The organism is Rhodococcus sp. 14-2470-1a (assembly GCF_002259425.1).
Classification (GTDB): Bacteria; Actinomycetota; Actinomycetes; order Mycobacteriales; family Mycobacteriaceae; genus Rhodococcoides; species Rhodococcoides fascians_E.
The window spans coordinates 173,014-230,684 of record NZ_NPFZ01000033.1 but is presented as its reverse complement, the minus strand read 5'-3'; the positions used below and the strand labels follow the sequence as shown (position 1 = coordinate 230,684).

Below are 57,671 nucleotides of genomic sequence, written 5' to 3'. Positions count from 1 at the left end.
TTGGCGGACCGACGGTGAATCGTTGTGGAGCGACTCCGATCTGATCGCCGATCCGTGGCTTCCTGCCGACGAGCGGCCCGCCGACGTGGACAACTCCGCGTCCCGGGCTCTGGTGGAAAAACTGGTGGAAGGCCTGGGATTACCGGCAGAGCAGGCACGACCGGCGTTCGAGGATCCGTTGGTGCGGCTACTCGACTACGTCCGGCAGCCGTACGGCGATCCGCCCGTCGACGCCGACATCGAACCCGGCACCGACACCCCGGACGCCCGTGCGGCGTTGCTGGCGAAGCTCGAGTCCAGTACCGACGAACCAGCGGCGTTCGTTCTGCCCATCGGCAGAACTCCCGACGGCACGGGGTGGCGCAGCGCGGATTGGACTCTCCGCCGTGGTCGCATCGTGCTTCTCGAGGGCGACTCGCCCGCAGGCTTGCGGCTTCCGCTCAGTGCCATCTCGTGGACCGGTGGTCCGCCGGAGAATCCGTCGGACCCGACCGACCGCAAGGATCCGTTGCCTGCGCGTCAGATGACGCAGCGTCCACCTCGGCCCGTCGACCCGGCCGAGGCGCGATACGCGCGACTCGCACTGGCGAACGAGTCGAATCGGGGCGTCGTCGGCGGCAACGGCGTGACGGCGCTCGTCGCCGAAGTGCGGGAGGGCGTCCTGCATGTGTTCATGCCTCCCGTGGACCGGTTGGAGGACTTCGTCGATCTGGTCGCTCGGGTGGAGGACGCCGCGTCGGCGATCGAGACGCCCGTCGTCATCGAGGGCTACGGACCTCCGTCGGATCCACGCGTGCAGACATTGACAGTCACCCCCGATCCCGGCGTCATCGAGGTGAACGTTCAACCGTCGTCGTCCTGGGCGGAACAGAACGAGCTGATGGAGACGCTGTACCGCGAAGCACGCCGATCACGGCTGAGCACGGAAGGATTCGACAACGACGGCACGACGCGGGGGACCGGCGGCGGCAACCACATCACTCTGGGTGGCGTCACGCCGTCGGATTCGCCGATTCTGCGCCGACCGGACCTGCTGGTGTCGCTCCTGACTCACTGGCAGCGACATCCGTCGTTGTCGTATCTGTTCTCGGGTCGCTTCATCGGAACGACGTCGCAGGCGCCGCGGGCCGACGAGGGCCGCGAAGAGGCGCTGTACGAACTGGAGGTCGCGTTCAGTGAAATCCAGAGGTTGACGGGGTCGGACCGGACTGCGTCGCCGTGGGTGGTGGATCGCGCGCTTCGTCATCTGCTGACCGACATCACCGGCAACACACACCGTGCGGAGTTCTGCATCGACAAGCTCTACAGCCCGGACAGCACACGCGGCCGATTGGGTCTGCTGGAACTGCGCGGATTCGAGATGCCGCCGCACCACCAGATGGCGATGGTGCAGTCGCTGCTCGTGCGGTCGATGGTGTCGAGGTTCTGGGACACACCGCTCGACGCGCCGCTTATTCGGCACGGGTCGAACCTGCACGGCCGATACATGTTGCCGCACTTCGTGATCAGCGACATCGGCCGAGTCGCGGAGGACCTGAGAGAGCACGATATCGAATTCGACACCAGCTGGCTGGACCCCTTCACCGAATTCCGGTTTCCGCGGTTGGGGACCACCGTGATCGGTGATGCGGAATTGGAACTGCGCGGCGCGATCGAACCGTGGAACACACTGGGTGAGGAGTCGACGTCGTCCGGCACCGCCCGGTACGTCGACTCGTCCGTCGAGCGGCTTCAGGTGAAGATCGCCGGTGCGGACGATGGCAGATACATGGTCACGTGCAACGGGGTTCCGGTGCCGATGCTGCGGACCGAACGGCAGGACGTTCAGGTCGCCGGCGTCCGCTACCGGGCGTGGCAGCCGCCGAGTGCACTGCACCCGACCATCGAGGTACAGAGTCCGCTTCGGTTCGACCTCGTGGAAAAGCAAACGGGACGAGCAGTCGGAGGCTGCACCTACCACGTGGTTCATCCAGGTGGGCGGTCCTACGACGGGCCGCCGGTGAACTCGGTCGAGGCCGAGGCGCGCCGCAACGGTCGATTCGAGGAGGGCGGGTTCACCTCCGGCAAGGTGGACGTAGCAAGATTGCTCGAGTTGCAGGCGCGCCAATCGATCGACGTGACGGCGCCTGGCATGTTGGATCTCCGGCGTACGGGTGTCTACGCCGGCTAGTGGCCCGCGCGGCCACCCGCGACGCCCGACGGAAGGAATGACGACTCGATGGTGCCCGTGGATGCGACACCGAGCAGCGCGGCCCCTGTCGGCGCGTCGCCCGAGTCGGTGACGTCGTCGGGTGCGCCCGGTTCGACGGTCGGATTCGCGTCGACGGAAGCGGTCGAGGCGTATCGCAGCCGTCGGCGCGGGTTGCCGGGTTCGGACGACCGGTACGACGAACTGCTGAGTGACGGCGCCGGCGAGAGAGACGGGAAAGTCTCGGGCCTCCGTCGGCAGTGGTCGGAACTGATCGTCGGGCTCGATCGGGCCGGTCGCGGAGGCGAACGCGCCCTGCAGAATCGAGTTCGCAGCCTCGTCGACGAGCACGGGATCACGTACAACCCCGTGTCGGTGGGGGCGTCCGAGGCGCTCACGACTCCGGTGAGGTGGGGCCTCGACGGCATCCCGCTGGTGCTGGCCGCCGAGGACTGGGATGTTCTCGAGGCCGGACTGATCCAGCGCGCGCGTCTGCTCGATGCAGTTCTCACCGATCTCTACGGCGACATGCGCACGGTCACCGACGGTGTGATTCCTCCGCAACTGGTGTTCGGCGACCCCGGGTACGTCCGTGAGGCGCACGGGATCACCGTGCCAGGTCCACGGCAACTGTTCTTCCACGCCGCCGACGTGGGCCGGGCATCCGACGGTCGGTTCCGAGTGGTCGCCGATCGAACACAGGCGCCGTCGGGAATCGGGTACGCGCTCGCGGACCGCCGTGTGATGTCGCGGGCGACGCCCGAGTTGTTCCAGGACACGAATCCGCGCCCGTTGTCGACGTTCGCTCGCGCTGTCCGGTCTGCGCTCATCGACGCCGCCCCCGCGGCTGCCGAGGACCCCGTCGTCGTGGTCCTCAGTCCCGGATCGCACTCGGAGACGGCTTTCGACCAGGCGTACCTCGCCACTGTGCTCGGGTTCCCGCTGGTGGAGAACGCCGATCTGGTGGTGCGCGACGGATGCCTGTGGATGCGTTCGCTCGGCAAACTTCGCCGGGTGGACGTGGTCCTGCGGCGCGTCGACGCCGAGTTCACCGACCCGTTGGATCTGCGTCCCGATTCGCGGTTGGGTGTCGTGGGGCTGGTCGAGGTTCTACGTCGCGGTGCAGTCACCGTGGTCAACACCCTCGGCAGTGGTGTGCTCGAGAATCCGGCACTTCCTTCTCTTCTACCCGCGCTGAGTCGTGCGTTGCTCGACGAGGACCTGCTGCTCGAGTCGACGCCGTCGATCTGGGGCGGGGAGCAGCACGGGGTCTCGCGTCTGACGGCAGGCGTTCGCTCGTTGATCTTCCGATCCGTGACGACTTGTGACACCGTCGTCGGCCACGACCTGACCGATGCCGCGGCAGGCGAATTCGTCGATCGTCTGCGTGCCGAGCCGTGGACGTGGGTCGGTCAGGAAGTCCCCGAGTTCTCCAGTGCACCCGCCGGGTCGGGTTTCGGCGGCACGATCGGTGCCGCCGAAGTCGGGATGAGGCTGTTCAGCGTCGCCCAGCGAACGGGATACACGCCGATGACGGGCGGCCTGGGGCAGGTCCTGGTCACCTCGCCCGTGGCGGACCCGCTGATCACGGTGGCGTCGAAGGACGTGTGGGTGCGTTCCGCCGAGCGGGTGACCACGGCCGATTCGGCTGCCCACACGCCGCCCGCCTCGGTCGAGGAATTGCCGCAGTACGCGGCGACCGAGAACGTCGACGTCGTCAGCTCGCCCCGCGTGCTCGGCGATCTGTTCTGGTTCGGGCGCTACAGCGAACGCGCCGAGGACATGACACGTCTGTTGATCGCGGCGCGCGAACGACACCAGGATTACCGCTCGATGCCGTGGCTGGACGGCAGCGACAGCCTGCCCATCCTGCTGCAGGCCGTGACGAAGGTGTCTCGTACCGGCCCCGGCTTCTTCGACGAGGACGTCTGCGCCGACGCGGTCGCCGAGCTTCGGTCGCTGATGCTCGACGTGGACCGACTCGGCTCGGTCGCACAGTCGGTGGATCGTCTGCAGCAAGCCGCGCGAGGTGTCAGGGATCAGCTGTCGAACGACACCTGGGCTGTTCTGAGCCGGATCGAGGCAGCGCTGGGCGAGCTAGCCGACACCGACACCGCCGACGGCGCACAACTGGCGGCGTCGCAGTCTTCGGTGCTGCGCGGTCTGCTGTCACTGTCCGGTCTGGCGTCCGAGTCGATGGTGCGTGACGCGGGCTGGTACCTGATGGACTGCGGCCGCCGGATCGAGCGCGGGCTTCAGCTGACGGCACTGCTGTCCGCCACGCTGAGCCATGCGTTGACACCGTCGACCGAGCAGGCGGTCATCGATTCCGTGCTCGGCGCGGCGGAATCGTCGGTGATCTATCGTCGCCGCAACCGGGGCCGTGCACGCCCCGCCGCCGTCGCGCAGCTGCTGTTGTTCGACGAATACAACCCACGATCGTTGGTCTATCAGTTGGATCGAGTCAAGGACGATCTCGGAGCGCTTCCCGACGCGTCGGGCACGTCGCGGGCGGAACAACTCGTCGAACAGATCGCGGTGCGGCTGCGACGCGTGGATCCGGGCGACCTCGAAAGCGTCGACGCCTCGGGCAGGCGGGTGGACCTCGTCGAGTTGGTGGACGGCATTCACGATCAGCTCGAGGAACTCTCTCGTGTGGTGCTTGCGACGCACATGGTGCTTCCCGGCGGGACTCAGCCGCTGTGGGGGACGGTCGGCGGTAACCTCTCGCAACGTCAGACGACGGGAAGTGGTGATTTCCGATGAGCAGGCGGTACAGAATCCGGCACATCACCACCTACACGTATTCGGATCGCGTGACCTCGTCGTACGGACGCGGGTTTCTCGCTCCGCGGGAGTTCGAGGGTCAGCGTTGCCTCGAGAAGTCGGTCGAGGTGCAGCCGGCGCCGACGGATCAGTCCTACGGCGTCGATGTCTTCGGAAACGAGGACGTGTACTTCCACGTGACGAGCGACCACGACAGACTGGTCGTGACCGCCGATTCGCTCGTGGAGGTCGACGAGCCGTCCACTCGGGACCTGGAGTCGGGTGCGACGGAACCGTGGGAGACGGCCAGGCCGCAGGCACCGGGGGAGTACACCGCGTCCGGTGCACGTGCCACGGCCGTGGAGTTCGTTCTCGACCTCGTCACGCCGGAGATCACCGACGGCGTCGTGGCGTACGCGGAGGCGAGCTTTCCGGCAGGTCGGCCACTCCGAGAGGCGATCGTCGATCTGACGCACCGCATCTTCACCGATTTCACCTACCAGTCCGGCTCCACGACGGTGTCGACGAAAGTCGCGGACGTGCTCGAGGCGCGATCGGGCGTGTGCCAGGATTTCGCCAGGCTCGCGATCGCGTGCCTGCGGGCGAAAGGTCTTGCTGCTCGATACGTGTCCGGCTACCTGGCCACCGAACCCCCACCGGGCAAGGAACGGATGATCGGGGTGGACGCCACCCACGCCTGGGCTGCCGTGTGGACCGGCGCGGCTGGATGGCTCGCCTTCGACCCGACCAACGACCAACTCGTCGACGAGCGGTACACGACGGTGGCGTGGGGCCGTGACTACGCCGACGTTCCGCCACTACGAGGCGTCATCTACACCGAGGCGGAGGAAAGCAGCATCTCGGTGTCCGTGGACGTCGCTCCGGTCGGTTTTCCTGCGTCGTGACGAAATCGGTACGTAGGTTCCTCCAGTAGGTGCCGTCAGGCGCCACAGTCTGTCGGAACTACCGGGTATCTTGGTAGCCGATGACCGCAACATTGGCAGACCCTGTATCCGAGGTGGTGGCCGCCGCTCAGCACCTGCTGACGAGGCGCACCGGCGCACCTGTCAGGCTGGTGGACCCAGTCGATCTCGGAGGCAGTGGTCAAGCAACCGTCCTCCGAGTTCGGGTGGCGGAAAACCCCTTTCAGCTGCCACGCACTCTCGTGATCAAGCAGGTCAGGGAAGCGTCTGCCGATCTCGGTCCCGAGGTCGACTCGGCGGCCGACACCGAGTCCGGTGGCCCCTCCGCGTTTCTTCGGGAAGCCGCGTCGTATCAATTCGCCACGGCACTCGCCACCGACAGCAGGCCAGGTCCGGATCTGCTCGCCTACGATCTGGGTGCACGTCTGCTGATTCTCAGCGATCTCGGCGACGCGAGCCCCATCACGGCGCTACTGAAGCACTCCGATGCAGCGTCGGTCACCAACTCGCTGATGGCCATGGCGCAGGCGCTCGGGCGTATGCACGCTGCGACGGTGGGCCGAGAAGACGATTTCGCGGCACTGCTCCGTCGGGCCGGTGTACCGACCAGTGCCGACGGTATCTCGGCGCAGATCCCCGACGCGCTCGTCGCCGTCCCCCGGATGCTCGAGGAGGACCTCGGCATCACCGACACTCCGGATGCTGTGCGTGAACGCGTCGAGCGCAGCGGCCGTCTGTTCGCCCACGGTGCGTTTCGTGCTTTCAGTCCGTCCGACCTCTGCCCGGACAACATCCTCGTCAACGAGGAAGGTGTCCGCTTCCTGGACTACGAGTGGGGTGGCTTCCGCGACGCCACACTGGACATCACGTACGCGCTGGCGTCGTTCCCCGGCTGCCTGTGCCACTTCGAGCTGTCCGCCGACCGAGCGCAGGCCATGATCGACGCGTGGCGCGCCGAGGTCGTCGGCATCTGGCCGCATCTGGCCGACGACGGTGTTCTGGCGTCGAAGATCCTGGATGCGCAGCTCATCTGGGTCTGGTTGACGACGTACTGGTTCCTCCCGAACGACCACACCCGTATCGCTGCTGCGCGCGCGCATCATCTGTCGGTGCCGCGTTCGGATGCGCTCATCTCTCGATGGAACGTCCTCGTCGACCAAGCAACTCGGACGGGTGACACCGATGTCGCCGCGTTCGCCCTCCGCGTCGTCACGGCGCTGGAGAGCAAGTGGGATCGCTGATCGGGGAATGAACGCGAGTTTCGGCTCCGGTCTCGACGACAACGACGAACACGGTCTGTTCGACGCGCCGACCGACGAGCCATCCACCCCGGGTGAGCTGGATTCGGTCCTCGAACAGTCGTTTCAGGCGCGTCCGTACACGCCACCCGAGGCGCCGTTGGCGGTGCGGATGCGCCCCGTCACGCTGGACGAGGTCGTCGGCCAGAGCCATCTGCTCAAGCCGGGAGCACCGCTGCGCCGGCTCGTCGACGGTTCCGGCGCGTCGTCGGTCATGCTCTACGGACCTCCGGGGACGGGCAAGACCACGCTCGCCTCGCTCATCTCGGGCGCAACCGGACGAAAGTTCGAGGCCCTGTCCGCGTTGTCGGCCGGCGTGAAGGAAGTCCGCGGGGTCATCGATCTCGCGCGACGTCGATTGACTGCGGGTGAACAGACCGTCCTCTTCATCGACGAGGTACACCGGTTCTCCAAAACACAGCAGGACGCGTTGCTCGCCGCGGTGGAGAACCGCATCGTGCTTCTGGTCGCCGCGACGACGGAGAATCCCTCGTTCTCGGTGGTGTCACCGTTGCTGTCGAGGTCGCTCGTGCTGCAGTTGCAGCCTCTCGCGTCGTCGGACATCGAGATGTTGCTGACCCGCGCTGCGAACGATCCACGCGGACTCGACGGTGCGGTGTCCATCGACGAGGACGCGATGGAACATCTCGTCCGACTCGCTGCAGGTGATGCCCGACGCGCACTGACCGCGCTGGAGGCAGCGGCGGGTGCGGCTACCGGGCCGGTGCTGGATCTGGCGACCGTCGAAGCGAGCGTGGACAAGGCGGCGGTGAGGTACGACCGCGACGGAGACCAGCACTACGACGTCATCAGCGCGTTCATCAAATCGATTCGTGGGTCGGATGTCGATGCGGCACTGCATTATCTGGCACGGATGATCACGGCAGGGGAGGACCCTCGGTTCATCGCCAGGCGACTCGTCGTTCATGCGAGCGAGGACGTCGGTATGGCAGACCCCACTGCGCTTCAGACCGCGACGGCCGCCGCGACGGCGGTGCAGATGATCGGTATGCCGGAGGCGCGGCTGGCGCTGGCTCAGGCCACCATCCATCTGGCGACGGCACCCAAATCGGGTGCTGTGATCGCTGCACTCGGTGCGGCCATGGCCGACGTCGCGGCAGGGAAGTCCGGCACCGTCCCTCCTCATCTTCGTGACGGCCACTACAAGGGCGCCGAGGCGCTCGGCAACGCGGTCGGATACAAGTACCCGCACAACGATCCCGGTGGGGTTCTTCGTCAGCAGTACCCGCCCGACGAGCTGGTCGGGGTGAACTACTACGAACCCACCGATCACGGAGTCGAACGGGAGATCGGCACACGCGTCGGCAAGCTCCGCAGGATCGTGCGCGGTGGATGACGCGCAGGTCGCGGCGCATGCGCGGGCGCCGTGGTTCTCCGGTTAACCTGTACCAGTGCAAACCCATGACATTCGCAGGCGTTTCCTCGACCACTTCGTGAAGGCGGGGCACACCGAAGTGCCCAGTGCCTCGCTCGTGCTCGACGACCCCAACCTGCTGTTCGTCAATGCGGGCATGGTGCAGTTCGTTCCGTACTTCCTGGGTCAGCAGACTCCGCCGTACGCAACGGCCACCAGCGTCCAGAAGTGCGTCCGCACACTGGATATCGAGAACGTCGGGATCACGACGCGCCACAACACCTTCTTCCAGATGGCCGGCAATTTCTCGTTCGGCGATTACTTCAAGCGTGACGCCATCAAGTTCGCGTGGTCGCTGCTGACGGGAAGCGTCGAGGACGGTGGCTACGGGTTCGATCCCGAGCGCATCTGGGTGACGGCGTACCTCGACGACGACGAGGCAATCGCGCTGTGGAAGGAACTCGCCGGGATTCCGGACGAGCGGATCCAGCGTCGCGGCATGGCGGACAACTACTGGTCGATGGGCATCCCCGGGCCGTGCGGTCCGTGCTCCGAGATCTACTACGACCGTGGCCCCGAGTACGGAGTCGACGGTGGTCCCGAGGCCGACGAGGATCGCTACATCGAGATCTGGAACCTCGTCTTCATGCAGAACGAGCGCGGCCAGGGGATCAGCAAGGACGACTTCGAGATACTCGGTCCGCTGCCGAAGCAGAACATCGACACCGGCATGGGCGTCGAGCGTGTCGCGTTCCTGCTGCAGGGCGTCGACAACGTGTACGAGACCGACTTGGTACGTCCGGTCATCGCCAAGGCCGAGGAACTCAGCGGACGCACGTACGGCGTCGATCACACCGACGATGTTCGTTTTCGTGTCATCGCGGACCACGCCCGCACGGCGGCACTGCTGATCTCCGACGGAGTCAACCCCGGCAACGACGGACGCGGTTACGTACTGCGGCGTCTGCTGCGCAGAATCGTGCGGTCCGCACGTCTGCTCGGTGCACCGGATCAGACGATGGCTCAGCTGATCACCGTCGTCCGAGACACGATGGCCGAGTCGTACCCCGAGTTGGTCTCCGGGTTCGACCGCATCCTCAACGTCTCGGTCGGCGAGGAGACGGCGTTCCTGAAGACCCTGACTTCGGGGTCCAAGCTGTTCGACACGGCCGCGGAGACGGTCAAGTCCTCGGGCAGGAAGACGATCGGCGGTGCCGAAGCGTTCGCGCTGCACGACACCTACGGATTCCCGATCGACCTGACGCTCGAGATGGCGTCGGAGGCGGGGCTGACCGTCGACGAGGACGGGTTCCGGTCGCTCATGGCCGAGCAACGTCAACGCGCCAAGGACGACGCCCGGGCCCGCAAGCATGCGCACACCGACCTGTCGGTGTACAAGGATTTCGTCGATCGTGGGCCGACCGAGTTCACCGGGTTCGACGAGTTGTCCTCGGAGGCGAACGTTCTCGCCCTGATCTCCGGCGGCGTCCGTGTCCCGACGGCCACTGCCGGGGAATCTGTCGAGGTGATCCTCGACCGGAGTCCGCTGTATGCGGAGTCCGGTGGTCAGATCGCGGACATCGGCACCATCACGGCGCCTGGACTGTCGGTCGAGGTCGACGATGTGCAGAAGATCGCCAAGAAGGTGTGGACGCACAAGGTGACGGTGCAGACAGGGCAGATCACCGAAGGCGACGTGGTACGTGTGTCCGTCGATCCGGCGTGGCGCAAGGGCGCGACGCAGGGCCACTCGGGTACGCACATGGTGCACGCCGCACTCCGACAGATTCTGGGCCCCAACGCAACTCAGGCCGGTTCGCTGAACAAGCCCGGCTATCTGCGGTTCGACTTCTCATGGCAGGGTGCGCTGACGGAATCGCAGCGAAGCGACATCGAAGCCGTCGCGAACGATGCGATCGGCGCCGACTTCGCGGTCAACACGTCCGTGACTGATCTCGCGAGTGCCAAGGCGATGGGCGCGATGGCGCTGTTCGGTGAGAACTACGGCGACGAGGTGCGTGTCGTGGAGATCGGCGGGCCGTTCTCGATGGAGCTGTGCGGCGGCACGCACGTCGAGCATTCCTCGCAGATCGGGCCCGTCACATTGCTGGGAGAGTCGTCGGTCGGGTCGGGTGTGCGCCGCGTGGAGGCATTCGTCGGACTCGATTCGTACCGGTACCTGGCGAAGGAACGTGCGCTTCTCGCGGGAGTCGCGTCGTCCCTGAAGGTTCCGAGCGAGGAAGTGCCGGCCCGAATCGAGACGCTGGTGGAGAAGCTCCGCGTGGCGGAGAAGGAGCTCGAGGCCGTCAAGGCTGCTGCGGTTCTGTCCTCGGCCGGGGATCTGGCCGCCGGCGCGGAGCGGATCGGCAGCGTTCGGGCGGTCATCTCTCGGGCACCGGACGGTGTGGGCGGAAACGACCTGCGGACCCTCGCGACCGACGTACGAGGCAGGCTCGGCAGTGACCCGGCGGTCGTCGTGCTGTTCGGCTCGGTGGACGGCAAGGTGCCGTTCGTCGTCGTCACCAACAAGGCCGCTCAGGACGCAGGCGTGAAGGCAGGCGAACTCGTCGGCAGTTTCGGTCCGGCGATCGGCGGACGTGGCGGCGGTAAAGCCGATTCCGCGCAGGGTTCCGGATCCGATCCGGACGGCATCGCCCAGGCCCTCGTGGCCGTCCGTGCTCGTATCTCCGAAGCAGTCGACGCCTGATCGTGAGTGAATCCACAGCCCGATCCGGCGCCGGTCGGACGCCGGATCGGCCAGGGTTCGACGACCCGGGACCAGGGAGACGGCTCGGGATCGACGTCGGCAGTGTCCGTATCGGTGTCGCATCGAGCGACCCGGGATGCGTACTGGCCACTCCGGTCGAGACCGTGGCCAGAGCCAAGGCGAAAGGCGCGGACGCATCCGATGTCGCTCGTGTCGTCGAGCTCGCCCGCGAATACGAGGTCGTCGAGATCGTCGTCGGGTTGCCGCGGACGTTGCGCGGCGAGAGCGGCTCCGCCGTCAAAGCAGCCCAGGGTTTCGCTCGCGTACTCGCACGGCACATACCGGACGTTCCGATCCGTATGGCCGACGAACGACTCACCACGGTGACGGCGTCGCGTGCGCTGCGCGACAGCGGCGTTCGCGCGAAAGCCCAACGCGGCGTGATCGATCAGGCCGCGGCCGTCGCAATCCTTCAGGGATGGCTGGACGAACGTTCGGCGCATCTCGCTCGGCAAGAACACCCAGTTTCCACCCCGTCGGAAGAGCAGAGTCGCATCCCGGAGGTCGGCGAGTGAACTACAGGCAGCACGAGGACGAGGCCCACACCGATCCGATCGGCTACCCGACCGGGGAGGGCAGCGAGTTCCATCGTGCCGTACACGAGGGCGCTGCCCCCAGAGGCCTGCCGCAGGAGGTCGGCCGGAGCAGGGCGCAGACAAGGCACGCACGCAAAGCCGGTAGCCGGCGCAAGCGCGGCCGCATCATCGGGGCCACACTCGGCCTCGTCCTGATTCTCGTGCTCGCGGGCGGAGGCTACTTCGTGTACGACCGGTTCTCCGGTGGCGCTGTCGTCGCGGAGGATTACCCGGCCGGTGCCCGCGGAGACTCCGTCGTCGTCCGGGTCCATCCCGGTGACACGGCGCAGCAGATCGGCGGCGAGGCCGTCGCCAAGGGAGTCGTCGCCAGCGAGGGGGCGTTCATGGGCGCCGCAGTCCAGAACTCCGCGATGGCGTCGGTGCAGCCGGGTTACTACCTGCTGCCCAGCAATGTGCCGGCATCCGAAGCCGTCGCCACTCTGGTGGACCCGGCGTCGCGCGTCGGAAGTGTGGTGATCTCCGAGGGACGCCAGCTGCACGACTCGCGTGACGTCAACACCGACGCGGTCAAGAAGGGCATCTACACGCTGTTGTCCGAGGCCAGTTGCGTCGACGCGACGGGAAGCGGAACCCCCACCTGCATCTCGTACGAGGACTTCAACGCCGCGGGTGGCGTCGACGACCCGACTGCGTTGGGGGTCCCGGCATGGGCAACCGATCAGGTACGTGGGGTCCCCGATCGTGATCGTCAACTCGAAGGACTGATCGCGGCAGGCAGCTGGGACATCGATCCCACCGCCACGCCGGGCGAGATCCTGAGTCAGCTCGTGTCCGAGAGTGCCACTACGTACGAGAGCACCGGAATCCTGACCGCCGGAACCAATTCCGGCCTCGATCCGTATCAGACTCTGGTCGCCGCATCCCTCGTCGAACGTGAGTCGTTGCCTGCGGACTTCAGCAAGGTCGCGCGGGTGATCATCAACCGCCTGGCCGAGCCTCAGAAGCTGGAGTTCGACTCGACGGTCAACTACGCGCTCGACACCACCGAGGTCGCGACGACCGACCTCGACCGGGCGACCGTTACTCCGTGGAACACCTATGCGATGGAAGGACTCCCGGCCACTCCGATCGCCGCGCCGAGCGTCGCGGCGGTGGAAGCGGTCGAAGCGCCGGCCGACGGTGACTGGCTGTACTTCGTCACCATCAACGCGGCGGGCGACACGCTGTTCACCCGCAGCTACGACGAGCACCTTGCGAACATCGGACTGGTCGAGGACGGCTTCCTCGAGAGCGGCCGCTGATCGGTGCATGCTGCTGTTCTGGGGAGCCCCATCGGGCACTCGAAGTCTCCGCTTCTCCACCGTGCTGCGTACGCCGCCCTCGGGTTGACCGACTGGACGTACGAGAGAATCGAATGCACGGGGGAGCAGCTTCCCGGGCTCGTCGACGGGCTCGCCTCCGACTGGATCGGTCTGTCGGTGACGATGCCGGGCAAGGTCGCGGCCCTCACCTACGCCGACGAACGCACCGAACGTGCTGTGCTCGCTGGATCGGCCAACACGCTCGTTCGCGTCGACGGGCACTGGCGAGCTGACTGCACCGACGTCGACGGTGTGCTCGGGGCGTTGAGGGAAGCCGGGACCGACGATCTGACGGGAACGGCCGTCACCGTCGTCGGAGCCGGTGGCACGTCACGGCCGGCGATCGTCGCCCTGGCCGAATTGGGCGCGACATCGGTCACCGTCGTCGCACGCTCGCGTGAGAGAGCACAGGACACCCTCGACTGCGCGGCGGCGTCGGGAGTGCGCGCAGCTTTTCTGGCCGTCGACGATCCCGAACTGGCCGACACTGCGGCTGCGTCGTCGGTGTTGGTCAGTACCGTTCCGGCGAACGGCGCCGCACCGTACGCACACGCGATGGCGCAGGCTCCCGTCGTCCTCGACGCGATCTACGACCCGTGGCCGACTCCGTTGGCCGACGCAGTCCGCGGCGCAGGCGGCACCGTCGTCTCCGGTCTGGCCATGCTGCTGAACCAGGCGTACGGGCAGGTCGAGCAGTTCACGGGTCGGCCCGCACCCAAGGACGAGATGCGCGCCGCCCTCGCCGCGCCGTAGCGCCGTCCGGTGAACGGCCTGCGCGTTGTCCACAGGTCGGCGGTTGTGCACAGGGCAATGTCCGAGCTGGGACGTCGCGTCGGCTCCCTCGGGTGCTCGGTCCAGAGTGATTCCCGTGACGTGGTGCGCTCTGTTCGTCCTGTGGTGCGTGGTGTCCAGCGCGGTCGACCTCGCGACTCGCAGGCTCCCGAACCTCCTCACCGGCGTCGGGGCGGCCGGACTGATCGGATGGGCTGTCACCGGTGACGAGTACGGTGCGACGTTCGCGGGCGCCGGTGCATTGTTCGGGTGTTATCTGGTGGTGCACCTGGCGGTGCCACGCGCGTTCGGTGCCGGTGACGTCAAGTTGGCGTTCACCGTCGGAGGCGTCGCGGGACAGTTCGGTGTGGACGCGTGGGCCATGGCGGCCGTGACTGCGCCGCTGCTCACCGGGGCGGCCGGGATGGCCTGTGTCCTCGCCGGGCGACGCCACGTCGCAGTGCCCCACGGCCCGGCGATGTGCGCGGCGACCCTGCTGGCGATCACCGTGGCCCCGACGTGAAAAGATGGTCGCTGTGCTGCGCTGGATAACTGCCGGAGAATCCCACGGTCCCGCTCTCGTATCCATTCTCGAAGGAATGGTGGCGGGCGTCGAGGTGAACTCCGAGGACATTGCCACTCAACTCGCTCGTCGCCGTCTTGGGTACGGCCGAGGTGCGCGGATGAAGTTCGAGGCGGACAAGGTCACCATCACCGGCGGTGTGCGGCACGGTCGTACCCTCGGTGGCCCCATCGCCATCGAGGTGGGTAACACCGAGTGGCCGAAGTGGGAGCAGGTCATGTCGGCCGATCCCATCGATCAGAGCGTCCTGTCGGATCTCGCACGCAACACACCGCTGACACGCCCACGGCCGGGCCACGCCGACTACTCGGGCATGCTCAAGTACGGATTCGACGACGCCCGCCCGGTTCTCGAGCGCGCGAGTGCGCGTGAGACCGCGGCTCGTGTCGCGATCGGCACCGTCGCCCGTCGATTCCTGAAGCAGGCATTCGGTGTCGACGTCGTCTCGCACGTCATCTCCATCGGTGCCTCCGATCCTTACGTCGGCCCGCCGCCGCACGGTGACGACCTCGACGCCATCGACGCAAGTCCGGTGCGGGCGTTCGACAAGGCGGCCGAGGAATCGATGATCGCCGAGATCGAAGCAGCCAAGCGAGACGGCGACACCCTCGGCGGAATCGTCGAGGTCGTCGTGCACGGGTTGCCCGTGGGTCTCGGGTCCTTCGTCAGCGGCGAGAGCCGGCTCGACGCACGGCTCGCTGCCGCACTCATGGGGATCCAGGCCATCAAGGGTGTCGAGGTCGGCGACGGCTTCGAGACTGCCCGTCGACGCGGCAGCGCCGCGCACGACGAGATGACACCCGGGCCCGACGGCATTCTCCGTTCCACCAACCGCGCCGGTGGGCTCGAGGGCGGAATGACCAACGGTGAAGCCATCCGCGTCCGCGCGGCCATGAAGCCCATCTCCACGGTGCCTCGTGCTCTCGCGACGGTCGACATGAGTACCGGCGACGAAGCCGTCGCCATTCACCAGCGTTCCGACGTGTGCGCCGTGCCCGCCGCGGGGGTCGTCGCCGAGACCATGGTGGCTCTCGTCGTCGCGCAGGCAGCGTTGGAGAAGTTCGGTGGAGATTCGTTGGCGGAGACGGTCAGCAACGTCGATCACTACGTGAAGGGCACAGCTGCCCGACCTCCGCGATGACTCCGTACGCGGTGCTGGTCGGCCCGCCCGGCGCCGGCAAGTCCACGATCGGTCGACGGGTCGCCGCGGCGCTGGAGCTCGAGCTTCTGGACACCGACGTGGCCATCGAACGGACCACGGGGCGCACGATCGCGGACATTTTCTCGCAAGATGGGGAACCGGCCTTCCGAAGCATCGAGGAGACCGTCGTCGCAGAGGCGTTGGCGACGCACTCCGGCGTCGTCTCCCTCGGAGGTGGTTCGGTGTTGTCCGAACGGACCCGAGCACTTCTGGCGCCGTTGCCCGTCGTGTACCTCGAGATCAGTGTCGCCGAGGGCCTGCGGCGCACCGGCGCGAACACCGCCCGGCCACTGTTGGCCGGGCCCGATCCACGCGCGAAGTACCAACATCTGATGCGAACACGTCGACCTCTCTACCGCGGAGTCGCGTCCATTCGAGTACGTACCGACGGTCGAAGTCCGGCGCGGGTCGTCGGGCAGGTCGTCTCGAAACTGACCCAGTACCACGAGCAGAAAAGTGTGAGGTGACCGATATGACCGAGCCTGTGCGCGTCATGGTCGAAACGGCTGCTCCCTACCCGGTGATCATCGGACGGGGATTGTTGAACGATCTGGTCGACGAACTCGCCGGTGTGGCGACCGTTGCCATCTTTCATCAACCTCCGCTGGCCGAGACCGCCGAAGTGGTACGAGAGTCGTTGGCGGCGAAGGGAATCGATGCTCACCGCATCGAGATCCCCGATGCCGAGGACGGCAAGGAACTTGCCGTGGCCGGCTTCTGCTGGGAGGTTCTCGGACGAATCGGACTGACGAGATCCGACGCTGTGGTGAGCCTCGGCGGCGGTGCCGCCACAGATCTGGCGGGTTTCGTCGCTGCGACGTGGATGCGCGGCGTGAAGATCGTCCACGTCCCGACGACGCTGCTTGCGATGGTCGACGCTGCCGTCGGCGGCAAGACGGGCATCAACACCGAGGCCGGCAAGAACCTCGTCGGGTCGTTCCACGAGCCGTCGGCGGTCCTGGTCGACCTGGCCACACTGGAAACGGTCCCGCGCAACGAGATAGTCGCGGGTCTCGCCGAGGTCATCAAGACGGGCTTCATCGCCGACCCGGTGATCCTCGACCTGATCGAGGCCGACCCGGAGGCTGCGCTCGACCCGTCGGGCACCGTGCTGCCCGAGCTGATTCGGCGTTCCGTCGAGGTCAAGGCACGCGTGGTGGCCGCGGACCTCAAGGAGTCCAACCTGCGCGAGATCCTGAACTACGGGCACACCCTCGGCCACGCGATCGAGCGACGTGAACGATACCGCTGGCGCCACGGCGCAGCAGTCGCGGTGGGCCTGGTGTTCGCAGCCGAACTGGGCCGGCTCGCGGGCCGCCTGGACGACGCGACCGCAGACCGTCATCGCAGTGTGCTCGAAGCAGTGGGACTTCCCGTGGGCTACGACGGCGACGCCTTCGGCGACCTGCTCAAGGGAATGCAGTCCGACAAGAAGAACCGTGCGAGGCTGCTGCGCTTCGTTGTGCTCGACGGGCTGGCCAAGCCGGGTCGTCTCGAAGGACCGGACCCGTCCCTGCTGGTGGCGGCCTACTCGGCCATCGCGAAGGACAACTCGGGTTCGTCGTCCACCGGCATCCTGCTCTGACCGACCTGCTCTGACCCGTCCGCTCTGACCAGTGAGGGCATGTGTGCACGTGCACACATGCCCTCACCGGTCAGCTCAGGGGACTACCTGTCTTTCTCGACCGCCGGGAAGACCTCGGTGTCGGAGTTGTCTCCCGACCATTGCGATTGCTCTCGGCCCGCCTGATCGCGACCGGACTGATGCCGTCCGGACTGCTGAGGAGCACCTGCGGTGCTGTCCACCGGATGGCGGTCGTGCCGTTCCTTGGCGTGCTCCTCGTCCGCGGCCGCAAGTTTCTTGTTGGCTTCTCGCCCCGCCAGAAGCCGACCCAGGAAGACCGCGATGGTGGCAGGAATGAAGATGACCAACACCGTGAACGCGGCCCCGGAGGTCAATTCGAAGAAGAGGGTGTTCTGACCGACGCTGAAGTCGACGATGAGCTGGACCAGCCAGGTCACCAGACCGGCAGCCAGGCCGCCCAATGCCGCAGCCTTGAGCCAGACCATGGTCAAGTCCTCGCCGTAGTCCGGATCGGGATTCTTCCGCCGGTCCCGAATGCCGTCCAGCCCCGCCCAGACGACGACGGCGATCAACACCACCGCGATGCCCAGCCACCGGAGTTGCGATCCGTGCAGAGGCCACTGAGTCACAGTGACGCCGAGAAGAATTCGCACCCCCACGTTGATCAAGCACATGCCGATTCCGCGTACCACCCACCCTGTCATGGGGGACAGCCTAGCCCTACGCGCCGGTAGGTGTGTCCGACCCCACAGAACTGTCCGGCGGTAGTTTGTAGGAATGCCTGTAGATCACAGCGGCAGACGCGCCGCTCTTCGGCGAAGCATGGAAGCGAACGATCTCGAATCCCTGCTCGTCACCGACCTTCTCAACATTCGCTACCTCACCGGATTCACCGGGTCCAACGCCGCGTTGATCGTATCGATTCACGATTCGCCGGGCCGCGAGGACAACACGGTCGTCTGCACGGACGGGCGTTACGTGACCCAGGTCGCCGATCAGGTGCCGGACCTGCGAGCCGTGATCGACCGCGCGTCGGCGTCGTACCTCCTGGGCGGCGAACTCGCGCCCAGGAACGCATCGATCGGCTTCGAATCCCACGTCGTCACGGTCGACCAGCACCGGGCGTGGACGAGCCTCGACTCCGCCCTGAATCTCGTTCGTAGTCCCGGTCTGGTGGAGGACCTGCGGATGGTCAAGGACGAGCACGAGGTAGCCCTGCTGCGCGATGCATGCCGGGCAGCGGACGACGCGTTCGCGGTGCTGGTGGAGCGTGGATCCGTCGCTGCTGGACGTACCGAACTCGAGGTCGCCCGAGAACTGGAATCGCTGATGATCGAGCACGGAGCCGACGGAATCTCGTTCGAGACCATCGTGGCAGCCGGGCCCAACTCGGCCGTTCCGCATCACCGCCCGACATCCGCGGTCCTGGCGACCGGTGACTTCGTGAAGTTCGATTTCGGAGCGCTGGTCGGGGGCTATCACTCGGACATGACGCGCACACTCGTCATCGGCGCTCCGCAGGACTGGCAGAAGGATCTGTACGCGTTGGTGTTGCAGTCGCAGACGGCAGGCAGGGACGCCCTTGCACCTGGTGTGAGCACGGCGTCCGTCGACGCAGCGTCGCGCTCGGTGATCGAGGAGGCCGGTTACGGCGAGTTCTTCCTCCACGGGCTCGGCCACGGCGTCGGACTGGAAATCCACGAAGCGCCGGGAATTGCCCGCACCAGCACCGGTACACTGCTGAGCGGTGCAGCTGTGACCGTCGAGCCGGGAGTGTATTTCTCGGGACGCGGTGGCGTCCGGATCGAAGACACGCTTATCGTCCGTGACGGCGGTCCCGAGCTGCTGACCATGACCAGCAAGGAACTTACTCTCGTGTGACGCACGGCAGTTCCTGAACACGAGAAACACGAGGAGACGTAAGAGCCAGTGGCTTCCACAAGCGATTTCAAGAACGGTCTTGTCCTCAGCATCGAGAACCAGCTGTGGTCGATCATCGAGTTCCAGCACGTCAAGCCGGGCAAGGGCCCCGCGTTCGTGCGCACCAAGCTCAAGAACGTCCTGTCGGGCAAGGTCGTCGACAAGACCTTCAACGCGGGCGTCAAGGTGGACACCGCAACCGTCGACCGCCGCGACATGACGTACCTGTACCACGACGGTTCGGACTTCGTGTTCATGGACGGCGACACGTTCGACCAGATCTCCATCAGCGAGGCCACCGTCGGCGAGAGCTCGCGATTCCTCCTGGAGAACATGAAGGTCCAGGTCGCGACGCACGAGGGCGCACCGCTGTACGTCGAGCTGCCCGTCACGGTCGAGCTCGAGGTCAAGCACACCGATCCCGGCCTCCAGGGAGATCGCTCCACCGGCGGCACCAAGCCCGCCACCCTCGAGACCGGCGCCGAGGTGTCGGTTCCGCTGTTCGTCAACACGGGCGACAAGCTGAAGATCGATTCGCGTGACGGCAACTACCTCGGGCGTGTGAATTCCTGACGTGTCGTCGAAGAAGAACCATTCGGCCGGCAAAGGTGAGCCGGTGAAGAAGCTCGGTGCACGCCACAAGGCCCGCAAGCGGGCCGTGGACTTCCTGTTCGAAGCCGAGGCTCGGGACACCGATCCTGTGAACCTGGCGAAGGAACGCATCGAGCTCGCTCGCGGCGACGATTCGATCGCGCCGGTCAGCGAGTACACCGAAACTCTCGTCGGCGGGGTAGCGGAGAACCTGGACCGGCTGGACAGTGTGATTTCCGATCACCTGACCGACTGGACCCTGAACAGGCTTCCCGCGGTGGATCGGGCGATCCTTCGTGTCGCGGTGTGGGAACTGTTCCACGCCACCGACGTGCCTCCCGTCGTCGCTGTCGACGAAGCGGTCGAACTGGCCAAGCAGCTGTCCACCGACGATTCACCGTCGTTCGTCAACGGTGTTCTCGGCCAGATCGTTCTCGTCGCCCCACAGGTCCGCGCAGCTGCTGCTGCGGTGTCCTCTCGGGACGACGCGAACAGCAGCACCGACAGCGAGTAATACCGCTCACGCGACGCTCCCCGAATTACGCCGTCGGGGAGCGTCGTTGCTAGGCTGTTACACCGTCAGACATCCTTTAACGATCCGTCCAGAGAGGCGGAGAAGGAGGTCGTAGTTTGCCTGCGCCCGTTGTGCCCCCCGATCCCTCGACGCCTGATCCCCCGACACCCGGCTCGTCGCGTGAGCTTCTCTCCGCCGCCGACGTTGGTCGGACCGTGTCTCGAATGGCACACCAGATCATCGAGAAGACGGCACTCGACTCCGCGGATGCGCCCCGCGTGGTCCTCCTCGGTATCCCGACTCGCGGGACCACGTTGGCCGAGCGCCTCGCCGAGCGGATCGAAACGTTCACCGGCGTCCGCCCGCCCGTCGGTTCGCTGGACATCACCCTCTACCGCGACGATCTTCGCGGCAAGCCGCATCGCCCCCTCGAACGTACGTCCGTCCCGTCGGGCGGCATCGACGACGCCCTCGTGGTCCTCGTCGACGATGTCCTCTTCTCCGGCCGCACGGTCCGCTCGGCCCTGGATGCACTGCGCGACCTCGGTCGACCGCGTGCCGTTCAACTGGCGGTCCTCGTCGACCGCGGTCACCGCGAACTACCCCTCCGGGCGGACTACGTCGGCAAGAACGTACCGACCGCGCGTACCGAGGACGTGTCGGTGCAGTTGGTCGAGCACGACGGCCACGATCGCGTCAGCATTTCGGACGGGAGCGGAGCCCGCAGGAGTGACCCGGAAGTGGACGGGAGCGGAGCCCGCAGGAGTGACCCAGAGGAAGACGGGAAGGACGCTCGGTGAAGCATTTGTTGTCGGTTGCGGATCTGAGCCGTGAGAGCGCGACCGAACTGCTCGACGATGCGGACCGGTTCGAGCAGGCGTTGCTGGGCCGGGAGGTGAAGAAGCTTCCGACGTTGCGGGGACGCACGGTGATGACGGTGTTCTTCGAGAACTCGACCCGGACGAGGGTGTCGTTCGAGGTGGCGGGCAAGTGGATGAGTGCCGATGTCATCAATGTCAGTGCCAGCAGCTCGTCGGTGTCCAAGGGTGAGTCTCTTCGTGACACGGCGATGACGTTGCGGGCGGCGGGCGCGGATGCGTTGATCGTTCGTCACCCTGCGTCGGGTGCTGCGCACCAGATCGCGAAGTGGACGGCTGGGCTGGGAACCGGTGGGTCCTTCGACGCTTCCGCATCCGGATTTCCAGGGCGTTCCGCAGGCTCCACGTCCGGCGGCCCGTCGGTCATCAATGCAGGCGACGGTACTCACGAACACCCGACGCAGGCGCTTCTGGATGCGTTGACGTTGCGGCAGCGGCTCGGCGACATCGAAGGCAAGCGCATCGGAATCGTCGGGGACATTCTGCACAGTCGTGTGGCGCGGTCGAATGCGATTCTGCTGTCGACGCTGGGGGCCGAGGTCGTGCTCATCGCGCCGCCCACGTTGCTTCCGGTCGGAGCGTCGACGTGGCCGGTTCGGGTGTCTCACAGCATCGACGCCGAGTTGCCCGCGCTCGATGCGGTGCTGATGTTGCGGGTGCAGGCGGAGCGTATGAACGGTGGGTTCTTCCCGTCGCCGAAGGAGTACTCGATCACCTACGGGTTGTCGCAGAAGCGGCTCGATCTTCTGCCCGAGCACGCTGTCGTTCTGCATCCCGGTCCGATGCTGCGCGGAATGGAAATTGCGTCGTCGGTGGCGGATTCACCGCGGACTGCTGTATTGCAACAGGTTACGAACGGAGTTCATGTGCGCATGGCGGTGCTGTTCCGATTGCTCGTCGGCTCGGACGGAGGTGCGCTGTGAGCGTTCTGCTCCGCAACGTCCTCGTCTACGGGGAACAACCGGCCACCGACGTTCTCGTGTCCGACGGCCAGATCGCCGCGATCGGAACCGATCTCGGCGCCGGCGATGCCGAGGTCGTCGAGGGGAGCGGGCAGATACTGCTTCCCGGATTCGTGGATCTGCACACACATCTGCGTGAGCCGGGTCGTGAGGACACCGAGACCATCGACAGTGGATCTGCTGCCGCGGCACTGGGCGGATACACCGCAGTGTTCGCGATGGCCAACACCGCGCCTGTCGCCGATTCCGTCGTCATCACCGACCACGTGTGGCGTCGCGGGCAGGAAGTCGGCTTGGTCGACGTGCATCCCGTCGGAGCGGTGACCGTCGGGCTCGGTGGTACTCAGCTCGCCGAGATGGCGACCATGGCCGGTGGTGTCGGCAAGGTGAAGATGTTCTCCGACGACGGCAAGTGCGTCGACGACCCGTTGATCATGCGCCGGGCACTCGAGTACTCGAGCTCTCTGGGTGTTCTCGTCGCGCAGCATGCCGAAGAGCCTCGGTTGACCGTCGGAGCCGTGGCGCACGAGGGCCCGACTGCGGCTCGGCTCGGGTTGACCGGGTGGCCACGCGCCGCTGAGGAGTCCATCGTCGCCCGGGACGCGTTGTTGGCGCGCGATGCGGGTGCGAAGGTGCACATCTGCCATGCGTCCACTGCCGGAACGGTCGAGATCCTGAAGTGGGCGCGGGGGCAGGGGATTTCGATCTCCGCCGAGGTGACGCCTCACCACCTTCTGCTCGACGATTCGCGGCTCGAGACGTACGACGCGATCAACAAGGTCAACCCACCGCTCCGGGAAGCATCGGATGTCGACGCTCTCCGGCGAGGACTGGCCGACGGCACGGTCGACTGCGTCGCGACCGACCATGCACCGCATGCGGAGCAGGAGAAGTGCTGCGAATTCTCCCAGGCACGTCCAGGAATGCTGGGCCTCGAGACCGCGCTTGCGATCGTTGCGCAGACGATGGTGGACACCGACCTGCTGGACTGGCGCGGTGTTGCCAGGGTGATGAGCGAGCGTCCGGCCGAGATCGTCGGCCTCCCGGATCAAGGACGACCCGTGGAAGTGGGGGAGGTCGCCAACCTCGTCCTCGTCGATCCCGCTTCGCCGTGGACGGTGCGAGGCAAGGGCTTGGCCAGCCTGTCGCACAACACACCGTTCGAGGAGATGACCTTCTCCGCCAAGGTCACCACCACGCTGCTGCGCGGTCGAATCACCGCTCGCGACGGTGTGGTTCGACGCCCCGACCGTCTCGGACTCGGCAGTGTCGATGACCGGAAGGTGAGCGAGTAATGGACAGAGTTCTCATCGTCATCGCGTTCATCGTGTTCTGGATCGCGATGATCGGCCTCATCTTCTGGGGTTGGCGAGGCAGGCAGAAGCGTCAAGCCGACTCGATCGGCTCGTTCCCACCGGTCCCGGACGACCTCGGCGCGACACTGATCGAACCCTCCACCGGGCTGTACGTGGGCAGCACCATCGCCCCCAGCTGGCAGGACCGCATCGCCGTCGGCGACATCGGCCACCGCGCGACCGGTGAGCTGTCCCGACACGAGCGTGGAATCCTGCTCGAGCGTTCCGGGGAGTCCACAATCTGGATTCCGCAGGAGTCCATCTCGGTGATCCGAACCGAACGCGGGCTCGCGGGCAAGGTCATGAGCAAGGACGGACTGCTCGTCATCCGCTGGACGCTTCCCACCGGCACCGAGATCGACACAGGCTTTCGCGCCGACGACAAACTCGTCTACCCCATCTGGGTGGACACCGATACCGATCGACACGATTCGAAGGAGACAACGGCGTGAGCAGCGCAGTTCTTGTTCTGGAGGACGGCCGGACCTTCCGCGGCACCACCTTCGGTGCACAGGGCCGGACGCTCGGAGAGGCCGTGTTCTGCACCGGCATGACCGGCTACCAGGAGACACTGACCGATCCCAGCTACCACCGCCAGATCGTCGTCGCCACGGCGCCGCAGATCGGCAACACAGGCTGGAACCAGGAGGACGGCGAAGCGGCCAGCGCTCAGGATCCCAACAAGATCTGGGTTGCCGGCTACGTCGTTCGAGACCCGGCTCGGCGCACGTCGAGTTGGCGCGCGACCGGTTCGTTGCAGGATCAGCTCGAAGCACAGAGCGTCGTGGGCATCGCGGGGATCGACACCAGAGCACTGGTGCGTCACCTGCGTACACGCGGATCCATGCGTGCGGGCGTCTTTTCCGGGGACGCTCTGGGCACCCAGGACGAGATGCTGCAGCAGGTCCTGGATCAGCCCTCCATGCTCGGCGCCGACCTGGCGGGTGAAGTCACCACGAAGTCCGGTTACGTCATCGAGCCGACGGGCGGCGACGCCCGCTACACCGTCGTCGCAGTGGACCTGGGAATCAAGACCAACACCCCACGGATGTTCGCCGAGCGAGGTATCCGCGTGCACGTCGTCCCGTCGGCCACGTCGATCGAGCAGATTCTGGAACTGAAACCGGACGGGGTGTTCCTGTCCAACGGACCGGGCGACCCGGCAACGGCCGACGCCAACGTTGCGCTCACTCGCGAGGTGCTGGAGAGGAAGCTGCCGCTCTTCGGCATCTGTTTCGGTAACCAGATCCTCGGACGCGCGCTCGGGCGTAGCACGTACAAGATGAAGTTCGGCCACCGCGGCATGAACATCCCGGTCGTCGAACACACCACCGGACGTATCGCCATCACCGCCCAGAACCACGGGTTCGCTCTCGAAGGCGAAGCGGGCGAGGAATTCGACACCGACTTCGGTCGGGCTCGTATCAGCCACACCTGCGCCAACGACGGGACGGTCGAGGGCGTGGAGCTGCTGAGCGGCACCGCGTTCTCGGTCCAGTACCACCCGGAGGCAGCGGCAGGCCCGCACGACGCCGCCTACCTGTTCGATCGGTTCACATCCACCCTCGAGGGAGCTGACAAGTAATGCCACGCCGCTCAGATCTGGGACACGTCCTGGTCATCGGATCGGGACCGATCGTCATCGGACAGGCCTGTGAGTTCGACTACTCCGGAACCCAGGCTTGTCGGGTGCTCCGCGAGGAAGGACTGCGCGTCAGCCTCGTCAACTCCAATCCGGCCACCATCATGACCGACCCCGAGTTCGCCGACGCCACCTACGTCGAGCCGATCACGGCCGACTTCATCGAGAAGATCTTCGCTCGCGAAGCTCTGCAGGGGAACCCGATCGACGCCGTGCTGGCGACGCTCGGCGGCCAGACGGCGCTCAACGCCGCGGTGGCGCTGCACGAGCAGGGAATTCTCGAGAAGTACGACGTCGAGCTCATCGGTGCCGATTTCGACGCCATTCAGCGCGGTGAGGATCGGCAGAAGTTCAAGGACATCGTCGCCAAGGTCGGGGGAGAGTCGGCTCGTTCGGCTGTCTGCTACACGATGGACGAGGTTCGGGCGACGGTCGCCGATCTCGGATTCCCCGTCGTCGTCCGCCCGTCCTTCACGATGGGTGGCCTCGGCTCGGGTATGGCCTACAACGACGAGGACCTTGCACGCATCGCCGGCGGCGGACTCGCCGCGTCGCCGACGGCCAACGTGCTCATCGAGGAATCCATCCTCGGATGGAAGGAATACGAGCTCGAACTGATGCGCGACGGCCGCGACAACGTGGTCATCGTCTGCTCCATCGAGAACGTCGACCCGGTCGGTGTGCACACCGGGGACTCGGTCACGGTTGCTCCCGCCATGACGCTGACCGACCGCGAATACCAGAAGATGCGTGACCTCTCGATCGACATCCTTCGTGAGGTCGGCGTGGACACCGGCGGCTGCAATATCCAGTTCGCCATGGACCCGACCGACGGACGGCTCGTCGTCATCGAGATGAACCCCCGCGTGTCGCGGTCGTCGGCTCTTGCATCGAAGGCGACGGGATACCCGATCGCGAAGATGGCAGCCAAGCTCGCCATCGGCTACACGCTCGACGAGATCGTCAACGACATCACCAAGGAAACACCGGCCTGCTTCGAGCCGACGCTCGACTACGTCGTGGTCAAGGCACCTCGGTTCGCGTTCGAGAAGTTCCCCGGCGCCGACGGCACCCTGACGACGACGATGAAGTCCGTCGGCGAGGCGATGTCGATCGGACGCAACTTCACCGAAGCCTTCGGCAAGGTCATGCGTTCGCTCGAGACCAAGCGTGCGGGCTACTGGACCGGCCCCGAGGTCGAAGCCGTGAGCCTCGAGGCTTTGCTGGAGGACATCTCGGTCCCGAAGGACGGCCGGATGTACGGCATCGAGAAGGCCTTCGCGCTCGGTGCGACTCTCGAGCAGTTGTTCGACGCCACGAAGATCGACCCGTGGTTCCTCGATCAGTTCCAGCAGATCCACCAGCTGGGCAACGAACTGCGTGCCGCCGAGAAGTTCGACGAGACGCTGTTGCGACAGGCCAAGTACCACGGGCTGTCGGACCGCCAGATCGCTGCGCTGCGTCCGGAACTCGTGGACGAGGACGGTGTTCGCGCGCTGCGCGACGAGCTCGGCGTCCATCCTGTCTACAAGACGGTCGACACCTGTGCGGCGGAGTTCGAGGCGAAGACCCCGTACCACTACGGAACCTACGAACTCGACCCCGAGGCGGAGTCCGAGGTAGCCGAGCAGCGTGAACGTGACAAGGTGCTCATTCTCGGCTCGGGCCCGAACCGAATCGGACAGGGCATCGAGTTCGACTACTCGTGTGTCCATGCGGCACAGACGTTGTCGGAAGCCGGGTACGAGACCGTCATGGTCAACTGCAACCCCGAGACCGTCTCCACCGATTACGACACCGCCGATCGGCTCTACTTCGAACCGTTGACGTTCGAGGACGTACTCGAGGTCTACCGCGCCGAGGCTGCGTCGGGAACCGTGCGCGGCGTCATCGTGCAGCTCGGCGGTCAGACGCCCCTGGGCCTTGCCAAGCGACTGAAGGCCGCCGGTGTGCCGATCGTCGGTACCAGTCCCGAGGCCATCGATCTCGCCGAGGACCGCGGTGAGTTCGGACGCGTCCTCACCGAAGCAGGGTTGCCTGCACCGAAGTTCGGCACCGCGACCACGTTCGACGGTGCCCGCGACATCGCCGGCGGAATCGGATACCCCGTGCTGGTGCGTCCGTCGTACGTCCTCGGCGGACGCGGCATGGAGATCGTGTACGACGAGGCATCCCTCGCCGACTACATCTCGCGCGCCACCGAGATCTCGCACGACCGCCCGGTTCTCGTCGACCGCTTCCTCGAGGATGCCGTCGAAATCGATGTCGACGCATTGTGCGATGGCAGCGAGGTCTACCTCGGCGGCGTCATGGAACACATCGAGGAAGCCGGAATCCACTCCGGTGACTCCGCGTGTGCGCTGCCGCCGATCACGTTGGGCCGAGCGGACATCGAGAACGTGCGCCGCTCGACGGAGTTGCTCGCCAAGGGCATCGGCGTCAAGGGTTTGCTCAACGTTCAGTACGCCCTCAAGGACGACATCCTGTACGTCCTGGAGGCGAACCCCCGCGCGAGCCGCACGGTGCCGTTCGTGTCCAAGGCGACGGCAGTGCAGTTGGCGAAGGCGTGCGCCCGCGTCATGCTCGGTGAGTCGATCGCGGACCTGCGCGCCAGCGGCATGCTTCCCGCGGAAGGCGACGGGGGAACGACGCCGCTCGACGCACCGATCGCGGTCAAGGAAGCCGTGCTTCCGTTCAACCGCTTCCGTCGTGCCGACGGAACGGGCGTGGACACGCTCCTGAGTCCCGAGATGAAGTCCACCGGTGAGGTCATGGGCATCGACGCGGACTTCGGTACCGCGTTCGCCAAGAGCCAGACGGCGGCGTACGGCTCCCTCCCGGCCTCGGGCGCCGTGTTCGTTTCCGTGGCCAACAAGGACAAGCGTTCGTTGATCTTCCCGGTCAAACGGCTCACGGACCTGGGCTTCACGATTCTCGCGACCGAAGGCACTGCAGAGGTGCTGCGACGCAACGGGATTGCGTGCGAACAGGTCTACAAGCAATCGGGCGAGGACGTCCCTGCGGGCGAATCGACCATCGTCGATCGCATTCTCGCCGGCGACGTGGCCATGGTGATCAACACCCCGTACGGCAATTCGGGCCCTCGCGTGGACGGTTACGAGATCCGAAGTGCGGCCGTTGCGCAGAACATTCCGTGCATCACCACTGTGCAGGGCGCGTCCGCCGCGGTGCTGGGGATCGAGGCAGGTATCGCGGGCGGTATCGGCGTGCGTTCGCTGCAGGATCTGCACGCGGCGCTCGCAGGCGGTGCCGGGGCGTCATGAGCCACCACGGGTGGCTCGGACGGCTCCGCCGTGCGATCGAGCACCGCGGACGACTGTGCGTGGGGATAGATCCTCACCCTGCACTGCTCGAGCAGTGGGGACTGTCGGTGGACGCCGAGGGGCTGGAGGTGTTCGCGGAGAAGTGCGTGGAGGCGTTCGTCGGCGAGGTCGCTGTCGTGAAACCTCAGGTCGCATTCTTCGAGGCCTACGGGAGTGCGGGATACGCGGTTCTGGAGCGCACCATCTCGGTACTGCGGGATGCCGGGACTCTCGTGATCGCCGACGCGAAACGGGGCGACATCGGCACGACGATGAGCGCGTACGCGCAGACGTGGCTCGGGGAGGGGACCGACCTGTCGTCGGACGCGGTGACCGTCTCGCCGTACCTGGGTTTCGAGTCCCTGCAGGACACGATCTCGCTGGCTCGACGAGGTGGCAGGGGAGTGTTCGTTCTGGCGCGCACCTCGAACCCCGAAGGCGCAGCCCTGCAGAACGCCGCGGCGGGTTCCTCGACGGTCGCGCAGTCGATCGTCGACGGTGCAGCGGCAGCGAACGGCGACGGCTCGGCGACGGTCGGCCTCGTCGTCGGCGCCACCCGTGATCACGGACTGGATCTGTCGTCCTTCGACGGCCCGATTCTCGCGCCCGGGCTCGGCGCGCAGGGTGCGACAGTGGCCGATCTGGCGCAGATCTTCGACACCTCGACAGCGCTACTGCTTCCCAGCTCCTCGCGTGGTGTTCTCGCTGCCGGGCCGTCGGTCGCTGCTCTCCGAAGCGCTGCGGCGACGCTCCGCGACGAAGTCGAGGCGGGTCTTTCATAGCCGATAGGACCGACCTCGTCGGCCACGGGGTGAGTTAGCGGCGCGGCCCGCACGTCGGTACCGTCGCTGTCGTTGCTGGTTACCGCTGGTCTGTCAGCAGCGACGTGCACCGGGAGACCACAGGTGCACGGTTCATCGACGAACGAGTTACGGAGGAATCGTGGCGCTTCCCCAATTGACGCCGGAGCAGCGTGCCGCCGCGCTAGAGAAGGCGGCTGCAGCCCGAAAAGTACGTGCCGAGCTCAAGGAGCGGCTCAAGCGAGGCGGGACCGATCTGAAGCAGGTTCTCGCGGATGCGGAGACCGACGAGATCCTCGGCAAGATGAAGGTCTCGGCCCTGCTGGAGGCGTTGCCGAAGGTGGGTAAGGTCAAGGCTCAAGAATTGATGACCGAGTTGGAGATCGCACCGTCGAGGCGCATCCGGGGCCTCGGTGATCGTCAGCGTAAGGCTTTGTTGACCAAATTCGATTTCGAAGCGTGATCTACGGAGGTACGGCACGTGTCCGACAGTGACGCGTCACCGCACGGGAGGGGCCGGCTGATCGTTCTGGCCGGTCCCTCCGGTGTCGGCAAATCCAGCGTCGTTCGCGTGTTGCGACGTGAACTTCCGGAACTGTGGTTCAGCGTGTCGGTGACGACGCGGGATCCGCGGCCCGGCGAGATCGACGGCGAGGACTACCACTTCGTCACAGCGGCCGAGTTCGACCGGATGATCGAGGCAGGCGAGTTGCTCGAGTGGGCGAGTGTGCACAGTGGTCTGCATCGTTCCGGTACGCCTGCCGCGCCGGTGGAGGCGGCGTTGGAGGACGGCAAGCCCGTTCTGCTCGAGCTCGATCTGGCTGGGGCACGCGCGGTACGTGTGTCGAAGCCGGAGGCAACTCTGGTGTTCATGGCCCCGCCCACGTGGGACGATCTGGTCCAGCGCCTGACCTCGCGTGCGACGGAGGATCCGGCGGTCACCGCACGTAGACTCGAGACGGCGAAGGTCGAATTGGCTGCGCAGGAGGAGTTCGACACGGTGGTTGTCAATACCGATGTCGACCATTCTTGTGCTCAGTTGGTATCCTTGTTGGTCGGTAGGTCGTCGGTCGGTTGACCCCGGCCTGCAATCGACGAAAGCGCTCCGCAGCACACACGATGTACAACTCAGGAGATTCATAGTGAGCAGTAGTTCTCTGGCCGGTTCCGACTTCGACGCGCGTAGCGCACTTCCGGCTTACGACACGCCGCTCGGAATCACCAACCCTCCCATCGACGAGCTCCTCGCTCGCACGTCGTCCAAGTACGCACTGGTCATCTACGCGGCCAAGCGTGCACGCCAGATCAACGACTACTACAACCAGCTCGGTGACGGAATCCTCGAGTACGTGGGCCCGCTCGTCGAGCCGGGTCTGCAGGAGAAGCCGCTGTCGATCGCGCTCCGCGAGATCCACGAAGATCTGCTCGAGCACACCGAAGGCGAATGACAATCGAATAGGACCGGGTCCGTTGCGCGTAGTCGTCGGGGTAGGCGGGGGAATCGCCGCCTACAAGAGCTGTTCCATCATTCGTAGCTTCACCGAGGCAGGTCATCACGTTCGTGTGGTGCCCACGGAATCGGCGTTGGAATTCGTCGGTCGCGCAACGTTCGAGGCTCTGTCCGGCAGCCCGGTTCACACCGGCGTCTTCGCCGACGTGCCCGAGGTGCCGCACGTCCGGCTCGGCAAGGAAGCCGATCTTGTCGTCGTCGCGCCCGCAACGGCGGATCTGATGGCTCGACTCGCCGGCGGCCGTGCAGACGATCTCCTGACTGCAACTCTGCTCACCGCTCGGTGTCCCGTGCTGCTCGCTCCAGCGATGCACACCGAGATGTGGGAGCACCCGGCAACCGTCGCCAACGTCGACACGCTGCGCAGTCGGGGCGTCACCGTCCTCGAACCCGCATCCGGTCGGCTGACCGGACGCGACACGGGGGCAGGCAGACTCCCCGACCCAGACGAAATCTACGGTCTCGCGCTTCTGCTCGCCGAGCGCGCGGACGCGCTTCCTCGTGACTTGAGCGGTCGCACGCTCGTCGTCACGGCGGGCGGTACGCGCGAACCTCTCGATCCTGTTCGGTTCCTCGGGAACAGGAGTTCCGGCAAGCAGGGGTACGCGCTCGCGCGAGTCGCCGCTCAGCGTGGGGCGGATGTGACCTTGATCTCGGGCTACACCGCAAATCTGGCGGACCCCGCCGCTGTCGATGTCGTCGAAGTCAAGACGGCGCAGCAGATGCAGGCCGCGGTTCGCAAGTTCGCTCCCGACGCGGACGCGATCGTCATGGCTGCCGCCGTAGCGGACTTCCGTCCGGCCAGCGTGGCCGGCAGCAAGATCAAGAAGGGCGCGAACGAGCCCGATTCGATACCTCTGGTCAAGAACGACGACATACTCGCCGGCCTCGTCGACGCCCGTCGAGCAGGCGAAATCCCCGCCTCCACCGTCATCGTCGGGTTCGCGGCGGAGACCGGTGACGAGAACGGCGACGTTCTGACTTACGCGAGGGCCAAGTTGGCCCGCAAGGGATGCGACCTACTGGTGGTCAACGCCGTGGGCGAAGGCAAGGCGTTCGAGGTCGACCACAACGACGGATGGTTGCTCGGCGCCGACGGATCCGAGTCCGCACTGGGTGAGGGATCCAAGTCCTTGCTCGCAGGCCGCGTCCTCGACGCGGTCGGCACGATACTGTCCGCAGGTTCGACACAGCGCACGGAATCGACACATCGCACGGGTTCGAATCAGCCGTGATTGCAAGGGTGCACAGGCATCCTGTGCACGACTAGTGTCGAATATTTGTAGATACAGCTTGGCTGAAGTGAACGCTTTTGACACGTCGAGAGGAAACACGTGAGTAAGTCCGGTAGTCGGCTCTTCACCAGTGAGTCGGTAACAGAGGGCCACCCCGACAAGATCTGTGACGCGATCAGCGACTCGATCCTCGACGCGCTGCTGACGGAGGATCCTCGTGCACGCGTGGCCGTCGAGACGCTCGTCACGACGGGCCAGGTTCACGTTGCCGGCGAGGTCAATACGACGGCGTGGGCGGACATCCCCAAGATCGTGCGCGACAAGGTGCTCGAGATCGGGTACGACTCGTCGGCGAAGGGCTTCGACGGCAACTCCTGCGGAGTCAACGTGGCGATCGGCGCACAGTCGCCCGAGATCGCGCAGGGCGTCGATCACTCGCACGAGGCGCGTGTCGAGGGGTTGTCCGACGACGAGATCGACCGTCAGGGCGCAGGCGACCAGGGATTGATGTTCGGGTACGCCAACACCGACACTCCTGAGCTCATGCCACTGCCGATTGCTCTGGCGCACAGGCTTTCTCGGCGACTCACCGAGGTGCGGAAGAGCGGCGTCCTGCCGTACCTGCGTCCCGACGGCAAGACTCAGGTCACCATCGAGTACGACGGTGACAACGCAGTCCGTCTCGACACGGTGGTCGTGTCCACGCAGCACGCCGCGGACATCGATCTCGACAACCTACTGACGCCGGACATTCGCGAGAAGGTGCTCGGATCGGTCCTGGCGGAACTGAACGTCCCGTCCCTCGACACCTCCGACGTCCGGCTGCTGGTCAACCCCACCGGCAAGTTCGTTCTCGGCGGGCCCATGGGTGACGCAGGCCTGACCGGACGCAAGATCATCGTCGACACCTACGGCGGCATGGCCCGGCACGGCGGTGGCGCGTTCTCGGGCAAGGATCCGTCCAAGGTGGACCGCAGCGCCGCGTACGCGATGCGCTGGGTAGCCAAGAACGCGGTGGCGGCAGGTCTTGCGGACCGCATCGAGGTACAGGTCGCCTACGCCATCGGCAAGGCTGCACCCGTCGGTCTGTTCGTGGAGACCTTCGGAACCGAGAAGACCGATCCTGCTCGCATCCAGGCCGCGATCTCGGAGGTGTTCGACCTACGTCCGGGCGCCATCATCCGCGATCTGGATCTGCTCCGACCGATCTACGCGCAGACCGCCGCGTACGGCCACTTCGGCCGAACCGACATCGACCTGCCGTGGGAGTCGACGGACCGCGCAGACAAGCTCCGCGCCGCCGCGGGACTCGCCTGAGCAGCGCACCGAAAGCGGCAGCACCCGAGCTACCCGTAGCTCGGGTGTTGCCGCTTCTCCCGCTCCCGCATCTCGACCGCGAATTCGACTACCTCGTTCCGGCGGAGCTCTCGGAGGATGCGAATCCCGGTGTGCGAGTGCGTATTCGCTTTGCCGGCCGGCTGGTCGACGGCTACATCGTGGAGCGTGTCGCCACGAGCGACCACACCGGCAAACTCGGCTTTCTCGATCGCGTCGTCTCACCCGAACGTGTCCTCACCTCGGAGATCGCGACGCTGGTCGACGCTGTTGCGCACCGCTACGCAGGAACGCGCGCCGACGTGTTGAGGCTCGCCGTCCCGCCACGTCACGCCAAGGTCGAATCGGAGCCGCTGCCGGATGTCTCCGCCGTCTCCACCGCTGCCGACCACCCAGTTGTCGACGCCTCTGTGTGGGACAGGTACACACACGGCGCTGCGTTCGTCGATGCTCTCAGGGCGGGCCGTGGACCCCGAGCGGTCTGGCAGGCGCTGCCGGGTGAGGACTGGGCACGGCGGATCGCGGAGATAGCGGCCGTGACGGCAACGTCGGGTCGCAGTGTCGTCGTAGTGGTGCCGGACCAGCGGGATCTGGACCGAGTGGCGTCGGCGTGTCAGGCCGTCCTCGGCGACGACCAGGTGGTGGCACTGTCGGCCGGGCTCGGCCCGGCGAAACGCTATCGACGCTGGCTCGCTGCGCTACGGCGCGACGTGTCCGTAGTGGTCGGGACCAGGAGTGCCGTGTTCGCCCCGGTGCAGAACCTCGGCCTGATGGTGCTGTGGGACGACGGCGACGACGGGTACGCCGAACCACGTTCGCCCTATCCCCATGCGCGCGAGGTGGCGCTCCTCCGAGCGCACGGCACCGGGTGCGGCGTCGTCCTCGCCGGGCATGCGCGCACCGCCGAGGCCGAAGCCCTCGTCGACTCGGGGTGGGCTCACGACCTGTTGGCGTCGCGTGAGACGGTGCGGGCCGCGCAACCGCACATCGTCGCGCTGGCGGACAGTGATCATGCGCTGGCACGTGACCCGGGGGCGCGTGCTGCGAGACTGCCGGCCATCGCGTTCGACGCCGCGAGGACCGCTCTGAAGAACGACACGGCGGTGCTGGTTCAGGTTCCGCGCGGCGGGTACGTTCCGTCGCTCGCATGCGCGAAGTGTCGCAACCCCGCTCGATGTCGACGGTGCAACGGACCGCTCGCGTTGCCGTCTGCGCCGGGTGCCGACGGAGCAGGTAGCCCGACGTGCCGGTGGTGCGGAGCTGCGGACACCAACCACAAGTGCGCTGTGTGCGGATCGAGGGCCCTGCGTGCGGTCGTGATCGGCGCGCACCGCACCGCCGAGGAGTTGGGCCGCGCCTTCCCGGGTGTTCCGGTGCGCACGTCCGGTGGAAGCGCTGTCCTGGACTCGGTGGATGCCGGTGCGTCGCTGGTGATCTCGACGGTGGGTGCGGAACCGACGATCAGCGGCGGGTACGGGGCGGCGCTGCTGCTCGACGGATGGGCACTGCTCGGGCGTGCGGACCTCCGAGCGGCCGAGGAAACCCTCAGACGATGGATGACGGCGTCGGCGCTGGTACGCCCCGGTGCCGACGGCGGCAGGGTGGTCGTGGTCGCGGAATCCGAGCTGCCCACCGTTCAGGCGTTGGTGCGGTGGGATCCGGTCGGCCACGCCCGAAGCGAGTTGGACGAGCGCGTCGACGTTCGCTTTCCTCCCGCCGTCCACGTCGCGGCGGTCGACGGAACGACAGCCGCGATCACGGCGCTCGTCGAATCTGCGGAACTTCCGGCCGAGACCGAAGTCCTCGGGCCCGTGGAACTGCCCGACGGGCAGCGTCTGCCCGCGGGCGGGGGAGAGGACCGACTTCCCGGCGACGTACAGCGAATACTGCTCCGCGTGCCTCGTCGTGCAGGCGGAGCGCTGGCGCGTGCTCTCGCCGACGCGCAAGCCGCCAGCAGCGCCCGGAAGAACACGGAAGCGGTTCGCGTACAGATCGATCCGATCCGCATCGGTTGACGCTCCCATCAGCGCCCCTCAGCGCCTAGAGTCCATACCGACAGTCGAGTCGGACTGGACATCGAGTCGTACATCGGAGCGGGGTCGGGGAAATGAAACGTAGACAGTTGATCAGACGTGTCGCGACGGGCTTGGCCGTCGTCGCAGGTGCGAAACTCGCCGGGCCTGCGGTCGCGCAGGCGGCACCGGGGTCGGGGTCGTCGAATCTGCCGGGGTTCGGAATACCGCTGGACCGTCTGCTGAAGATCGTGTCGCTCTCGCACGTGAACGACCCGGCGACGACGCCGATCTTCCCCGGCGATCCGGAGTTCGTGCTCGAGACGGCTGCGACGGTGGCCGAGGACGGCTATTACCTCCAGAACGTTCGTGAGGGTGAGCACACCGGATCGCATTGGGGTGCACCCGCTCATTTCCAGGACGGTGGCCTGACGGCAGATCAGCTCGTTCCGGAGGATCTGTTTCTCCCGGCGGTGAAGGTCGACATTCGGGAGAGGGCGGCGGCGAACGCCGACTACGCGGTGACGATCGCCGATCTTCAGGAGTGGGAGGCGTCCAACGGACGAATTCCGTCCGGTGCCGCCGTCGTTCTGTGGACCGGGTGGGAATCGCGTTGGGGGACAGACGCGTACGTGAACGCCGACGCCGACGGTGTCACTCACCAGCCGGGGTTCTCCGTCGATGCAGTGCAGTGGCTCATCGACACGGGTCGTCTCGCGGAACGAGGTGCGTTGGGAACCGACACCTTCGGGCCCGACCTCGGCAACGACGACACCTATCCGGTGTCGGTGAAGCTGTACGACAGGCATCGCATCAGCCTCGAGAATCTGCGCAACCTGGAACAGCTGCCCACCACCGGCGCCTACGTTCTGGTCGGTGGTCCGATCAATCGGGCTGGATCCGGTTCGCCGGCAACGATATTCGGACTGGTTCCACGGCTGCCCTGAGCGTCCGCAGCGGCGCGCCCGTGACCGAACCAGTCGAACGGCGCGCCCTGCACCGACAGGTTGTAGACCATACGGAGGGTTCCGTCGGAGTCGTACGCGAACACTCCGGCCTTGCCGTTCTTCTTGGCCTCGTACATCGCTCGATCGGCGTTGCGTAGCAGGGCGTCAGCGGTGACGGAGTGCTCGAACACGTCGAGTTCCACGACGCCGACGCTGGCACCGATGGAGACGACGTGGCCCTCGATGTCCTGTGGTTCTCGCAGTGAGTCCACTATCGATCGGGCCGTGGTGCAGCCGGCATCGATGGATGCCGGGATGAGCACGGTGAACTCGTCGCCGCCGAATCGGGCGACGACTCCGCCGTGTTCTCCAGCGTTCACCGAATCCACGAGTCGACCCGACAGAGTCTTCAGCGATCGATCGCCTGCTCCGTGACCGAGCCTGTCGTTGATCGCTTTGAAGTCGTCCAGGTCGACGAGCAGAAGTACTCCGACATCGCCGTTGTCGTTGTGACGTTCGATGGCGGCGGCGAGGTGTTCGTCGAAGGCGGAGCGATTGAGCAGACCGGTCAATCCGTCGTGGTGGGCGCGATAGGTCAGCTCGTTCTGAGTCGAGTACAGCGTGCGCAGGAGCGCGTCGTTCTGTACGAGCGTCATGACCTGCCGCACCACCGCGAGCACGATCACGCCGAGAAACAGACCGAAGACGACAGGGTCCACGGTCCCGTTCGTGAACCGCTGCAGCGCCACGGCCACTCCGGTCAGAGCCATCAGCGCGTACGGCACCAGGAGCTGGGTCCGGTCGTGCCCGGATCCGGGCAGCGACTCGGTGGGCTCGAGTGGCCGGGTGGGCCCGGGTGATCGGATGGGCGCGGGTGATCGGATGGGCGCCGGTGTTGGGGCGAACTCGGGGTCCGTGCTCGTCGCGACGACCGACGGCGCCGAGGCCGCCAGCGCGATCAGGACCGGTCCGGCGATGAAACCGGCGTCGGCGATCAACGGCATCTCGTCTGCACCCGATGCGACCAGGTACGCGTACAGGCTGTCGGAGACGGCCAGCGATGTCAGACCCCCACCCAGCAGGGTGAGCTGAGCCCGGTAACGCCGCAGGACGCGGGGTATCACGGCGAGCAATCCGACCATGGCCAGGAGGACGAGGTCGGTGATGGGGTACATGAGAGCGATGAGGAACTGCAGCGAATCGGATCGGTCCGAGCGGGCGACCTGACCGAGCACCGTCGCCCACGAGATCACGAACAACGAGCCGACGACGACGAGACCGTCCAGAACCGACGTGAGCCACTGGTAACTGCTGCCCGACTCCGTGCGATGGGGCGCGCGTCGCATCACGGACAGGAGTGCGGGCACCGCGAAGATGGGGAAGAGGAAGAAACCGATGTCCGCGTAGGACGGCGATGGCAAGGGCACATCCAGCACCGATCGGTAGAGGGCCCAGATCACCATCCCGCCGGTCCAGCACGCCATGCCGGCGGCCATCAGCAGGCGCCACCGACGCTGTGCGCCGGATCGGCGTCCACCGGTGCGCCAGCACACGACGGTGGCAGCGATCCCTCCGGCGAGTTGGCCTGCGTCGTCGAGGGCGACCGACGCGGCGTCGGGGAGAAGTCCGGAACTCGCGAGCGCCACGACGAGGGCGACCGCACCGAGGGAAGCGATCACGCGCTTCCTCAGTGAGTTCGCCATGGTGCCCCCTCGTATCGACACGAACCTCGGTGCGAACAGGCTAGCCGCTCGTGGCAGCTGTCGGCCGCCGTCCAATGAACTGCTCGACAGTCACTCTTGCCGAAAACGTATTGGCGATATATCGTCAATACGTCCAAACGATACAGAAGGAGACGGACATGGAAAATTTCTACGAACATGAGCACGTCCACGGACACGCACGGCGCGGGGGACCGCATCACCGGGGCGGTCCCCATCATCGGGGCGGTTTCGGTCCCGGCGGTTTCGGGCCCGGTGGATTCGGTCCCGGCGGTTTCGGGCCTGCGGGCAACCTCGGCCGCGGCCGCGGCCGCGGAGGACGAGGTCGTCGCGGTGACGTTCGAGCTGCAGTCCTGCTGATCCTGGCCGAGTCGCCGATGCACGGGTACGAGCTGATCCAGCAGATCGTCGCGAAGAGCGAGGGCGCGTGGAAGCCGAGCCCGGGGTCCATCTATCCCGCGCTCTCACAGCTCGAGGACGAGGGTCTCGTCCTGATCGAGAAGGTCGACGGTCGCAAGACGGCTCGCCTGACCGAGACCGGCCGGACGTTCGTCGACGAACACCGGGAGGAGCTGGGTTCTCCGTGGGACGACGTACGCGGAACGGTCGGAGGTGATGCGATGGACCTGCGGGGTCTGATCGGATTGCTGATGGGTGCCGCAGGTCAGGTCGCTGCGGTCGGGACGCCGAGTCAGGTCGCGGCCGCAAGCGAGGTTCTCGTCGATGCGCGCAGACGCCTGTACCGAATTCTGGCCGAGGAGGAGACACCGCACGCCGGTGAGTCCGACGCATGATCGACGGGCGTGCTCGTGCCCGGTGGGTGGTCCCTAGAATGGGTGGTTCGTGAGAAATCCGTTCTACCTATTCGTGGGAGCCCTCTGGTGCGCGTTGTGTTCGCAGGTACGCCCGACCCGGCAGTTCCGTCGCTGGCGCGACTGATCTCGTCGGATCGGCACGACGTGGTCGCGGTGATCACGCGTCCGGATGCGGCCGCAGGTCGTGGACGCAAGATCGGACGCTCGCCCGTCGGACTGCTGGCAGACGAACACGGGATCCCGGTGTTGACGCCGCAGCGCCCGTCGGAGCCGGAGTTCCTCGACGCTCTCACCGCGCTCGAACCCGACGTGTGCCCGGTCGTCGCATACGGAGCACTGCTGCCGCGGCCGGTGCTGAACGTACCGAAGTTCGGATGGATCAATCTGCACTTCTCGCTGCTCCCCGCGTGGCGGGGCGCGGCCCCGGTTCAAGCAGCGATCTCCGCGGGCGACGACGTGACGGGCGCATCGACGTTCCTCCTCGAGGAAGGCATGGACACCGGCCCGGTCCTGGGCGTCGTCACCGAAACCATCGGGTCGACCGACTCGGCGGGCGACCTGCTGGGCCGCCTCGCGCTCAGTGGTGCGGTACTGCTCGAAGCGACTCTCGACGCGATCGAGGCCGGTGAGGCCTCCGCAGTTCCGCAACCGGTAGACGGCGTGTCCTACGCACCGAAGATCACCGTCGACTCGGCGCGCATCGACTGGACCTCCTCGGCGGCGTCGATCGACCGGCACGTCCGCGCGGTGACCCCGTCGCCCGGTGCGTGGACGACGATCGGAGACGTGCGGCTGAAAGTAGCCCCGGTCACAGTGTCGGACGTGGGCCTCGAAGCCGGGCACGTCCTGGTCCGCAAGGACGGGGTGTTCGTCGGGACTGCAACGACCGCAGTAGCTCTGGGCGACGTCCAACCCCAGGGCAAGAAACTCATGAAAGCACTCGACTGGGCGCGCGGTGCCCGGCTGACGGAAACGGCGGTTGCCCTGTGAGCTCCGAGAAGAACCAGGGCCGAGCAGGCCGACGCGGCAACGTGAACAACGGGCCGACGCGCACCTCGGGATCCCGCCGGGGGGCGGGCAACCGGCCGAATCGTGGGGGAGGGCCGGGGTCGACCCCGCCTGTCGACCCTGCGCGACTCGCCGCCAGAGACGTACTGAAGGCGGTACGCGAGCGGGATGCCTACGCCAACCTCGTGCTCCCTGGGCTGCTGCGCGAGCGCAAGCTCGACACGCGTGATGCTGCCCTGGCGACCGAACTCGCCTACGGAGCGTCGCGAGCCCGAGGATTCCTCGACTCGGTCATCGAAAGCGGTTCGGGTCGTGCGATTTCGGAGATAGACGGTGGTCTGCTCGACATCCTGAGGCTGGGTGCTTACCAACTGCTTCGTACCCGCGTGGCGCCCCACGCTGCCGTGGCGACGTCGGTCGATCTGACCAGGGCCGAGTTCGGCAGCGGCAAGGCAGGATTCGTCAACGCCGTGCTTCGGCGAGTGTCGGAGAAGTCCGCCGATCGATGGGTCGACGAGCTCGCTCCCGCAGCAGACAAGGATCCCGTCGGACATCTGGCGTTCGAGTACGCGCATCCCAAGTGGATCGCGCAGGCCTTCGCCGACGCGCTCGGGGCGGACGCCGCAGAACTGGCGGATGTGCTGGCCGCCGACGATGCCAGGCCCGCAGTCCATCTCGTCGCACGACCTGGGGAGATCTCCGCCGAGGAGCTCGCCCTCGTCACCGGAGGTGAAGAGGGCAAGTACTCGCCGTACGCCGTCTATCTCGACGGCGGTGATCCCGGCAAGCTCGACGCAGTCCGAGACGGCCTGGCCGGTGTGCAGGACGAGGGCAGCCAACTGGTGGCGCGCGCGCTGACGCTGGCACCGATCGAGGGCGAGGACGGCGGACGCTGGCTGGACCTGTGTGCAGGTCCCGGAGGCAAGGCGGCTCTGCTCGGGGCGATCGCCGAGATCGACGGCGCCCGTGTCGACGCCGTCGAACCGACCCCGCACCGTGCCGACCTCGTGTCGAAGACGACGAAGGGGCTCCCGGTCACCGTTCACGTCGTGGACGGCCGGGACCCGGGTCTCGACGGCGGATACGACCGCGTCCTGGTCGATGCGCCCTGCACCGGACTCGGAGCGCTGCGCCGGAGGCCCGAGGCGCGGTGGCGTCGCACGCAGTCCGACCTGGCGGGGCTGGTGGCGTTGCAGAAGGAACTGCTCGCCTCCGCACTGAAGCTGGTACGGCCGGGCGGCGTCGTCGTGTATTCGACCTGTTCGCCGCACCTGTCCGAGACCACGGCCGTCGTCGCGGACGCGGTGCGCCGATACGGCGCTCGGCAGCTGGACACCCACCAGCTCCTGCCCGACGTTCCACAGCTCGGTGACGGTGCGTCGGCGCAGCTGTGGCCGCACCGCCACGGAACGGACGCGATGTTCCTCGCTGCGCTTCGTCGACCGTTGGACTGACGCTGCGCATTCCTCCAAGTGTCGCGGCCGGACATGGTCGACACTGTTCCCATGGCACTTGCATGGGAAGACCTCGTCTCGTTCGCCGCGACCCTTCCGGAGACCGAGGAGTCGACGTCCTACAACACTCCCGCGTTGAAGGTGGCGAACAAGTTGATAGCCCGTCTACGGGCCGAAGCAGAGGGCGGCGTGGTCGTCATGTGCAGCCTCGAAGAGAAAGAAGCTCTGCTGGCCTCGCCCGGCTCCGCGTACTACACCACGGATCACTACGACGGGCACGGCTCGATCATCGTGGACCTGGACCGGGCGGACGCCACTGAAGTGCAGGAGCTGCTCACCGAAGCGTGGCGAGCGAAGGCCCCCAAGCGGGCCCTGAAGCGGCTCTGAATCGGGCACGGAGAAATCACGCGCCGCGGGAGCCCGGCGGCCGACCCTTTAAGCTGTCTCATCGTGGCAGCTCCGATGATCGCTCCGTCCATCCTCTCCGCCGACTTCGCCCGTCTGGGGGAGGAAGCAGAGGCCGTCGCAGGCTCCGACTGGCTCCACGTCGACGTCATGGACGCGCATTTCGTTCCCAATCTGACGCTCGGCCTTCCCGTCGTCCAGAGTCTCGTCAAGGCCACCGACATACCCCTCGATTGCCATCTGATGATCGAGGATCCGGCTCGGTGGGCGCCGCCGTACGCGGAGGCGGGTGCCTACAACGTCACGTTCCACGCGGAGGCGACGGACGATCCCATTGCCGTCGCGAAGGACATCCGTGCAGCGGGAGCCAAAGCAGGCCTGAGCGTGAAGCCCGGCACCCCGATCGAGCCGTACCTCGAGATACTTCGGCATTTCGACACGCTGCTCGTCATGAGCGTCGAGCCGGGCTTCGGCGGACAGTCGTTCATGCCCGAGGTGCTGAGCAAGGCTCGCACGGTACGCAATCTCGTCGACTCCGGCGAATTGACCTTGGTCGTCGAGATCGACGGCGGCATCAATGCCGACACCATCGAGCAGGCCGCGGACGCCGGCGTCGACTGCTTCGTCGCCGGGTCCGCCGTGTACGGCACAGCCGATCCCGCAGCGACCGTGCGCGCGTTGCGCGACCGTGCAGCCGGGGCGTCGCACCACCTCGCACACTGATGACATCCGGCGCCGCTGTGAGCGAGACCGCCGCCATGGCGCTCGCCATCGCCGCGTCGGAAACGGCCAGGGGGTCGACCAGTCCCAATCCGCCGGTCGGAGCCGTCATCCTCGACGCCGACGGGGTCGTCGTGGGGACCGGGGCGACGCGGCCGCCCGGGGGTCCGCACGCCGAGGTGGTCGCTCTTGCGGAAGCCGGTGAACGCGCACGCGGCGGAACGGCAGTGGTCACGCTCGAACCGTGCAATCACACCGGTCGGACCGGTCCGTGCTCGCAGGCGCTGATCGCGGCAGGCGTTCGTCGTGTCGTCTATGCGGTGGCCGATCCCAACCCTCTTGCCGAAGGGGGAGCAGGCACGCTCGCCGAGGCAGGCGTCGACGTCTCGTCCGGGTTGGAGTCCGACGCCGTGAAGCGCGGTCCCTTGCGTCCGTGGCTGCACAAGCAACGGACCGGACGCCCCCACATCACGTTGAAGTACGCGGCGAGTCTCGACGGCCGCAGCGCAGCGCAGGACGGCACGAGTCAGTGGATCACCGGACCCGACGCTCGCGCGCACGTACACGCGCAGCGCGCGACTCTGGACGCAATCGTCGTCGGGACCGGAACCGTGATCGCGGACGATCCGCTGCTCACGGCCCGGCTTCCCGACGGAAGCTCCGCACCGCACCAACCCGTCCGCGTCGTCGTCGGCCATCGTGACATCCCTCCCGAGGCGCGCATCCGCGGCGACCACACACGCACGATCTTCGTCCGATCGCACGATCCGCACGACGTCGTCGACGCGCTCGGCGAGTACACCGACGTCCTGGTCGAGGGTGGGCCGACCCTGGCCGGCGCTTTTCTCGCCGCAGGTGTCGTCGACCGCATCGTGGCGTACATCGCTCCCGTCGTACTCGGTTCGGGGACCTCGGCGGTGGAGAATGCAGGCGTCGGAACAATTTCCGACGCCCTGCGGTTCTCGATCGAGAGTGTCGTCCCACTGGGAACCGACGTGGTCGTCAGCGCGGTGAAGCTGCAGAAGTGACCGGAAACGAGAGAGTGGAGATCTGATGTTCACTGGGATTGTCGAGGAACTCGGCGAGATCGTCGGCAAGGACGATCTGACCGATGCCGCCCGCTTCACGGTGAAGGGTCCGATCGTCACGTCGGATGCAGGGCACGGTGATTCGATCGCCGTGAACGGTGTGTGCCTGACGGTCGTCGACGTGCTGGCCGACGGCGCGTTCACGGCCGACGTGATGCAGGAGACGTTGAACCGGTCCAGCTTGCAGCGCTTGGAGGTGGGCAGCCGGGTCAATCTGGAACGTGCGGCAGCACTGAACAGCAGGCTGGGTGGTCACCTGGTTCAGGGTCATGTCGACGGCACCGGGACGGTGGTGAACCGATCTCCTTCGGAGAACTGGACGGTCGTCCGGATCGCAATGCCCACCTCGGTCGCGCGGTACGTCGTCGAGAAGGGCTCCATCACCGTCGACGGGGTGTCGCTGACGGTGTCGGCGCTCGGTCGCGACGACGGCGGCGGGCACTGGTTCGAGATCTCGCTCATTCCGACGACGCTCGACCTGACGACGCTGGGTAGTTCGGACGTCGGGACGCCGGTGAACCTCGAGGTCGACGTGATCGCCAAATACGTCGAACGGCTGCAGACCCTCGCCGCCGAGTAGGAATGCCGGAAAGTTACTGTTGACGAAGTATTCATGCCTGAATTCGTCTGGGGTGTGAACAAGACGTATGGAGCGTAGGACGTGACAAGGTTCGACAGTATCGAGCGAGCGGTTGCGGACATCGCCGCAGGTAAAGCTGTGGTCGTGGTCGACGACGAGGATCGCGAGAACGAGGGCGACCTCATCTTCGCGGCCGAGAAGGCGACGCCGGAACTCGTCGCGTTCATGGTGCGGTACACCTCGGGGTACCTCTGTGTACCGCTGTCCGGTGACGATTGCGACCGCCTGGGTCTTCCTCCCATGTACGCGACCAACCAGGACAAGCACGGCACGGCCTACACGGTGACGGTCGACGCCCGGGAGGGCATCGGGACCGGAATCTCGGCCTCGGACAGGGCTGCGACCATGCGGCTGCTGGCGGATCCGACGACGGGCGCGGGCGATTTCACCCGGCCGGGACACGTGGTTCCGCTTCGCGCGAAGGACGGCGGAGTTCTGCGTCGACCGGGTCACACCGAAGCGGCCGTCGACTTGGCACGAATGGCCGATCTGCGGCCTGCGGGAGTCATCTGCGAGATCGTCAGCCAGAAGGACGAAGGCTCGATGGCGCAGACCGACGAGTTGCGGGTCTTCGCGGACGACCACGACCTCGCACTCATCTCCATCGCCGATCTCATCGCGTGGCGCCGCAAGCACGAGAAGCACGTCGTGCGCGTCGCGGATGCTCGGATTCCCACCGCTCACGGCACTTTCCGCGCCGTCGGATACCAGAGCGTCTACGACGAGGTGGAGCACGTCGCCCTGGTGTGCGGAGATATCGCCGGACCGGTCGGTGACGGCAGCGACGTCCTGGTCCGTGTGCACTCGGAGTGCCTGACCGGCGACGTCTTCGGTTCGCTGCGGTGTGACTGCGGTCCTCAGCTCGATGCTGCGCTCGACATGATCGCCACCGAGGGCCGAGGCGTCGTGCTGTACATGCGAGGGCACGAAGGCCGCGGTATCGGGCTGTTGCACAAGTTGCAGGCGTACCAGCTGCAGGACGCAGGTTCGGACACCGTCGACGCAAACCTTCAGCTCGGACTTCCAGCCGATTCGCGGGACTACGGAATCGGTGCTCAGATTCTGGTGGATCTCGGCATCTCCTCGATGCGCCTGCTGACGAACAATCCAGCCAAGCGAGTCGGTCTCGACGGATACGGACTGCACGTCACCGAGCGCGTCCCGATGCCGCTGCGGGCGAACGCGGAGAACCTGACCTACCTACGCACCAAGCGCGACCGCATGGGCCATGACCTGGCCGGACTCGACGAATACGAGAAGGGGCAGCATTCATGAGCGGGGAAGGCGAACCACAACTACAACTCGAGGGCGCAGGTGATCTGAAGGTCGCCATCGTTGCCGGTCAGTGGCATCGCACCATCTCCGAGGCTCTGCTCGACGGCGCACGCAGAAAGGTCGAGGAAGCCGGTGTCACCGAGGTCACCGTCGTTCGAGTGGCGGGGGCGATCGAGCTTCCTGTCGTCGCGCAGACCTTGGCCCGTGACCACGACGCGGTGATTGCTCTCGGCGTGGTGATCAGGGGCGGAACACCGCATTTCGAGTACGTGTGCGACGCCGTCACGGCCGGTCTGACGCGGGTGTCGCTCGACGAGAGCACTCCCGTGACCAACGGAGTGTTGACGACGGACGACGAGCAGCAGGCTCTCGATCGGTCCGGGCTTCCCGGGTCGAAGGAGGACAAGGGCGGGCAGGCCGCTGCGGCGGCGATCGACACCGCGCTGACCCTGAAGCATCTGCGGCAACCGTGGACGAACCAGGAATTTCGATGACGGAGAACGCAGGCTGGGATCTCGAGGTCCGGTCCAAGAAGTCCGCGCGCTACGCGATTGCTGCCGCTGTTCTGCTGGTGGTGGCACACACCACCGTGGCGATCCTGCTGCGGATCTCGCCCACCGGGGTGTACTTCCGCACTGCCGATCAGCTGGCGTTGGCCGGCATCGGTGTGTTGTTGGCCGGTATCGCACTGTTGTTGACGCGCCCACGCGTGCGGGTCGGCAAGAAGGGCGTTGCGGTCAGGAACATCCTGTCCGAGCGTCTGATCGAATGGGACCTCGTTCGCGGTCTGTCCTTCCCCGACGGGGCGATGTGGGCGCGGGTGGACATCCCGGACGACGAGTTCATTCCGGTGATGGCCATCCAGTCGAACGATCGGGATCACGCGGTCGCCGCGGTCCGGTCCTTCCGCAGCCTGGAAGCGAAGTATGCGGGCTCGGACCGCTAGCTCGCCGAAGCCGGTCGGTGGCTGCGGCTAACCTGGACACCGTGTCCGACCCAGCTACATATCGCCCGGCAACCGGAACCATCCCGGTGGAGCCCGGCGTGTACAAATTTCGTGATCCTCACGGACGCGTGATCTACGTGGGCAAGGCCAAAAGCCTTCGAAGCCGCCTCAATTCGTACTTCGCGGACGTCGCGTCCCTGCACCCGCGCACTCGCCAGATGGTCACCACGGCGGCATCCGTCGAATGGACCGTGGTGACGACCGAGGTCGAGGCGCTGCAGCTCGAGTACAACTGGATCAAGGAGTTCGATCCTCGATTCAACGTTCGGTACCGCGACGACAAGAGCTACCCGATGCTTGCGGTCACGATGAACGAGGAGTATCCGCGTCTGTTCGTCTACCGCGGACCCAGGCGCAAGGGCGTCCGATACTTCGGTCCCTACGCACACGCGTGGGCAATTCGCGAGACTCTCGATCTGTTGTTGCGTGTGTTCCCGGCCCGTACCTGTTCGGCAGGAGTTCTCAAACGGCACAAGCAGATCGGTCGCCCGTGTCTGCTCGGCTACATCGACAAGTGTTCCGCGCCGTGCACCGGACGCGTGTCGGCCGACGAGCACCGACGCACCGTCGAGGACTTCTGTGACTTCCTGTCCGGCAAGACGGACAAGCTGGTTCGGCAGCTGGAGAAGAAGATGCAGGACGCGTCGGAGAATCTGGACTTCGAATCCGCTGCTCGACTCCGCGACGACGTGGGCGCCTTGAAGCGGGCACTGGAGAAGCAGGCTGTGGTGCTCGGTGACGGAACCGACGCCGACCTGGTGGCCTTCGCGACCGATCCGCTGGAGGCTGCGGTGCAGGTCTTCCACGTACGCGGCGGCCGAGTCCGCGGACAGCGCGGATGGGTCGTGGAGAAGGCGGGTGAGGTCATCGAGACGGTGGCCGACGATCAGTCCGACCTTCCGGCTCTGGTCGAGCAGTTCCTCACCCAGTTCTACGGCCAGGAAGCAGCGTTGTCCTCGCGCACTCCCGGCGTCGACGACGCGGGAGCCAACGCGGTCCCGAAGGAAGTGCTGGTCCCAGTACTACCGGGCAACGCGGACGAGGTGCAGCAGTGGCTGAGCGAGCTGCGCGGATCGAACGTGCAGCTGAGGGTTCCGCAGCGAGGAGACAAGAAGGCGCTCGCGGAAACCGTCGAACGAAACGCGAAAGAAGCTCTGCAACAGCACAAGTTGAAGCGAGCCGGTGACTTCACATCGAGATCCGCCGCGCTGCAGGGTATTCAGGAGGCGCTGGATCTGGATTCCGCGCCGCTGCGCATCGAGTGCATCGATATCTCGCACGTTCAGGGCACCGATGTCGTCGCGTCGCTCGTCGTCTTCGAGGACGGGTTGCCGCGCAAGAGCGATTACCGGCACTACGCGATCAAGGAAGCCGCAGGAGACGGGCATTCCGACGACGTCGCGAGCATCGCCGAGGTCACCCGCCGACGATTCCTGCGCCACAGCTCCGATGCCTCGGGCAACGAATCCGGGGGCGACCTGTCGCCGGAGGCCGCGTTGGATCCGCAGACCGGGCGTCCGCGACGGTTCGCGTATCCGCCCAACCTGTTCGTCGTCGACGGCGGAGCACCGCAGGTCGCTGCCGCGTCCGAGGTACTCGACGAGTTGGGTGTGACCGACGTCGCAGTGGTCGGCCTGGCGAAGCGTCTGGAGGAAGTGTGGGTTCCCGGCGAATCCGATCCGGTGATCCTTCCTCGAACCAGCGAGTCGCTGTACCTGCTCCAGCGGGTTCGGGACGAAGCGCACCGGTTCGCCATCACGTTCCACCGCAGCAAGCGGTCCAGAAGGATGACCGCGTCGGCGCTCGATTCGGTGAAGGGTCTCGGCGAGACCAGACGGACGGCGCTGGTGACGCACTTCGGCTCCGTCGCGAAACTCAAACAGGCGACGGTGGAGGACATCGTCGAGGTCCCGGGAATCGGAGCCACCACCGCCAAGGCAGTCCTGGACGCACTGGGGGCAGGTGACGCCGACGCCGGCGTCACCGCGACGGGGGCAGCCGCAGGCGAAGGGTCGTCGGCCGAGGTCGAGGGCGATATGTCGGCATCGACGGCGCCGGTGGGGGAAGATCGGCAGGAGACGACTTCGACAGGGCAGGTTGCGACGTGAGCGAACCGGATGTTCGGCAGGACGACGACGTTCACGAAGCGGACCCGGTTGGAGACGTGGACGCACGACCGGACGCGATTCCAGCCACCGCAGTTCGAGCGACCGCAGTTCATGCTATCGAGGTTGCGCTCGTGACCGGTCTGTCCGGTGCGGGTCTGCGCACGGCCGCGAAGGTTCTCGAGGACCTGGGGTGGTATGTGGCGGACAACCTGCCACCCGAGTTGATCTCGAAGATGATCGACGTGGCGCTCGCCTCGGAACCTCCGCTCGAACGCCTCGCACTGGTGATGGACGTCCGCAGCCGACTGTTCACCGGTGACCTCGGATGGGTCGTTCGTGAACTGAACTCACGGGGCATACGGAACCGAGTCCTGTTCCTGGAGGCCGCGGATGCGGTGCTGATCCAACGGTTCGAATCCAACCGCCGAAGCCACCCACTACAGAACGACGGCCAGGACGGCACCCTGTCCGAGGGGATTCACGCCGAACGTGCCCGGCTCGCCGAGGTGAAATCCGTCGCGGACGTCGTCGTGGACACGACATCGCTGTCGGTGCATCAACTACGTCGCCGAGTGGAGGCGTCGTTCGGAGGAACCGACATCGCGGTGATCGGTGTGACCGTCCAGTCCTTCGGCTTCAAATACGGTCTGCCGATCGATTCCGATCTGGTGTGCGACGTGAGATTTCTGCCGAATCCGCACTGGGTTCCCGAGTTGCGAGAACATACTGGCAAAGAGCCTGCAGTGCGTGATTACGTCCTGGGTCAAGACGGTGCCCAGGACTACCTGCAGACCTTTCGGCACTTGTTGCACTTGACCGTCGACGGGTATCGCAGGGAGGGCAAGAGCTACATGACCGTCGCGGTCGGGTGTACGGGTGGCAAGCATCGAAGTGTGGCAATGACAGAAGCGCTGGCAGACATGCTGGCGCGAGAGAAAGACTTGTCGGTGCGGGTGCTGCACCGAGACGCGGGCCGCGAATGAGCGACATGAAAGTCGTCGCCCTCGGCGGTGGACACGGTCTGTACGCAACGCTCAGCGCGGCACGCAGGCTCGCATCGCACGTGACAGCAATCGTCACCGTCGCGGACGACGGTGGGTCCTCGGGCCGGCTCCGCGCGGAGCTCGGGATGGTCCCGCCGGGCGACCTCCGTATGGCGCTGGCAGCGCTGTCGTCGGAGGAACAACGCACGCGCATGTGGGCGGACGTCATGCAGCATCGGTTCGGTGGATCGGGTGCGCTCGCGGGCCATTCCGTCGGGAACCTGATCCTCGCGGGCCTGACGGAGGTTCTCGGTGACACGGTGCTCGCGTTGGACGAAGCAGCGCGCCTGCTCGGAATCGAGGGCCGCGTCGTGCCGATGGCACCGATCCCGCTGGACATCGAGGCCGACGTCTCGGGCTTGGAGGACGATCCAAGGGTGTCGCGCGTCATCCGCGGACAGGTCGCCGTCGCGACGACACCGGGCAAGGTCAGGCGCGTACGACTCCTACCGTCGGATCCGCCAGCGACGCCCGAAGCGGTTCGCGCCATCGACGAGGCCGATCTGGTCGTACTCGGACCGGGGTCGTGGTTCTCGAGTGTGATTCCCCACGTACTCGTCCCGGATCTGCTGGCCGCATTGGCACGGTCGTCCGCGGTCAAGGTGCTCGTACTCAATCTGGCACCGGAATTGGGGGAGACGACCGGATTCTCCGCCGAGCGGCACCTGCACGTACTGTCCCAGCACGCACCGGATTTCAGGGTCGACCACATCGTCGTCGACTCCGCGTTCGTCCCGGCCGGTGGCGAACGCGAGCATCTCGCCCGAGCGGCAGCACGGTTGGGAGCCGACGTCGTCTACGTGGACGTCGCGGAACCGGGCACCCACGCACATCATTTCGGAAAGTTGGCTGCGGCTCTCGGTAGCATCGTCTCCTCGCAGGAGAACGACGCGTCCGACGGGCCGCGCAGAGAGGGGATCACTTCGTGGCCATGACAGCTGAGGTGAAGGACGAGCTGAGCAGGCTCGCTGTCACCCAGGTGAGCTGCAGGAGGGCCGAAGTGTCGGCGCTGCTGCGTTTCGCCGGCGGGCTTCACATCGTTGCCGGACGAGTAGTCGTCGAGGCGGAAGTCGACCTCGGTTCGACAGCACGCCGACTGCGCCGCGAGATCCTGGACCTCTACGGGTACACGTCCGACGTCCACGTTCTCAGCGCCGGTGGTCTGAGGAAGAGCTCGCGGTACGTCGTCCGAGTGGCCAAGGACGGCGAGGCACTCGCCCGCCAGACCGGACTTCTCGACATGCGTGGACGTCCCGTCCGAGGGCTGCCCGCTCAGGTGGTCGGCGGCACGGTCGGTGACGCCGAAGCAGCGTGGCGCGGGGCGTTCCTGGCTCACGGTTCTCTGACGGAGCCGGGTAGGTCCTCGGCACTCGAGATCAGCTGCCCCGGTCCCGAGGCCGCACTGGCACTGGTCGGTGCAGCTCGCCGCCTCGGCGTCGTCGCCAAGGCACGGGAAGTGCGAGGCACCGACCGAGTCGTCGTGCGGGACGGAGAAGCCATCGGCGCGCTGCTCACACGCATGGGAGCGCAGGACACCAGGCTCGTCTGGGAAGAACGGCGCATGCGTCGTGAGGTGCGTGCCACCGCCAACCGGCTGGCCAACTTCGACGACGCCAACCTGCGCCGGTCGGCGAGAGCCGCCGTGGCCGCGGCGGCGCGGGTCGAACGTGCGCTGCAGATTCTCGGCGAAGACGTGCCGGATCATCTGGCTGCGGCCGGGTCGCTGCGCGTCCAGCATCGACAGGCATCGCTCGAAGAACTCGGCCAACTCGCGGACCCACCGATGACCAAGGATGCGGTCGCCGGACGTATCCGCAGGTTGCTGTCCATGGCGGATCGAAAGGCGAAGGACACCGGCATTCCGGACACCGAGTCCGCCGTCACCGCCGAGTTGCTCGACGAGGCCTGAGGCACCGGCGAGAGCCGACGACGCGACTGCTCGGATAACTGCAGGTGGAGGGTGATGCGCGCGCGAATGCAGTGCGCACACTAGGGTGGAAAACGCACGTAGGGACTTGCCCCATGCGCGAAATACGACAATCGGTTCAACAACTTAGGAGCGAACAGTGACGATCCGGGTAGGCGTGAACGGCTTCGGCCGCATCGGACGTAACTTCTTCAGGGCAGTCGATGCGCAGAAAGCTCTGGGCACCACCGACATCGAGATCGTGGCTGTCAACGACCTCACCGACAACGCATCCCTGGCGCACCTGTTGAAGTACGACTCGATCCTGGGCCGTCTGCCGCACGACGTCAGCCTCGAAGGCGACGACACCATCGTCGTCGGCGATCAGAAGATCAAGGCGTTGTCGCTGCGCGAGGGACCGTCGGCTCTCCCGTGGGGTGACCTGGGCGTCGACGTCGTAGTCGAGTCCACGGGTATCTTCACCGACGCCTCGAAGGCCAAGGGCCACCTCGACGCAGGCGCCAAGAAGGTCATCATCTCCGCACCTGCCAAGGGTGAGGACATCACGATCGTCATGGGCGTCAACGACGACAAGTACGACGGCAGCCAGAACATCATCTCCAACGCGTCGTGCACCACCAACTGCCTCGGCCCCATTGCCAAGGTCCTCGACGACGAGTTCGGCATCGTCAAGGGGCTCATGACCACGGTGCACGCGTACACGCAGGACCAGAACCTGCAGGACGGCCCGCACAGCGACCTGCGTCGCGCACGCGCAGCGGCCCTCAACGTCGTCCCCACCGGCACCGGCGCGGCAAAGGCCATCGGCCTGGTGCTCCCGCAGCTTCTCGGCAAGCTCGACGGATACGCACTGCGGGTGCCGATCCCGACCGGCTCGGTCACCGACCTCACGGCGAACCTGAAGAAGTCGGCATCCGTCGACGAGATCAACGCCGCCATGAAGGCAGCAGCGGAAGGCCCGCTGAAGGGCATCCTGAAGTACAGCACCGACCCGATCGTGTCCTCGGACATCGTCACCGACCCGCACTCGTCGATCTTCGACGCACCGCTGACCAAGGTCATCGACGACCAGGTCAAGATCGTGTCCTGGTACGACAACGAGTGGGGCTACTCCAACCGCCTGGCCGACCTCATCGGTCTCGTCGGAAAGTCCCTCTGATCACATGGCAGTCAAGACTCTGCAGGACCTGATCGACGCCGGCGTGTCGGGTCGCCCGGTTCTGGTGCGCTCGGACTTCAACGTGCCGATCGAGAACGGTGTCATCACCGATCCCGGTCGCATCGTCGCATCGCTTCCGACGTTGAACGCACTGCTCGACGCCGGTGCGAAGCTCATCGTCACCGCACACCTCGGCCGGCCGGACGGCAAGCCCGAGGCGAAGTACTCGCTCGCGCCGGTGGCGTCGAAGCTCGGGGAACTGCTCGGTCGCCACGTTCAGTTGGCGGGCGACGTCGTCGGCCAGGATGCTCAGGCTCGTGCCGAAGGGCTGACCGACGGCGACGTACTGCTGCTGGAGAACATCCGGTTCGATCCGCGTGAGACCAGCAAGGACGAGGCCGAGCGTGCTCAGCTGGCAGCCGAGTTGGTCGCGCTCACCGACGGTGAGGGTGCTTTCGTGTCCGACGGCTTCGGCGTCGTGCACCGCAAGCAGGCTTCGGTGTACGACGTGGCGAAACTGCTTCCGTCGTACGCAGGTGGTCTGGTGGCCACCGAGGTCGACGTGCTGGCCAAGTTGACGGAGGATCCGGCACGCCCGTACGCGGTCGTGCTCGGCGGGTCGAAGGTCTCGGACAAGTTGGGTGTCATCGAGGCGCTCGCACCCAAGGTCGACACTTTGGTCATCGGCGGCGGCATGGCGTTCACTTTCCTTGCCGCACAGGGCTACTCGGTCGGTTCTTCGCTTCTGCAGGAAGACCAGATCGACGTCTGCAAGGACCTGCTCGAGCGGTTCGGCGATGTCATCCACCTGCCGGTCGACATCGTCGTGGGTGACTCGTTCTCGAAGGACGCCGAAGCCAAGACCGTTGCCGCATCCGAGATCCCGGACGGTTGGATGGGACTGGACATCGGGCCGGAGTCCGTCAGCCGATTCACCGTCGTGCTCGCGAACGCGAAGACGATCTTCTGGAACGGCCCGGCCGGTGTCTTCGAGTTCGAGAAGTTCTCCGCAGGAACGCGGGGCATCGCCGAGGCAATCGTCGGTGCCACCGAGAAGGGCGCGTTCAGCGTCGTCGGCGGCGGGGACTCCGCAGCCGCCGTCCGTGCACTGGGACTGTCCGACGACGGCTTCTCGCACATCTCGACCGGAGGCGGTGCATCTCTCGAATACCTCGAGGGCAAGCAGCTTCCCGGCATCGCAGCGCTGGAGGGATGAACCATGGCACGTAAGCCGCTCATCGCAGGCAACTGGAAAATGAATCTGAACCACCTCGAGGCGATCTCGCTGGTGCAGAAGATCGCGTTCTCGCTGCCCGCGAAGTACTTCGACAAGGTGGACGTGACGGTCATTCCGCCGTTCACGGACATCCGCAGTGTGCAGACGCTCATCGAGGGCGACAAGCTCCTGCTCACCTACGGCGCGCAGGACGTCTCCGCACAGGAGTCCGGCGCATACACCGGTGAGATCAGTGGGTCGATGCTCGCGAAGCTCGGTTGCACGTTCGCTGTCGTCGGGCACTCCGAGCGTCGAACCCTGCACAGCGAGGACGACGCCGCGGTCGCAGCCAAGACCAAGGCTGCACTGAAGCACGGACTCACACCGATCGTGTGCATCGGTGAGGGCCTCAACATCCGTGAGGCTGGCGAGCACGTCTCGTACAACATCACGCAGCTTCGTGGTTCGCTGGCCGGGTTGTCGGCCGAGGACATCGCGAAGGTCGTGGTCGCCTACGAGCCGGTGTGGGCGATCGGCACCGGTCGAGTGGCCAGTGCCGCGGACGCGCAGGAAGTGTGCTCGGCAATCCGCGAGGAGCTGAAGACGCTCGCCTCCGCAGAGGTGGCGGCGGGCGTGCGGGTCCTCTACGGCGGCTCCGTCAACGCGAAGAACGTGGGCGAGATCGTCGGCCAGCCCGACGTCGACGGTGCGCTCGTCGGTGGAGCCTCCCTCAAGGCGGACGAGTTCGCCACATTGTCGGCAATCGCCGCGGGTGGCCCTCTGCCCTGATCGCAGCAGCTGGTCGAGCCGTACATCGGACCTTGCCGTGTCACCGCCACCGAGGCGGTGACACGGCAATGTGCGTCGTGCAGGTAGGCTGTCACGGGTTGTGAGCTGAGACTATTGTGAGGCGGACATGGAACTGTTCCTGGATATTTTGCTGGTGGTCACCAGTTTGGCGCTGATTCTTCTGGTGCTGCTGCACCGGGGCAAGGGTGGCGGCCTGTCCAGTCTGTTCGGCGGCGGTGTCCAGTCGTCTCTGTCGAGCTCGACGGTCGTGGAGAAGAACCTGGATCGGTTGACCATCTTCACCGGCGTCGTGTGGCTGATCGCAATCCTCGGAATCGGCCTGGAGATCAAGTTCTCCTGATCGGGTTTGTCCTTACATATCATGTGTCGGTGCCGGGCCCGAACAGGACCTCGGGCTGCATGACACCGGTGGGTGCACGATAATCGGGGGATGAGCGAAACCCCTTTGGAGTCGTCAGGATCTCCCGCCTTCGTCACACCCACGATGCAAGGTCGTGAGTTGACCGAGCCGCTGCGGGAAGACATTCGATACCTCGGTGGAATTCTCGGTGACATCATCCGCGAGCACGAAGGACCCGCCGTGTTCGACCTCGTCGAACGTGCCCGCGTCGAATCCTTCGCCGTCCGCCGCTCGGAGGGCGAGCGCGACGATTCACTCGGGATCTACGCAGATCTCGACGTGTCGCAGGCAGTTCCGCTCATTCGTGCGTTCAGTCATTTCTCGCTGCTGGCCAACCTCGCCGAGGACCTGCACCGCGAGCGCCGTCGCGCAATTCACCTCGATCGCGAGGATCCGCCTCAGGACAGCAGCCTCGACGCGACGTGGATCAAACTCGATTCCGCCGACCTCACCCAGCAGCAGGTGGCCGACGCGCTGACTGATGCACTGGTGGCCCCGGTCATCACTGCGCATCCGACGGAAACGCGTCGACGGACGGTGTTCGATGTTCAATCCAGGATCACCGAGCTCATGCGACGGCGCGAGGTTGCCTCGTCCGCGGCGGCGAACAAGGCGTCGAGTGCCGCCAAAGAGCTTGCTGCGGTGGACATTCAGATCCGTCGCCAGGTTCTGACGTTGTGGGAGACGGCCTTGATCAGGTTGTCACGGCTCCGAATTCAGGACGAGATCGAGGTGGGCCTCCGCTACTTCGAGACGTCACTGTTCGACGTCATTCCGGCGCTCAACGCGGACGTCCGTGCGGCTCTCCGCCAGAGGTGGCCGTCGAGCGACCTGCTGCCGCAGCCCATTCTTCGTCCCGGTTCGTGGATCGGCGGAGACCGCGACGGTAATCCGAACGTCACGGCCGAGGTCGTGCACACCGCGACACATCAGGCCGGGTACACCGCGTTCGCTCATTACCTGGACGAGCTCGTCGCGCTCGAGAAAGAACTGTCGATGTCCGTGCGTCTCGTCGCGGTCAGCGACGAACTGCTGACGTTGGCGGCAGAAGCAGGCGATCCCGCCGACAACCGCAACGACGAGCCGTATCGCGTTGCGGTTCGCGGGATCCGAGCACGCCTGACGGCCACCGCCGCCCGGGTTCTCGACTCCGTTCCCGTCGCCGGACTCGACGTCGGATCCATCCCGTATGCCGCGCCCCAGGACGTATTGAACGATCTCGACACGATCGACCGGGCGCTGCGCGCCGACGGTGATGCGCTCATCGCCGATGATCGTCTGCTGGCGCTGCGTCAGGCCGTCGAGACGTTCGGATTCCACCTGCAGGCTCTGGACATGCGCCAGAACTCGGAGACGCACGAGGAAGTCGTCGCCGAACTCCTGTCCTGGGCCGGCGTGCACTCCGATTACGCCTCGCTCGACGAGAACGCGCGGGTGGCTCTTCTGTCCCGCGAGCTGACCACTCGTCGTCCCCTCGTGGGTCCGACAGCTCAGCTGAGCGAGCTCGCGACCAAGGAGCTCGGTATCGTGCGCGCTGCGAAGGTGGCCATCGATCACCTCGGGCCCGACACGATCCAGAACTACATCATCAGCATGTGCCAGTCGGTGAGCGACATGCTCGAGGCGGCCCTGCTGCTGAAGGAGGCCGGGATCTTCGACCCCGGCACCGACGGATCCGCCCCGACGTCGACGGTGGGCGTCGTGCCCCTGTTCGAGACCATCGAGGACCTGCAGCAGGGTGCGGCCACGCTCGTGGCCACCCTCGACGTTCCGGTCTACCGGGCTCTCGTCGCGGGCCGCGGGATGAACCAGGAAGTGATGCTCGGTTACTCGGACTCGAACAAGGACGGCGGATACCTCGCCGCCAACTGGGCGTTGTACCGCGCCGAACTGGATCTGCTCGAGGCGTCGCGGAAGACCGGAATTCGGTTGCGGCTGTTCCACGGTCGTGGCGGCACCGTCGGTCGCGGCGGCGGTCCGAGCTACGACGCCATCCTCGCGCAGCCTCCGGGCGTCGTGCAGGGGTCGCTGCGTCTGACCGAGCAGGGCGAGATCATCGCCGCCAAGTACGCCGAGCCGTCCATGGCGCGCCGCAACCTCGAATCGCTGGTGGCGGGCACGCTCGAATCGACCCTCCTCGACGTGGAAGGTCTCGGCGACGGTGCCGAGCCTGCCTACGAGGTGCTCGACGACCTGGCTGCGAAAGCCCGCGCTGCGTACGGCCGGCTCGTGCACGAGGAGCCCGGATTCGTAGAGTACTTCCGCATGTCCACTCCGGTTGCGGAGGTGGGAGAGCTCAACATCGGAAGCCGCCCCGCGTCACGCAAGCCGACCAATTCGGTGTACGACCTGCGCGCGATCCCATGGGTGATGTCCTGGAGCCAGTGCCGTGTGATGCTGCCCGGCTGGTACGGAACCGGTACGGCGTTCGAGGAATGGGTCGGCGGCGACGACGACAAGCTGGCGGTACTGACGGACCTATATCGGAAGTGGCCGTT

The 57,671-nt window shown here is 66.1% G+C and carries 51 protein-coding genes (2 of these 51 only partly in view); 49 read left to right on the top strand and 2 right to left on the bottom strand.

Annotated elements, in window-relative coordinates; genetic code table 11:
- From CH292_RS23190 to aroB, 13 genes are all read left to right on the top strand, one after another.
- Positions 1 to 2,170, top strand: partial view of a DUF2126 domain-containing protein gene (locus CH292_RS23190; protein WP_020110138.1) — the 3' portion only. The gene continues 1,229 nt to the left of window position 1, outside the view; only the last 2,170 of its 3,399 coding nucleotides appear in the window; its start codon lies off the left edge, out of view; the stop codon is at positions 2,168 to 2,170.
- A gap of 48 nt (positions 2,171 to 2,218) precedes the next feature.
- On the top strand, positions 2,219 to 4,954 hold the full coding sequence (locus CH292_RS23185) for a circularly permuted type 2 ATP-grasp protein (protein WP_094655827.1): 2,736 nt from the start codon (positions 2,219 to 2,221) through the stop codon (positions 4,952 to 4,954).
- Positions 4,951 to 5,859 carry a transglutaminase family protein gene (locus CH292_RS23180; RefSeq protein WP_019666405.1) on the top strand — a complete coding sequence of 303 codons (909 nt, stop codon included), beginning with the start codon at positions 4,951 to 4,953 and terminating at the stop codon, positions 5,857 to 5,859. Before CH292_RS23185 ends, CH292_RS23180 begins: the two co-directional genes overlap by 4 nt.
- An 80-nt stretch (positions 5,860 to 5,939) precedes the next feature.
- A complete protein-coding gene (locus tag CH292_RS23175; protein WP_019666404.1) occupies positions 5,940 to 7,118 on the top strand; it encodes a hypothetical protein in 1,179 nt (392 codons plus the stop codon).
- 7 nt (positions 7,119 to 7,125) lie between these two features.
- Positions 7,126 to 8,532, top strand: coding sequence for a replication-associated recombination protein A (locus CH292_RS23170; RefSeq protein ID WP_094655826.1), 1,407 nt, complete (start codon positions 7,126 to 7,128; stop codon positions 8,530 to 8,532).
- A gap of 55 nt (positions 8,533 to 8,587) precedes the next feature.
- Complete coding sequence (alaS, locus tag CH292_RS23165) at positions 8,588 to 11,257, top strand: alanine--tRNA ligase (RefSeq protein WP_033189679.1); 2,670 nt, start codon at positions 8,588 to 8,590, stop codon at positions 11,255 to 11,257.
- A gap of 2 nt (positions 11,258 to 11,259) precedes the next feature.
- Positions 11,260 to 11,832, top strand: coding sequence for a Holliday junction resolvase RuvX (gene ruvX, locus CH292_RS23160; RefSeq protein ID WP_019666401.1), 573 nt, complete (start codon positions 11,260 to 11,262; stop codon positions 11,830 to 11,832).
- On the top strand, positions 11,829 to 13,154 hold the full coding sequence (gene mltG, locus CH292_RS23155) for an endolytic transglycosylase MltG (RefSeq protein ID WP_020110133.1): 1,326 nt from the start codon (positions 11,829 to 11,831) through the stop codon (positions 13,152 to 13,154). Before ruvX ends, mltG begins: the two co-directional genes overlap by 4 nt.
- A 3-nt stretch (positions 13,155 to 13,157) precedes the next feature.
- On the top strand, positions 13,158 to 13,967 hold the full coding sequence (locus tag CH292_RS23150) for a shikimate dehydrogenase (RefSeq protein WP_020110132.1): 810 nt from the start codon (positions 13,158 to 13,160) through the stop codon (positions 13,965 to 13,967).
- A 115-nt stretch (positions 13,968 to 14,082) separates the two neighbouring features.
- The gene (locus CH292_RS23145; RefSeq protein WP_230594246.1) at positions 14,083 to 14,508 is read left to right on the top strand and encodes an A24 family peptidase; all 426 of its coding nucleotides are present in this window, start codon (positions 14,083 to 14,085) and stop codon (positions 14,506 to 14,508) included.
- Positions 14,509 to 14,521: 13 nt separating this feature from the next.
- Positions 14,522 to 15,709 (top strand): chorismate synthase, encoded by a 1,188-nt coding sequence (gene aroC, locus CH292_RS23140; RefSeq protein WP_094655883.1) that lies wholly within the window; start codon positions 14,522 to 14,524, stop codon positions 15,707 to 15,709.
- Positions 15,706 to 16,236: a shikimate kinase gene (locus tag CH292_RS23135; protein ID WP_019666396.1), complete on the top strand. Its 531-nt coding sequence runs from the start codon at positions 15,706 to 15,708 to the stop codon at positions 16,234 to 16,236. The genes aroC and CH292_RS23135 overlap by 4 nt, the downstream gene beginning before the upstream one ends.
- A gap of 5 nt (positions 16,237 to 16,241) precedes the next feature.
- Positions 16,242 to 17,354 carry a 3-dehydroquinate synthase gene (aroB, locus tag CH292_RS23130; RefSeq protein ID WP_094655882.1) on the top strand — a complete coding sequence of 371 codons (1,113 nt, stop codon included), beginning with the start codon at positions 16,242 to 16,244 and terminating at the stop codon, positions 17,352 to 17,354.
- An 83-nt stretch (positions 17,355 to 17,437) separates the two neighbouring features.
- Here the strand turns inward: aroB and CH292_RS23125 are convergent, their stop codons facing one another.
- On the bottom strand, positions 17,438 to 18,058 hold the full coding sequence (locus CH292_RS23125) for a B-4DMT family transporter (RefSeq protein ID WP_019666394.1): 621 nt from the start codon (positions 18,056 to 18,058) through the stop codon (positions 17,438 to 17,440).
- Positions 18,059 to 18,131: 73 nt separating this feature from the next.
- On the opposite strand from CH292_RS23125, the gene CH292_RS23120 reads away from it, so the two are divergent.
- The 17 genes from CH292_RS23120 to CH292_RS23040 all read left to right on the top strand — a co-directional run bounded on the left by CH292_RS23120 (position 18,132) and on the right by CH292_RS23040 (position 36,378).
- The gene (locus CH292_RS23120) at positions 18,132 to 19,235 is read left to right on the top strand and encodes a Xaa-Pro peptidase family protein (protein ID WP_026348016.1); all 1,104 of its coding nucleotides are present in this window, start codon (positions 18,132 to 18,134) and stop codon (positions 19,233 to 19,235) included.
- A 48-nt stretch (positions 19,236 to 19,283) separates the two neighbouring features.
- Positions 19,284 to 19,847 (top strand): elongation factor P, encoded by a 564-nt coding sequence (efp, locus tag CH292_RS23115; RefSeq protein WP_019666392.1) that lies wholly within the window; start codon positions 19,284 to 19,286, stop codon positions 19,845 to 19,847.
- 43 nt (positions 19,848 to 19,890) lie between these two features.
- Positions 19,891 to 20,379 (top strand): transcription antitermination factor NusB, encoded by a 489-nt coding sequence (nusB, locus tag CH292_RS23110; protein ID WP_026348015.1) that lies wholly within the window; start codon positions 19,891 to 19,893, stop codon positions 20,377 to 20,379.
- Between the two features lie 131 nt (positions 20,380 to 20,510).
- Positions 20,511 to 21,179: a bifunctional pyr operon transcriptional regulator/uracil phosphoribosyltransferase PyrR gene (gene pyrR, locus CH292_RS23105; RefSeq protein WP_179278058.1), complete on the top strand. Its 669-nt coding sequence runs from the start codon at positions 20,511 to 20,513 to the stop codon at positions 21,177 to 21,179.
- Positions 21,176 to 22,180: an aspartate carbamoyltransferase catalytic subunit gene (locus CH292_RS23100; RefSeq protein WP_094628143.1), complete on the top strand. Its 1,005-nt coding sequence runs from the start codon at positions 21,176 to 21,178 to the stop codon at positions 22,178 to 22,180. The genes pyrR and CH292_RS23100 overlap by 4 nt, the downstream gene beginning before the upstream one ends.
- Positions 22,177 to 23,514 carry a dihydroorotase gene (locus CH292_RS23095; protein WP_094655825.1) on the top strand — a complete coding sequence of 446 codons (1,338 nt, stop codon included), beginning with the start codon at positions 22,177 to 22,179 and terminating at the stop codon, positions 23,512 to 23,514. Before CH292_RS23100 ends, CH292_RS23095 begins: the two co-directional genes overlap by 4 nt.
- Complete coding sequence (locus CH292_RS23090; protein ID WP_019666387.1) at positions 23,514 to 24,026, top strand: hypothetical protein; 513 nt, start codon at positions 23,514 to 23,516, stop codon at positions 24,024 to 24,026. The genes CH292_RS23095 and CH292_RS23090 overlap by 1 nt, the downstream gene beginning before the upstream one ends.
- Positions 24,023 to 25,159, top strand: coding sequence for a glutamine-hydrolyzing carbamoyl-phosphate synthase small subunit (gene carA, locus CH292_RS23085; RefSeq protein ID WP_019666386.1), 1,137 nt, complete (start codon positions 24,023 to 24,025; stop codon positions 25,157 to 25,159). Before CH292_RS23090 ends, carA begins: the two co-directional genes overlap by 4 nt.
- A complete protein-coding gene (gene carB / locus CH292_RS23080; RefSeq protein WP_094655824.1) occupies positions 25,159 to 28,500 on the top strand; it encodes a carbamoyl-phosphate synthase large subunit in 3,342 nt (1,113 codons plus the stop codon). Before carA ends, carB begins: the two co-directional genes overlap by 1 nt.
- Positions 28,497 to 29,321 (top strand): orotidine-5'-phosphate decarboxylase, encoded by an 825-nt coding sequence (pyrF, locus tag CH292_RS23075; protein ID WP_179278047.1) that lies wholly within the window; start codon positions 28,497 to 28,499, stop codon positions 29,319 to 29,321. Before carB ends, pyrF begins: the two co-directional genes overlap by 4 nt.
- Before the next feature lie 160 nt (positions 29,322 to 29,481).
- Complete coding sequence (gene mihF / locus CH292_RS23070) at positions 29,482 to 29,802, top strand: integration host factor, actinobacterial type (protein ID WP_019666383.1); 321 nt, start codon at positions 29,482 to 29,484, stop codon at positions 29,800 to 29,802.
- Positions 29,803 to 29,820: 18 nt separating this feature from the next.
- Positions 29,821 to 30,417, top strand: a complete 597-nt coding sequence (gene gmk / locus CH292_RS23065; RefSeq protein WP_019666382.1) for a guanylate kinase — start codon at positions 29,821 to 29,823, stop codon at positions 30,415 to 30,417.
- Between the two features lie 64 nt (positions 30,418 to 30,481).
- Positions 30,482 to 30,787: a DNA-directed RNA polymerase subunit omega gene (gene rpoZ / locus CH292_RS23060; RefSeq protein ID WP_019666381.1), complete on the top strand. Its 306-nt coding sequence runs from the start codon at positions 30,482 to 30,484 to the stop codon at positions 30,785 to 30,787.
- Between the two features lie 22 nt (positions 30,788 to 30,809).
- Positions 30,810 to 32,084, top strand: a complete 1,275-nt coding sequence (gene coaBC / locus CH292_RS23055) for a bifunctional phosphopantothenoylcysteine decarboxylase/phosphopantothenate--cysteine ligase CoaBC (protein WP_094655823.1) — start codon at positions 30,810 to 30,812, stop codon at positions 32,082 to 32,084.
- Positions 32,085 to 32,183: 99 nt separating this feature from the next.
- A complete protein-coding gene (gene metK / locus CH292_RS23050; RefSeq protein ID WP_019666379.1) occupies positions 32,184 to 33,401 on the top strand; it encodes a methionine adenosyltransferase in 1,218 nt (405 codons plus the stop codon).
- Entirely contained in the window at positions 33,398 to 35,434 is a 2,037-nt protein-coding gene (locus CH292_RS23045) for a primosomal protein N' (protein WP_179278057.1), read from the top strand. The genes metK and CH292_RS23045 overlap by 4 nt, the downstream gene beginning before the upstream one ends.
- 92 nt (positions 35,435 to 35,526) lie before the next feature.
- A complete protein-coding gene (locus CH292_RS23040; protein WP_094655822.1) occupies positions 35,527 to 36,378 on the top strand; it encodes a cyclase family protein in 852 nt (283 codons plus the stop codon).
- Here CH292_RS23040 and CH292_RS23035 read toward each other — a convergent pair.
- Positions 36,294 to 38,081, bottom strand: a complete 1,788-nt coding sequence (locus CH292_RS23035) for a GGDEF domain-containing protein (RefSeq protein WP_094655821.1) — start codon at positions 38,079 to 38,081, stop codon at positions 36,294 to 36,296. The two genes, CH292_RS23040 and CH292_RS23035, sit on opposite strands and share 85 nt — an antisense overlap.
- 158 nt (positions 38,082 to 38,239) lie before the next feature.
- Here CH292_RS23035 and CH292_RS23030 point away from each other — a divergent pair, with 158 nt between their 5' ends.
- The 19 genes from CH292_RS23030 to ppc all read left to right on the top strand — a co-directional run.
- Entirely contained in the window at positions 38,240 to 38,893 is a 654-nt protein-coding gene (locus tag CH292_RS23030) for a PadR family transcriptional regulator (protein WP_094655820.1), read from the top strand.
- Positions 38,894 to 38,980: 87 nt separating this feature from the next.
- The gene (gene fmt / locus CH292_RS23025; protein ID WP_037181323.1) at positions 38,981 to 39,904 is read left to right on the top strand and encodes a methionyl-tRNA formyltransferase; all 924 of its coding nucleotides are present in this window, start codon (positions 38,981 to 38,983) and stop codon (positions 39,902 to 39,904) included.
- Between the two features lie 41 nt (positions 39,905 to 39,945).
- Positions 39,946 to 41,376: a transcription antitermination factor NusB gene (locus CH292_RS23020; protein ID WP_027498523.1), complete on the top strand. Its 1,431-nt coding sequence runs from the start codon at positions 39,946 to 39,948 to the stop codon at positions 41,374 to 41,376.
- A gap of 51 nt (positions 41,377 to 41,427) precedes the next feature.
- Complete coding sequence (locus CH292_RS23015) at positions 41,428 to 41,763, top strand: MmcQ/YjbR family DNA-binding protein (protein ID WP_170949228.1); 336 nt, start codon at positions 41,428 to 41,430, stop codon at positions 41,761 to 41,763.
- A gap of 63 nt (positions 41,764 to 41,826) precedes the next feature.
- A complete protein-coding gene (gene rpe, locus CH292_RS23010) occupies positions 41,827 to 42,504 on the top strand; it encodes a ribulose-phosphate 3-epimerase (RefSeq protein ID WP_019666370.1) in 678 nt (225 codons plus the stop codon).
- Entirely contained in the window at positions 42,504 to 43,529 is a 1,026-nt protein-coding gene (gene ribD, locus CH292_RS23005) for a bifunctional diaminohydroxyphosphoribosylaminopyrimidine deaminase/5-amino-6-(5-phosphoribosylamino)uracil reductase RibD (protein ID WP_037142338.1), read from the top strand. Before rpe ends, ribD begins: the two co-directional genes overlap by 1 nt.
- Before the next feature lie 25 nt (positions 43,530 to 43,554).
- Positions 43,555 to 44,169, top strand: a complete 615-nt coding sequence (locus CH292_RS23000; RefSeq protein WP_037163099.1) for a riboflavin synthase — start codon at positions 43,555 to 43,557, stop codon at positions 44,167 to 44,169.
- Positions 44,170 to 44,250: 81 nt separating this feature from the next.
- Entirely contained in the window at positions 44,251 to 45,504 is a 1,254-nt protein-coding gene (locus CH292_RS22995; RefSeq protein WP_094655819.1) for a bifunctional 3,4-dihydroxy-2-butanone-4-phosphate synthase/GTP cyclohydrolase II, read from the top strand.
- Entirely contained in the window at positions 45,501 to 45,998 is a 498-nt protein-coding gene (ribH, locus tag CH292_RS22990; RefSeq protein WP_019666366.1) for a 6,7-dimethyl-8-ribityllumazine synthase, read from the top strand. The genes CH292_RS22995 and ribH overlap by 4 nt, the downstream gene beginning before the upstream one ends.
- Positions 45,995 to 46,450: a PH domain-containing protein gene (locus CH292_RS22985; protein ID WP_019666365.1), complete on the top strand. Its 456-nt coding sequence runs from the start codon at positions 45,995 to 45,997 to the stop codon at positions 46,448 to 46,450. Before ribH ends, CH292_RS22985 begins: the two co-directional genes overlap by 4 nt.
- A 41-nt stretch (positions 46,451 to 46,491) precedes the next feature.
- Complete coding sequence (gene uvrC / locus CH292_RS22980) at positions 46,492 to 48,618, top strand: excinuclease ABC subunit UvrC (RefSeq protein ID WP_094655878.1); 2,127 nt, start codon at positions 46,492 to 46,494, stop codon at positions 48,616 to 48,618.
- A gap of 56 nt (positions 48,619 to 48,674) precedes the next feature.
- The gene (gene rapZ / locus CH292_RS22975; RefSeq protein ID WP_371828079.1) at positions 48,675 to 49,601 is read left to right on the top strand and encodes an RNase adapter RapZ; all 927 of its coding nucleotides are present in this window, start codon (positions 48,675 to 48,677) and stop codon (positions 49,599 to 49,601) included.
- Positions 49,598 to 50,596: a uridine diphosphate-N-acetylglucosamine-binding protein YvcK gene (gene yvcK, locus CH292_RS22970; protein WP_019666362.1), complete on the top strand. Its 999-nt coding sequence runs from the start codon at positions 49,598 to 49,600 to the stop codon at positions 50,594 to 50,596. Before rapZ ends, yvcK begins: the two co-directional genes overlap by 4 nt.
- On the top strand, positions 50,587 to 51,570 hold the full coding sequence (gene whiA / locus CH292_RS22965) for a DNA-binding protein WhiA (protein ID WP_019666361.1): 984 nt from the start codon (positions 50,587 to 50,589) through the stop codon (positions 51,568 to 51,570). The genes yvcK and whiA overlap by 10 nt, the downstream gene beginning before the upstream one ends.
- Positions 51,571 to 51,727: 157 nt before the next feature.
- Complete coding sequence (gap, locus tag CH292_RS22960; protein WP_019666360.1) at positions 51,728 to 52,747, top strand: type I glyceraldehyde-3-phosphate dehydrogenase; 1,020 nt, start codon at positions 51,728 to 51,730, stop codon at positions 52,745 to 52,747.
- Between the two features lie 4 nt (positions 52,748 to 52,751).
- Positions 52,752 to 53,963, top strand: coding sequence for a phosphoglycerate kinase (gene pgk, locus CH292_RS22955; protein ID WP_019666359.1), 1,212 nt, complete (start codon positions 52,752 to 52,754; stop codon positions 53,961 to 53,963).
- A gap of 3 nt (positions 53,964 to 53,966) precedes the next feature.
- Positions 53,967 to 54,752 carry a triose-phosphate isomerase gene (gene tpiA / locus CH292_RS22950; RefSeq protein ID WP_019666358.1) on the top strand — a complete coding sequence of 262 codons (786 nt, stop codon included), beginning with the start codon at positions 53,967 to 53,969 and terminating at the stop codon, positions 54,750 to 54,752.
- Positions 54,753 to 54,879: 127 nt separating this feature from the next.
- Positions 54,880 to 55,113 carry a preprotein translocase subunit SecG gene (gene secG, locus CH292_RS22945; protein WP_019666357.1) on the top strand — a complete coding sequence of 78 codons (234 nt, stop codon included), beginning with the start codon at positions 54,880 to 54,882 and terminating at the stop codon, positions 55,111 to 55,113.
- Positions 55,114 to 55,257: 144 nt separating this feature from the next.
- Positions 55,258 to 57,671 carry the 5' portion of a phosphoenolpyruvate carboxylase gene (gene ppc / locus CH292_RS22940; RefSeq protein ID WP_179278056.1) on the top strand. Its footprint extends 364 nt past the window's final position, so only the first 2,414 of its 2,778 coding nucleotides appear in the window; the start codon lies at positions 55,258 to 55,260; the stop codon falls past the right edge of the window.

Coding starts and splice junctions, on each gene's coding strand:
- pyrF (WP_179278047.1), top strand. CDS start 28,497: ATGAGCCACCACGGGTGGCTCGGACGGCTCCGCCGTGCGATCGAGCAC.
- secG (WP_019666357.1), top strand. CDS start 54,880: ATGGAACTGTTCCTGGATATTTTGCTGGTGGTCACCAGTTTGGCGCTG.
- yvcK (WP_019666362.1), top strand. CDS start 49,598: ATGAGCGACATGAAAGTCGTCGCCCTCGGCGGTGGACACGGTCTGTAC.
- tpiA (WP_019666358.1), top strand. CDS start 53,967: ATGGCACGTAAGCCGCTCATCGCAGGCAACTGGAAAATGAATCTGAAC.
- CH292_RS23040 (WP_094655822.1), top strand. CDS start 35,527: ATGAAACGTAGACAGTTGATCAGACGTGTCGCGACGGGCTTGGCCGTC.
- CH292_RS23090 (WP_019666387.1), top strand. CDS start 23,514: ATGGACAGAGTTCTCATCGTCATCGCGTTCATCGTGTTCTGGATCGCG.
- CH292_RS23135 (WP_019666396.1), top strand. CDS start 15,706: ATGACTCCGTACGCGGTGCTGGTCGGCCCGCCCGGCGCCGGCAAGTCC.
- CH292_RS23185 (WP_094655827.1), top strand. CDS start 2,219: ATGGTGCCCGTGGATGCGACACCGAGCAGCGCGGCCCCTGTCGGCGCG.
- CH292_RS23035 (WP_094655821.1), bottom strand. CDS start 38,081: ATGGCGAACTCACTGAGGAAGCGCGTGATCGCTTCCCTCGGTGCGGTC.
- CH292_RS22985 (WP_019666365.1), top strand. CDS start 45,995: ATGACGGAGAACGCAGGCTGGGATCTCGAGGTCCGGTCCAAGAAGTCC.
- CH292_RS23015 (WP_170949228.1), top strand. CDS start 41,428: ATGGCACTTGCATGGGAAGACCTCGTCTCGTTCGCCGCGACCCTTCCG.
- CH292_RS23000 (WP_037163099.1), top strand. CDS start 43,555: ATGTTCACTGGGATTGTCGAGGAACTCGGCGAGATCGTCGGCAAGGAC.
- CH292_RS23175 (WP_019666404.1), top strand. CDS start 5,940: ATGACCGCAACATTGGCAGACCCTGTATCCGAGGTGGTGGCCGCCGCT.
- pgk (WP_019666359.1), top strand. CDS start 52,752: ATGGCAGTCAAGACTCTGCAGGACCTGATCGACGCCGGCGTGTCGGGT.
- aroB (WP_094655882.1), top strand. CDS start 16,242: ATGACCGAGCCTGTGCGCGTCATGGTCGAAACGGCTGCTCCCTACCCG.
- ribH (WP_019666366.1), top strand. CDS start 45,501: ATGAGCGGGGAAGGCGAACCACAACTACAACTCGAGGGCGCAGGTGAT.
- CH292_RS23180 (WP_019666405.1), top strand. CDS start 4,951: ATGAGCAGGCGGTACAGAATCCGGCACATCACCACCTACACGTATTCG.
- carB (WP_094655824.1), top strand. CDS start 25,159: ATGCCACGCCGCTCAGATCTGGGACACGTCCTGGTCATCGGATCGGGA.
- ribD (WP_037142338.1), top strand. CDS start 42,504: ATGACATCCGGCGCCGCTGTGAGCGAGACCGCCGCCATGGCGCTCGCC.
- CH292_RS23125 (WP_019666394.1), bottom strand. CDS start 18,058: ATGACAGGGTGGGTGGTACGCGGAATCGGCATGTGCTTGATCAACGTG.
- CH292_RS23030 (WP_094655820.1), top strand. CDS start 38,240: ATGGAAAATTTCTACGAACATGAGCACGTCCACGGACACGCACGGCGC.
- CH292_RS23170 (WP_094655826.1), top strand. CDS start 7,126: ATGAACGCGAGTTTCGGCTCCGGTCTCGACGACAACGACGAACACGGT.
- CH292_RS23120 (WP_026348016.1), top strand. CDS start 18,132: ATGCCTGTAGATCACAGCGGCAGACGCGCCGCTCTTCGGCGAAGCATG.